This window comes from Candidatus Poriferisodalis sp., assembly GCF_965203655.1.
Classification (GTDB): domain Bacteria; phylum Actinomycetota; class Acidimicrobiia; order Acidimicrobiales; family Poriferisodalaceae; genus Poriferisodalis.
This window is the reverse complement of sequence record NZ_CBDBDD010000002.1, coordinates 1-56,333: the sequence shown is the minus strand read 5'-3', so window position 1 is coordinate 56,333 and position 56,333 is coordinate 1. Positions and strand designations below refer to the sequence as shown.

General features: G+C 67.4%; 55 protein-coding genes (1 of these 55 running past the window's edge). 33 read left to right on the top strand and 22 right to left on the bottom strand.

Translation table 11 applies throughout. The features are described from left to right. The 4 genes from ACOGW9_RS00710 to ACOGW9_RS00695 form a co-directional block, all read left to right on the top strand. On the top strand, positions 1–695 hold the 3' portion of the coding sequence (locus tag ACOGW9_RS00710; protein ID WP_419907423.1) for a type I restriction endonuclease. Its footprint begins 424 nt before the window's first position; the window shows 695 of its 1,119 coding nt (coding positions 425–1,119); the start codon falls outside the window, past its left edge; its stop codon occupies positions 693–695. 154 nt (positions 696–849) lie between these two features. Then, positions 850–2,016, top strand: a complete 1,167-nt coding sequence (locus tag ACOGW9_RS00705) for a hypothetical protein (protein WP_419907421.1) — start codon at positions 850–852, stop codon at positions 2,014–2,016. A 456-nt stretch (positions 2,017–2,472) separates the two neighbouring features. Then, entirely contained in the window at positions 2,473–3,081 is a 609-nt protein-coding gene (locus ACOGW9_RS00700) for a hypothetical protein (RefSeq protein WP_419907419.1), read from the top strand. A gap of 103 nt (positions 3,082–3,184) precedes the next feature. Beyond that, the gene (locus ACOGW9_RS00695; protein ID WP_419907417.1) at positions 3,185–4,390 is read left to right on the top strand and encodes a hypothetical protein; all 1,206 of its coding nucleotides are present in this window, start codon (positions 3,185–3,187) and stop codon (positions 4,388–4,390) included. 71 nt (positions 4,391–4,461) lie between these two features. On the opposite strand, the gene ACOGW9_RS00690 is transcribed toward ACOGW9_RS00695, so the two are convergent. Then, positions 4,462–6,807 (bottom strand): molybdopterin-dependent oxidoreductase, encoded by a 2,346-nt coding sequence (locus tag ACOGW9_RS00690; RefSeq protein WP_419907415.1) that lies wholly within the window; start codon positions 6,805–6,807, stop codon positions 4,462–4,464. A gap of 178 nt (positions 6,808–6,985) precedes the next feature. On the opposite strand from ACOGW9_RS00690, the gene ACOGW9_RS00685 reads away from it, so the two are divergent. Then, complete coding sequence (locus ACOGW9_RS00685; protein WP_419907413.1) at positions 6,986–7,186, top strand: ferredoxin; 201 nt, start codon at positions 6,986–6,988, stop codon at positions 7,184–7,186. Positions 7,187–7,222: 36 nt separating this feature from the next. Here the strand turns inward: ACOGW9_RS00685 and ACOGW9_RS00680 are convergent, their stop codons facing one another. The 3 genes from ACOGW9_RS00680 to ACOGW9_RS00670 are packed head-to-tail and all read right to left on the bottom strand — an operon-like array spanning position 7,223 to position 10,408. Then, a complete protein-coding gene (locus ACOGW9_RS00680) occupies positions 7,223–8,263 on the bottom strand; it encodes a 3-hydroxyacyl-CoA dehydrogenase NAD-binding domain-containing protein (RefSeq protein WP_419907411.1) in 1,041 nt (346 codons plus the stop codon). Further along, positions 8,260–9,147, bottom strand: coding sequence for a 3-keto-5-aminohexanoate cleavage protein (locus tag ACOGW9_RS00675; protein WP_419907409.1), 888 nt, complete (start codon positions 9,145–9,147; stop codon positions 8,260–8,262). The genes ACOGW9_RS00680 and ACOGW9_RS00675 overlap by 4 nt, the downstream gene beginning before the upstream one ends. Next, positions 9,140–10,408, bottom strand: a complete 1,269-nt coding sequence (locus ACOGW9_RS00670) for a TauD/TfdA family dioxygenase (protein ID WP_419907407.1) — start codon at positions 10,406–10,408, stop codon at positions 9,140–9,142. Before ACOGW9_RS00670 ends, ACOGW9_RS00675 begins: the two co-directional genes overlap by 8 nt. 126 nt (positions 10,409–10,534) lie before the next feature. Between ACOGW9_RS00670 and ACOGW9_RS00665 the strand changes: the two genes are divergently transcribed. Continuing rightward, positions 10,535–11,344 carry a class I SAM-dependent methyltransferase gene (locus ACOGW9_RS00665; protein ID WP_419907405.1) on the top strand — a complete coding sequence of 270 codons (810 nt, stop codon included), beginning with the start codon at positions 10,535–10,537 and terminating at the stop codon, positions 11,342–11,344. 1 nt (position 11,345) lies between these two features. Here ACOGW9_RS00665 and ACOGW9_RS00660 read toward each other — a convergent pair whose 3' ends face one another. Then, a complete protein-coding gene (locus tag ACOGW9_RS00660; protein ID WP_419907403.1) occupies positions 11,346–12,257 on the bottom strand; it encodes a carbohydrate kinase family protein in 912 nt (303 codons plus the stop codon). A gap of 114 nt (positions 12,258–12,371) precedes the next feature. Between ACOGW9_RS00660 and ACOGW9_RS00655 the strand changes: the two genes are divergently transcribed. Then, positions 12,372–13,970: an AMP-binding protein gene (locus ACOGW9_RS00655; RefSeq protein WP_419907401.1), complete on the top strand. Its 1,599-nt coding sequence runs from the start codon at positions 12,372–12,374 to the stop codon at positions 13,968–13,970. A gap of 47 nt (positions 13,971–14,017) precedes the next feature. Here the strand turns inward: ACOGW9_RS00655 and ACOGW9_RS00650 are convergent, their stop codons facing one another. From ACOGW9_RS00650 to ACOGW9_RS00640, 3 genes are all read right to left on the bottom strand, one after another. Next, positions 14,018–14,617 carry an HhH-GPD-type base excision DNA repair protein gene (locus ACOGW9_RS00650; RefSeq protein WP_419907399.1) on the bottom strand — a complete coding sequence of 200 codons (600 nt, stop codon included), beginning with the start codon at positions 14,615–14,617 and terminating at the stop codon, positions 14,018–14,020. 77 nt (positions 14,618–14,694) lie between these two features. Continuing rightward, entirely contained in the window at positions 14,695–15,009 is a 315-nt protein-coding gene (locus ACOGW9_RS00645) for a hypothetical protein (protein WP_419907397.1), read from the bottom strand. Then, positions 15,006–15,251, bottom strand: coding sequence for a hypothetical protein (locus ACOGW9_RS00640; RefSeq protein WP_419907395.1), 246 nt, complete (start codon positions 15,249–15,251; stop codon positions 15,006–15,008). Before ACOGW9_RS00640 ends, ACOGW9_RS00645 begins: the two co-directional genes overlap by 4 nt. Before the next feature lie 181 nt (positions 15,252–15,432). Here ACOGW9_RS00640 and ACOGW9_RS00635 point away from each other — a divergent pair, with 181 nt between their 5' ends. The 3 genes from ACOGW9_RS00635 to ACOGW9_RS00625 all read left to right on the top strand — a co-directional run bounded on the left by ACOGW9_RS00635 (position 15,433) and on the right by ACOGW9_RS00625 (position 19,820). Continuing rightward, positions 15,433–16,422: a hypothetical protein gene (locus ACOGW9_RS00635; protein WP_419907393.1), complete on the top strand. Its 990-nt coding sequence runs from the start codon at positions 15,433–15,435 to the stop codon at positions 16,420–16,422. A 156-nt stretch (positions 16,423–16,578) separates the two neighbouring features. Beyond that, positions 16,579–18,006 (top strand): NAD-dependent succinate-semialdehyde dehydrogenase, encoded by a 1,428-nt coding sequence (locus ACOGW9_RS00630; RefSeq protein WP_419907391.1) that lies wholly within the window; start codon positions 16,579–16,581, stop codon positions 18,004–18,006. Between the two features lie 65 nt (positions 18,007–18,071). Further along, positions 18,072–19,820 carry a cation:proton antiporter gene (locus tag ACOGW9_RS00625; protein WP_419907389.1) on the top strand — a complete coding sequence of 583 codons (1,749 nt, stop codon included), beginning with the start codon at positions 18,072–18,074 and terminating at the stop codon, positions 19,818–19,820. Positions 19,821–19,853: 33 nt separating this feature from the next. Here ACOGW9_RS00625 and ACOGW9_RS00620 read toward each other — a convergent pair whose 3' ends face one another. Then, positions 19,854–20,648, bottom strand: a complete 795-nt coding sequence (locus ACOGW9_RS00620; RefSeq protein ID WP_419907388.1) for a class II aldolase/adducin family protein — start codon at positions 20,646–20,648, stop codon at positions 19,854–19,856. A gap of 134 nt (positions 20,649–20,782) precedes the next feature. On the opposite strand from ACOGW9_RS00620, the gene ACOGW9_RS00615 reads away from it, so the two are divergent. The 6 genes from ACOGW9_RS00615 (at position 20,783) to ACOGW9_RS00590 (ending at position 28,919) form a co-directional block, all read left to right on the top strand. Next, a complete protein-coding gene (locus ACOGW9_RS00615; RefSeq protein ID WP_419907386.1) occupies positions 20,783–23,026 on the top strand; it encodes a CoA transferase in 2,244 nt (747 codons plus the stop codon). Positions 23,027–23,190: 164 nt separating this feature from the next. After that, positions 23,191–25,539: a xanthine dehydrogenase family protein molybdopterin-binding subunit gene (locus ACOGW9_RS00610; RefSeq protein ID WP_419907384.1), complete on the top strand. Its 2,349-nt coding sequence runs from the start codon at positions 23,191–23,193 to the stop codon at positions 25,537–25,539. 43 nt (positions 25,540–25,582) lie between these two features. After that, a complete protein-coding gene (locus ACOGW9_RS00605; protein WP_419907382.1) occupies positions 25,583–26,878 on the top strand; it encodes an O-acetylhomoserine aminocarboxypropyltransferase in 1,296 nt (431 codons plus the stop codon). Between the two features lie 4 nt (positions 26,879–26,882). Beyond that, positions 26,883–27,713, top strand: coding sequence for an alpha/beta fold hydrolase (locus tag ACOGW9_RS00600; RefSeq protein WP_419907380.1), 831 nt, complete (start codon positions 26,883–26,885; stop codon positions 27,711–27,713). A gap of 153 nt (positions 27,714–27,866) precedes the next feature. Next, positions 27,867–28,406 (top strand): FAS1-like dehydratase domain-containing protein, encoded by a 540-nt coding sequence (locus ACOGW9_RS00595; protein ID WP_419907378.1) that lies wholly within the window; start codon positions 27,867–27,869, stop codon positions 28,404–28,406. A 90-nt stretch (positions 28,407–28,496) separates the two neighbouring features. Then, positions 28,497–28,919: a MaoC/PaaZ C-terminal domain-containing protein gene (locus tag ACOGW9_RS00590; protein ID WP_419907376.1), complete on the top strand. Its 423-nt coding sequence runs from the start codon at positions 28,497–28,499 to the stop codon at positions 28,917–28,919. A gap of 60 nt (positions 28,920–28,979) precedes the next feature. Here ACOGW9_RS00590 and ACOGW9_RS00585 read toward each other — a convergent pair whose 3' ends face one another. Beyond that, positions 28,980–30,236 carry an acyl-CoA dehydrogenase family protein gene (locus tag ACOGW9_RS00585; RefSeq protein WP_419907374.1) on the bottom strand — a complete coding sequence of 419 codons (1,257 nt, stop codon included), beginning with the start codon at positions 30,234–30,236 and terminating at the stop codon, positions 28,980–28,982. 105 nt (positions 30,237–30,341) lie between these two features. Here ACOGW9_RS00585 and ACOGW9_RS00580 point away from each other — a divergent pair, with 105 nt between their 5' ends. The 3 genes from ACOGW9_RS00580 (at position 30,342) to ACOGW9_RS00570 (ending at position 31,622) form a co-directional block, all read left to right on the top strand. Continuing rightward, positions 30,342–30,686: a type II toxin-antitoxin system RelE/ParE family toxin gene (locus tag ACOGW9_RS00580; protein ID WP_419907372.1), complete on the top strand. Its 345-nt coding sequence runs from the start codon at positions 30,342–30,344 to the stop codon at positions 30,684–30,686. Further along, entirely contained in the window at positions 30,683–30,985 is a 303-nt protein-coding gene (locus ACOGW9_RS00575; protein WP_419856214.1) for a helix-turn-helix domain-containing protein, read from the top strand. Before ACOGW9_RS00580 ends, ACOGW9_RS00575 begins: the two co-directional genes overlap by 4 nt. An 88-nt stretch (positions 30,986–31,073) precedes the next feature. After that, positions 31,074–31,622 (top strand): DsbA family oxidoreductase, encoded by a 549-nt coding sequence (locus tag ACOGW9_RS00570; RefSeq protein ID WP_419907370.1) that lies wholly within the window; start codon positions 31,074–31,076, stop codon positions 31,620–31,622. Here ACOGW9_RS00570 and ACOGW9_RS00565 read toward each other — a convergent pair. The 3 genes from ACOGW9_RS00565 to ACOGW9_RS00555 all read right to left on the bottom strand — a co-directional run bounded on the left by ACOGW9_RS00565 (position 31,619) and on the right by ACOGW9_RS00555 (position 32,724). Then, positions 31,619–32,053, bottom strand: a complete 435-nt coding sequence (locus ACOGW9_RS00565; RefSeq protein ID WP_419907368.1) for a rhodanese-like domain-containing protein — start codon at positions 32,051–32,053, stop codon at positions 31,619–31,621. The two genes, ACOGW9_RS00570 and ACOGW9_RS00565, sit on opposite strands and share 4 nt — an antisense overlap. Before the next feature lie 172 nt (positions 32,054–32,225). Beyond that, positions 32,226–32,534, bottom strand: coding sequence for a hypothetical protein (locus ACOGW9_RS00560; RefSeq protein ID WP_419907366.1), 309 nt, complete (start codon positions 32,532–32,534; stop codon positions 32,226–32,228). Next, on the bottom strand, positions 32,527–32,724 hold the full coding sequence (locus tag ACOGW9_RS00555) for a hypothetical protein (protein ID WP_419907364.1): 198 nt from the start codon (positions 32,722–32,724) through the stop codon (positions 32,527–32,529). The genes ACOGW9_RS00560 and ACOGW9_RS00555 overlap by 8 nt, the downstream gene beginning before the upstream one ends. Before the next feature lie 47 nt (positions 32,725–32,771). Between ACOGW9_RS00555 and ACOGW9_RS00550 the strand changes: the two genes are divergently transcribed. Next, positions 32,772–33,242: a hypothetical protein gene (locus ACOGW9_RS00550; RefSeq protein ID WP_419907362.1), complete on the top strand. Its 471-nt coding sequence runs from the start codon at positions 32,772–32,774 to the stop codon at positions 33,240–33,242. Positions 33,243–33,312: 70 nt separating this feature from the next. Here ACOGW9_RS00550 and ACOGW9_RS00545 read toward each other — a convergent pair whose 3' ends face one another. Next, positions 33,313–34,398 carry an IS110 family transposase gene (locus tag ACOGW9_RS00545; RefSeq protein ID WP_419907360.1) on the bottom strand — a complete coding sequence of 362 codons (1,086 nt, stop codon included), beginning with the start codon at positions 34,396–34,398 and terminating at the stop codon, positions 33,313–33,315. A 311-nt stretch (positions 34,399–34,709) separates the two neighbouring features. Between ACOGW9_RS00545 and ACOGW9_RS00540 the strand changes: the two genes are divergently transcribed. Then, entirely contained in the window at positions 34,710–34,958 is a 249-nt protein-coding gene (locus ACOGW9_RS00540; RefSeq protein ID WP_419907358.1) for a hypothetical protein, read from the top strand. 273 nt (positions 34,959–35,231) lie between these two features. Then, complete coding sequence (locus tag ACOGW9_RS00535; protein WP_419907356.1) at positions 35,232–35,450, top strand: hypothetical protein; 219 nt, start codon at positions 35,232–35,234, stop codon at positions 35,448–35,450. A 113-nt stretch (positions 35,451–35,563) separates the two neighbouring features. On the opposite strand, the gene ACOGW9_RS00530 is transcribed toward ACOGW9_RS00535, so the two are convergent. Further along, positions 35,564–35,971 (bottom strand): VOC family protein, encoded by a 408-nt coding sequence (locus ACOGW9_RS00530; protein ID WP_419907354.1) that lies wholly within the window; start codon positions 35,969–35,971, stop codon positions 35,564–35,566. Positions 35,972–36,037: 66 nt separating this feature from the next. Next, positions 36,038–36,805, bottom strand: coding sequence for a DUF169 domain-containing protein (locus ACOGW9_RS00525; protein WP_419907707.1), 768 nt, complete (start codon positions 36,803–36,805; stop codon positions 36,038–36,040). A gap of 280 nt (positions 36,806–37,085) precedes the next feature. Between ACOGW9_RS00525 and ACOGW9_RS00520 the strand changes: the two genes are divergently transcribed. After that, entirely contained in the window at positions 37,086–37,868 is a 783-nt protein-coding gene (locus tag ACOGW9_RS00520) for an enoyl-CoA hydratase/isomerase family protein (RefSeq protein ID WP_419856220.1), read from the top strand. 70 nt (positions 37,869–37,938) lie between these two features. Here the strand turns inward: ACOGW9_RS00520 and ACOGW9_RS00515 are convergent, their stop codons facing one another. Then, entirely contained in the window at positions 37,939–40,137 is a 2,199-nt protein-coding gene (locus ACOGW9_RS00515) for a beta-propeller domain-containing protein (RefSeq protein ID WP_419856221.1), read from the bottom strand. A gap of 115 nt (positions 40,138–40,252) precedes the next feature. On the opposite strand from ACOGW9_RS00515, the gene ACOGW9_RS00510 reads away from it, so the two are divergent. The 5 genes from ACOGW9_RS00510 to ACOGW9_RS00490 all read left to right on the top strand — a co-directional run bounded on the left by ACOGW9_RS00510 (position 40,253) and on the right by ACOGW9_RS00490 (position 45,251). Beyond that, on the top strand, positions 40,253–41,176 hold the full coding sequence (locus ACOGW9_RS00510; RefSeq protein WP_419856222.1) for a TIGR01777 family oxidoreductase: 924 nt from the start codon (positions 40,253–40,255) through the stop codon (positions 41,174–41,176). 123 nt (positions 41,177–41,299) lie between these two features. Continuing rightward, a complete protein-coding gene (locus tag ACOGW9_RS00505) occupies positions 41,300–43,585 on the top strand; it encodes a penicillin acylase family protein (protein WP_419856223.1) in 2,286 nt (761 codons plus the stop codon). 48 nt (positions 43,586–43,633) lie between these two features. Further along, entirely contained in the window at positions 43,634–44,539 is a 906-nt protein-coding gene (locus ACOGW9_RS00500) for an alpha/beta hydrolase (RefSeq protein ID WP_419856224.1), read from the top strand. A gap of 44 nt (positions 44,540–44,583) precedes the next feature. Beyond that, positions 44,584–44,826 (top strand): type II toxin-antitoxin system prevent-host-death family antitoxin, encoded by a 243-nt coding sequence (locus tag ACOGW9_RS00495; RefSeq protein WP_419856225.1) that lies wholly within the window; start codon positions 44,584–44,586, stop codon positions 44,824–44,826. Continuing rightward, positions 44,826–45,251, top strand: a complete 426-nt coding sequence (locus ACOGW9_RS00490; protein WP_419856226.1) for a type II toxin-antitoxin system VapC family toxin — start codon at positions 44,826–44,828, stop codon at positions 45,249–45,251. The genes ACOGW9_RS00495 and ACOGW9_RS00490 overlap by 1 nt, the downstream gene beginning before the upstream one ends. A gap of 24 nt (positions 45,252–45,275) precedes the next feature. Here the strand turns inward: ACOGW9_RS00490 and ACOGW9_RS00485 are convergent, their stop codons facing one another. The 4 genes from ACOGW9_RS00485 to ACOGW9_RS00470 form a co-directional block, all read right to left on the bottom strand. Further along, complete coding sequence (locus ACOGW9_RS00485) at positions 45,276–46,160, bottom strand: alpha/beta fold hydrolase (protein WP_419856227.1); 885 nt, start codon at positions 46,158–46,160, stop codon at positions 45,276–45,278. Continuing rightward, entirely contained in the window at positions 46,157–47,440 is a 1,284-nt protein-coding gene (locus ACOGW9_RS00480) for an LLM class flavin-dependent oxidoreductase (protein ID WP_419856228.1), read from the bottom strand. The genes ACOGW9_RS00485 and ACOGW9_RS00480 overlap by 4 nt, the downstream gene beginning before the upstream one ends. A 47-nt stretch (positions 47,441–47,487) precedes the next feature. Continuing rightward, positions 47,488–48,810: a cytochrome P450 gene (locus tag ACOGW9_RS00475; RefSeq protein ID WP_419856229.1), complete on the bottom strand. Its 1,323-nt coding sequence runs from the start codon at positions 48,808–48,810 to the stop codon at positions 47,488–47,490. 74 nt (positions 48,811–48,884) lie between these two features. Then, positions 48,885–50,033, bottom strand: coding sequence for an acyl-CoA dehydrogenase family protein (locus ACOGW9_RS00470; RefSeq protein ID WP_419856230.1), 1,149 nt, complete (start codon positions 50,031–50,033; stop codon positions 48,885–48,887). Between the two features lie 87 nt (positions 50,034–50,120). Here ACOGW9_RS00470 and ACOGW9_RS00465 point away from each other — a divergent pair, with 87 nt between their 5' ends. Beyond that, on the top strand, positions 50,121–51,485 hold the full coding sequence (locus tag ACOGW9_RS00465; protein ID WP_419856231.1) for a M20/M25/M40 family metallo-hydrolase: 1,365 nt from the start codon (positions 50,121–50,123) through the stop codon (positions 51,483–51,485). A 61-nt stretch (positions 51,486–51,546) separates the two neighbouring features. Here the strand turns inward: ACOGW9_RS00465 and ACOGW9_RS00460 are convergent, their stop codons facing one another. After that, positions 51,547–52,248, bottom strand: a complete 702-nt coding sequence (locus ACOGW9_RS00460; RefSeq protein WP_419856232.1) for a hypothetical protein — start codon at positions 52,246–52,248, stop codon at positions 51,547–51,549. Positions 52,249–52,399: 151 nt separating this feature from the next. Here ACOGW9_RS00460 and ACOGW9_RS00455 point away from each other — a divergent pair, with 151 nt between their 5' ends. From ACOGW9_RS00455 to ACOGW9_RS00440, 4 genes are all read left to right on the top strand, one after another. Further along, positions 52,400–54,118 carry an N-acyl-D-amino-acid deacylase family protein gene (locus ACOGW9_RS00455; protein ID WP_419856233.1) on the top strand — a complete coding sequence of 573 codons (1,719 nt, stop codon included), beginning with the start codon at positions 52,400–52,402 and terminating at the stop codon, positions 54,116–54,118. Between the two features lie 65 nt (positions 54,119–54,183). Beyond that, on the top strand, positions 54,184–54,660 hold the full coding sequence (locus ACOGW9_RS00450) for a peptidylprolyl isomerase (protein ID WP_419856234.1): 477 nt from the start codon (positions 54,184–54,186) through the stop codon (positions 54,658–54,660). A 43-nt stretch (positions 54,661–54,703) separates the two neighbouring features. Beyond that, positions 54,704–55,510: an enoyl-CoA hydratase gene (locus tag ACOGW9_RS00445; RefSeq protein WP_419856235.1), complete on the top strand. Its 807-nt coding sequence runs from the start codon at positions 54,704–54,706 to the stop codon at positions 55,508–55,510. A 78-nt stretch (positions 55,511–55,588) separates the two neighbouring features. Beyond that, on the top strand, positions 55,589–56,333 hold a 745-nt coding region (locus ACOGW9_RS00440), incomplete at its 3' end, for a cation:proton antiporter (protein WP_419907349.1).

Here is a 56,333-nt window from a genome sequence, read left to right as displayed (position 1 = left end):
CGGCTTCGGATCTCCGTACGTATCTCAGCCGGGACGCCATGCTCCGAGGTGACTCCTTACGTGCCGCCCGTGCGCGGTTGAAGCGAGAGACGGCACGCGGCAAGAGGCGACGCGACATGGCGACCGCGTGGCTGGCGTTGCTGGAAGCGGGCGACAAGTCTCTGCGGTCGCCGTTAGCCGACAGGGTCGAGCGAGACATCGGTAAACGGCCCCCGGCTGCTGAGCTCACCGACTTTCTTCGCGAACAGGGCGTACTTGTGGTGCTGGACGGCGACCCGACGCCAACCTCACTGCGGCCGTACACATACGATGAGTTGTTCCCAGACGACCTGCCCCGAACGGACTACACCGAGGACGAACTCGAACACCTATCGCCGGAGGAGATGTCCGATGTCGTCGAATGGTGGACTGAGGAGTGGGAGCTGGACGAGCCCGCAGAGTCCGACCCGGCGTCGGGTGATTCGAGCCAGATCGTTGAATTCGTGCTGGCTGCACAGCGCACCTACGACGGTTGGGCGACTGCTGCCAACGAGATCCGTGAAGCCGCCGAGGAACACGACGATGAGCAGACGTATCTCGAAGCCATGTCAATGGCGGAACTTCGACAATTCGCGAAGCGTCTGCAGGTCCAGCCAGGCAGGCGAAGCAAGCAGGACCTCGTAGATGCGCTGGTTGAGTGCCTCGACTGGTTCTGATGGGACTAGATGGTGAACCAAGCGCCGAAAATGTCCGCAAGCCGCCCGTGATGCTCGCGAGATGGTGTAGTTCGACATGATCGAGATAGATCACGCCTGATCTACCATCTCCCGCGATGCCGAGCGATTGTCGGTGTGCTGGGAGGATCGGGCAGTGAGCTCAAGCGGGCTTCAAGACGCACTCGCGAGATCACGCGAGGTGCTGAGTTCTCGAGTGCTTCAGAACGAGGCACAGGTTCGTGCTGCGGTGATTTCGCCGCTGCTGCAGGCCTTGGGCTGGGATCCCGCCGACCCGACACAGTGGCTCGTCGAATACCCGGTCGACAATGGCAGGGTGGACGATGCACTCTTCGGATCAGGCGGTTCGGCACACGTCTTCGTAGAAGCCAAGAGACAGGGCAACCTCAGCGTCAAGGCAGAAGACCAGTTGTTCCGCTATGCGGCCAACAAGGGCGTACCGATTCTCGTGCTCACAGACGGAGACACATGGGACTTGTACCTGAGCATGGCGGCGGGCGAACCGACTGAACGGCGATTTGCTCACCACACCTTGACCGAGTCGAGCGACCTCGGCAGAGTTGCCGACGACTTGAGAGCGTTCGTCGGTCGGACCGCGGTGACAGCTGGAGCCGCCCACGATGCGGCCAGTGCGCGCTTGAAACAGATCAAGGACCGAAAGATCGGTAAAGGTGGGCTTGTACCGGCATGGGCAGCGTTGCTGGCAGAACCGGACGAAATGCTCCGAGACATGCTGATCGAGAAGGTGGAAGTAGACGTCGGTGCTCGGCCCGAGCCAAGGGATGCAGAGGACTTTCTGCGTCGTCAGGCTGGTGCCACTGTCGCAGCTGCAAGTGGCATCCACCCGCCTGCCGCCCATTCGATGAACACAGCAGCGGCAGCCGATCAAGCGCAGCCGGGACTCACTGCTGGGCAGGACGCTGCAGTCGGGACGGGTCGGATCGTCGGGTTGGTGGTCGGCGACGTTCGATACGACACCGGAAACGGGCAAGCGGCAATGGCCTTGCTGGCGGGCGCATTGCAGCGGCGGAACACAGACTTCATGGAGCGATACCGCGACGAAGCTGCCCCTGCCGCGTACAAGGGAACGGCTGCGGTGCGAGACGACATGCTGGACGACTCGCTGCGGCGCCAAGTCAGTGAGAGGCGGTACCGGCCAGTCGACGGGTTTCCCGAGTGGTGGATCTACGTGAACCTCAAGACGGATGAGCAGGCTCGGAGGATGAGGGTCATGGCCCAGATATCGGGCCTGCCTTGGGACGTCGACGAAGGCGTACGGCTCATACGCCGCGGGTCCGCTTGAGCCCCGATCAGCCGGTAACAGCGGTGCCGTTTGATTGACGACAGAGTGGCAAGCACCGGCTCAGCCGGTGGCGGGTTCTAGGGCTACCCGGACGTGCTTGTGGCGCGGGGTGAGTAAGAGCCATTCGCGGTCGTCGATGTCGGAGAGCTCGTTGACGGCCACTCCGTGGATCTTGTGCTCGCCGTCCCCTCGGGGTTGATCCGCAGCGAGCCTTGTCCTTCTTGCGCCACTCGTGATCACGGATCACGCTATTGGCGTTTCACGGCCGGCATTGGCTCGCCGAGAGCGATAGGGCGAGAACTGCCTGCGAAAAGGCGTAACCCCGGCCGTTTGCCGTAGCAGGGACGGTTCCGGGGTCTTCGCAGACGACCATACGCTCCCCGGCTTACATGTCAACGCCAGACGCCGACCTCCTCGCCGATCGCCTCACACGTGGTCGGCTCGGCTCGTACCTGAGTGCAGTCGCTGGCGACGCCCCAAGCAGCCATTGCGCTATACGACTGGAACCTCGGAGCGGCAGCGGCGCTCTACGAGGACCTCGGGCGGCTTGAAGTCGTGTTTCGCAACACCGTCGACCAGGCGCTCGTCCGTCATGGCGCAGTCGAGGCCTGGCACGCACCTTGGTATCGGCAGTCGCACTTGTTCCCCAGTCGGCGCACCTCGCGCGCACGAACCGATATCCAAGCTGCTCGGCAACGCGCCACGCGTGACGGGCGCCGCGGCGAGGCACATGGCCGTGTGATCGCCGAACTGAACTCTGGATTCTGGCGCTTCCTGTGCGAGGCCCCGTATCACACGTCGATGTGGGTGCCTTGCCTTGTAGCGGTGTTTCCCGGGCATCCTTCCGGCAACGATGCTCGCCAGGTCCGCATCGATGTAGCGCGCCGAATGCGGTGCCTTCACGCTCTGCGTAACCGGATTGCGCACCACGAACCCATCCACCGCTGGGACCTCGCCCGTGAGCATCAGCACCTGCTGGAAGTCATGGGCTGGATCTGCACCGAGACCCGAGACTGGGCCGAGACGGCGAGCCGAACGCCGGGAGTTCTCTCAATCCGCCCGTAACGTTCGCGAGATGATGCAGTTCAACATGGTCGAGACAGATCAAGCCTGATCTACGATCTTTCCCGATGCCGAGCGATTGTCGGCGTGCTGGGAGGATCGAGCAGTGAGCTCAAGCGGGCTGGAAGATGCACTCGCGAAGGCGCGAGACGCGCTTGCCTCCGGTCTCGTGGTGAGCGAGGCGGCTGTGCAGGCATCCGTAGTCCGGCCAATTCTGCGTGAACTGGGTTGGGATGACGCCGATCCTCGACAGTGGCAAATGGAGTATCCGGTCGACAACGGTCGGGTTGACGAAGCACTCATCGGTCCTCTCGGCAAGCCGCTGGTCTTTGTCGAAGTGAAGCGACCAGGTGTGCTCAGTCCCAAGGCGGAGGATCAGCTGTTTCGCTACGCGAACAACAAGGGTGTGCCGCTGTTGGTCCTCACTGATGGCGACACATGGGACTTGTACCTGAGCATGGCGGAGGGCGAACCAGTTGAACGTCGGTTCACGCGCTGCAAGTTGACCGAGTCAAGTGAGTTTTGTGGTGTGGCGAGAGATCTCCGAACATTCCTTGAGCGAAGTGAGGTGCTGTCCGGGGCTGCCCGCAAGGCCGCAGAGGCGCGCTTGGAGCAGGTCAAACATCGCGAGATCGGTAAGGGTGGTCTGGATTCCGCCTGGGAGGAATTGCTCCGCGGACCGGATGAGATTCTGCGGGATCTGCTAATCGAAAGGGTGGAGGAGAATGTCGGCTCTCGTCCTGGTACGCGAGATGCCGAGGAATTCCTGCGCATGCTGGCAGCCATAGTCCCGGTGACGGCACAACAGGGCGATGTGGCCAAGTGGTTGCAAGCTGCCCCTGCAAACTTGACGTCGGGGATGAAAGCCACAGTGACGAGATGGCTCAAGCAGTCGGCCGGCCACACGCCCGGCAAGCCGTCTCCAGATGGCGCACCTCCCAAGCCGACACCGGGGTCCGGCAAATTGAGTGGCATTCGGATTCGGGGTAGAGAGCACGAGGTACTCGAGTTCGTACGGGTTCACCTGCTACTTGCGTCGGAGCTGGAGAGCTGGAATGGCGGCCTGCTGAATGAACTGGCAGCACGCGCCAAGCCGGGCATGAAGAATCCTCGAGCGGTCAGAGCCTCTGATCCCGTCTTGCAAACGGATCGCAGCAAGTACTACCGACAGATTCCGCAGTATCCCGAGTGGTACCTGCATGTTCATTGGTCAGCGAAGGACCATCAGCGGCTCATGCGCGAAATGACCGAACTGGCAGGTCTGTCTTGGGGTAGCGATGTCGTAGTTCTCTTCGCCGCCGACATCGCCTAGCTCGAAGGCCCGACTCGTCGGACGAGTTCGTCGAGCGGCTGTGATGGCCCTCGCAATGAAGCGGCGGTGGTTCAGCCGGCGACGGGTTCTAGGGCTACCCGGACGTGCTTGTGGTGGGGGGTGAGTGAGAGCCAGTCACGGTCTTCGATGTCGGTGAGCTCGTTGACGGCCACGCCGTGGATCTTGTGCTCGCCGTCCTCGTCGGGATACTCGGTGCCGAACCCGTGGGGGAGTGTCACGTGGCCGGCCATGACCGTGTCGGTGACCTCCGCGGGTGCTTCGGCTTCGCCCCGCTTGGAAACGATCCTCACCCGGTCCCCGTCCACGACGCCGAGCGTGGTGGCGTCGTCGGGATTGATCCGCAGCGAGCCCGCCTTGTCCTTCTTGCGCCACGCGGGATCACGGATCACATCGTTGGCGTTGGACGACCGGCGCTCGCCCGCTGAGAGCACGAACGGGAAGCGGTCCTGGCCGATGGCCGGCTCCTCGTCGGCCAGCGACCGGAACTCGTCTTCGAGCTCCTCGATGTACAGGTGGATCTTGCCGTCGGGGTGTGCGATGCGGTCCCAGGTCTGGGAGTACTCGCTGACGCTGTAGATCATTCCCGACGGCGAGTCGACGAGCTTGTCGAACAGGTTGCTGGCCAGTTCCAGCCCTTCGCCCTCGACGCCAGCGGCCCGCACCTCGTCGGGATAGCGCATCGAAGCCTGCATGGCAGAGCCGAACATGATCGCCGCGGGCGCCATGTTGCCCAGCGTCGGACCCAGCGAGTCGTACAGCACCACCGGCAGCTTGGCCCCCACGTCGGGATCAGTGGTCGACGCCTGTCCCAGCGCCTCGATGAAGGCATCACGACCCTGCTGGGCCGCATCGGCCAGCCCATCGGTGCCCGCGGGGCGACCGCCCATCGCAGCCACCAGCCGGCTGTGGATCTCGGCCTCGGGCAGCGACTCGCCCAGCGGCTCGAGGATCGGGTGTCGCACCTGGAAGTAGTTCGCAGGCATCTCGCCGGCGAAGAACGTCGCCTCGGGCTTCTCGTACTGCGAGCAGGCCGGCAGCACGTAGTCGGCCGCCCGAGCCGTTTCGGTCATCGCAACGTCGATCACCACCAGGCACTCCAGCTTGGCGAAGGCCTCACGGAACCGCTTCGAATCCGGCAGCGTGTGCAGCGGGTTCGCCGACTCCACGATCATTCCCCGGAAGCGGTTCGGGTGATCGGTGTCGATGCAGTCGGGGATCGCCGCGCAGGCGACGAGGCCCGAGAGCATGGCGTTGCCGGTGACGGGGTCGGTCTCGCCCTCGCCAGAGTGGCCGCAGATGGGAGCGAGCCGCAGCGGCAGGTTCATGCCGCCCGGCTTGGCGAAGTTGCCGGTCACCAGGTACAGCAGCCGCTGCAGCCAGCTGTTCAGTGTGGAGTGGGGCGCCATCTCGATGCCGAGGTCTTCCTCGGTGGACAGCGACTTGGCGGTGCCCATCGTGCGTGCCGCCGCACGCAGCTCGGCCTCGTCGATGCCGCACTTGCGAGCACAGTCGGCGATGTCGGCGCCCGAAATCAGGTCGCGCAGCTCGTCCCAGCCGGTGCACTGCTCCGCGAGGAACTGCTCGTCGGTCAGCCCCTCCTCGACCATGATCGCCAGCAGCGCGGCCAACGCCCACGCATCGGTGCCGGGGCGGACGCGCAGGTGGTGATCGGCCATCGCTGCGGTCTCGGACACCCGCGGGTCCATCACCACGAGCTTGCGCTCGTCGTCGTTGCGGATCTTGTTGAGCTCGTTGCGCGACTCGGGGAAACCATGGCTCTGCCAGGGGTTCTTGCCGATGAACACCGCGCAGTCGGTGTGCTCGAAGTCGCCCATGGCGCCGAGGTTCTGGCGGCCGAACATCTTGCCCTGCGCCCAGAACATGCCGGTCTTCTCCTGGGCGAGCGCATTCGAGCGGTACTTGACGCCCAGCGTCTGCAGCACGCCGCGGGCGTACGCACCGGGGAAGTGGTTGCCCTGCCCGCCGCCGCCGTAGTACAGGATCTTGTCGCCGCCGACCGAGTCACGGATGCCGGTCAGACGCTCGGCGACCTCGGCGATGGCAACGTCCCACGACACCTCTTCGAAGGTGCCGTCGTCCCTGCGACGCAGCGGGCTGCTGATGCGGTCGCGCCCGTTCTGGTAGTAGTCGATCCGCAGGGCCTTCTCGCAGGTGTAGCCCTTCGAGGCGGGGTGCTCCTTGTCGCCGCGTACCCGCGTGATCTTGCGACCGTCGAGCCGCACCTCGATGCCGCAGTTGTTGGAGCACAGCACGCAGGCCGTCTTGTGCCAGACCTTGGTGGGGTCTTCCTCGGCGCCGTTGGTCGCCGCCGCGGCGGCTGGAGCGCCTGTGCGCTTGGCTCGAAGTGCGGCAAGTCGGGCGTTGGCGTCGGACATGGCATCCCCTTGGCGTATGCGGGCGCAGACATCGCAAGGCTACGGCGCAGATTGGCTCGCTGCCGGAATTGCATGACGCTTCACACGCCGGGCACGGCGCACAGCCGCGCTAGCTTCTGGCCCACAGGGGCACCGCCGCGCCCCGCCAATACTTGGCCCCAGCGGCCTGCAGGAAGGAATGCTCGTGCGGATCAGTGTGGATACCGACAAGTGCCAGGGCCACAACCGCTGCTACTCGCTGGCGCCGGAACTCTTCGATGTGGACGACTACGGCTACGCCACTGCGGCCGGCGACGGCGAGGTGCCCGCAGGCATGGAGGACAAGGCTCGCCTTGCTGCTGCCAACTGCCCCGAGTACGCGGTGCTGATCGAGGAATAACCGCGCGAACGCGCCCGGGCCGCCGCGGCGCGTCCCTCAGCTCTGGTCGGATTGCCGGCCGGCGAACCGCTCACGCAAGACAGCCAAGCTGCGGCCGGCGCCCCAGTCGTTGGCTTCTAGCGCCAGCAGCAGGTCGACGAGGTTGCGGTCTCGTGCCGCGCAGAGTTCTTCGATCGATTGATCGCGTGACTGCTCGTCGGACTGGGCGATCAGCGTGGCGATGAACTCCGGGGTCAGTTCCGGCACGTCGGTGAGCTTGGTCCACGGCTGGTTGAGCGTCGGGCCGAAGTGCTCGATGAAGTGCCGGAAACCGCCCTCGCCGCCGGCCGTGGCGTAGGTCCCAAAGACGCCCATCTGCGCCCAGCGCAGCCCGAAGCCGAGGCGCATGGCGTCATCGATCTCGGCGACGGTGGCGACGCCGTCGTGCACCAGCCACAGCGCCTCCCGCCACAGAGCCTCCATCAGGCGGTCGGCCACGAAGCCGTCGATCTCGGAGCGCACCCGCAGCGGCGACATGCCCGCGGCGGTCAACCAGCCCATCGCCCTCTGGACTGCATGCTCGGAGGTATCGCTGCCAGCTACGACCTCGACGAGCGGCAGCAGGTACACGGGATTGAACGGATGCGCCACGACGAGGCGTTCGGGGTGGCGCATGTCAGCCTGCAGCTCGCTGGGTCGGATGCCCGACGTGGACGACGCGATCACGGCATCGGGCGCAGCAGCGGTTTCGACCTCTGCGTAGACGGACTGCTTGACCTCCAAGCGCTCGGGCACGCACTCGTGCACCAGAATGGCGTCACCCAAGGCGTCGCGGACGCCGCCGGCGCACGTGACCTCGCCGAGAGCCGCCATCTCGCGCAGGCCCAAGCGTTCCCAGGCGACCTTGGCCGCGTGCAGCGTTGCCTCCACACGCTGGGCGGTTGTCGGCGAGAGGTCGTGGACTGCCACGTCGACGCCGCACAGCGCCCAGCGTGCAGCCCACGCCGCGCCGATCACCCCAGCACCGACCACGCACACGCGGGCGGGCAGTCCGCTATCGGCCCCGCCCGCATGGCCGATGGAGGATGGGTCGGTCAAGGCCGCTTCAGTTCGAGCTTGTCGCGGACTTCTTCGGGGCCGATGACCCGGTAGTTCATAGCTTCGAGGATCTGCCGGGCACGAGCCGTCAGGTCGGCGTTGCTGGCCAGGCGGCCCCGCTCGAGATACAGGTTGTCTTCGAGCCCGACCCGGGCGTTGCCGCCCGCAACCGCTGCCAGGGCCACGTACGGCAACTGGTCGCGCCCCAGCGCGAACGCCGAGAACGTCCAGTCGTCGGGCACGTTGTTGACCATCGCCATGAACGTGTTCAGGTCCGGCGGGGCGCCCCAGCGGATGCCCATGCAGAGCTGCACCATCACCGGCGCTTCGATGACCCCGGCCTCCACCAGCGATCTGGCCTCCCAGAGCTGGCCGGTATCGAAGGCCTCGATTTCGGGCCGCACGCCCAGCGCCTGGATCTGGCGGGCCATCTCCATGAGCGTGTCGTGGGTGTTGGTGGCCACGTAGTTGCCCTCGCCGAAGTTCATCGTGCCGCAGTCGAGCGTGCAGATCTCCGGCAGCAGCTCGCGGACGTGGGCGAGGCGCTCGGTGGCGCCGGCCATGTCGGATCGCACCGGATCGGGCGGCAGCGGCTGCTCCACCGAGCCGATCACGAAGTCGCCGCCCATACCGGCCGTGAGGTTCAGCACGACATCGGTGCTCGATGCCCGCACCCGCTCGACCACCTCGCGGTAGCAGTCGACGTCGCGGCCTGCGTCGCCGGTGATCGGGTCGCGCACATGCACATGGCAGATCGCAGCGCCTGCATCGGCGGCGTCGATCACGTTCTGGGCGATGTCGGCGGGCGTGTAGGGCACCTTGTCGGACTTGCCCACCGTGTCACCCGCCCCGGTGACAGCGCAGGTGATGAAGACGTCAGGCATCAGCGGGGTCCTTCTTTCCGGCACCGGCTTGACCGGTGTGCAGTAGCCCAGCACGGCGGCGCATCAGCACACGCAGCCGCGAGTAGAACTCGTCGGTGTCCATGTAGGCGCCGATGAGCCGCCGGCGGGTGCCGGCATGCGGCTCGAAGCCGTCCCGCCCGTGGAGCACCCGCCGGTTGTCGAACACCACGATGTCGCCGGGACGGAACGGGTAGCGCATACCGAACCGATCCGACCCGGCGGTGGTGCTGAGCAGGCGCATCGCCGCATAGGCCCGGTCCATGTCGTCGACGGCCATCGCCCCGAACGCCCTCACCGGGTGGAACGCCCGGTAGGTGTAGGGAATCCTGCCATCGCCGGTGTCGATGACGGGACCCTGCCAGCGGTGATCGTGCTCGGGCGATCGGTTGAAGAACACCCACTCCAGCGTGGTAAGCGCTTCGAACGCTTCGGGCTCGTGCGCTCGCAGGTGCTCGGCGATGGCCAGCCCGTCTGCCATGGTCGACCATCCGCCCTCGACGCTGTTCTCCACGCAGTGCAGCAGCTGCAGCCCCGGGGGGACCTCCCGGGTCGGCAGATCGGTGTGGGGTCCGAGCCGCTGCCCGGTATTGGCCAGCGTGGTCGGCGTGATGTCGACGTCGACGTGCCACGTCAGGCCGAAGTTGGAGTCGCGTATCGCACCGATGCGGCACGCCAGCTTCGCAACGGTGCCGGGGTCGGTGCCGCAGCCCGCCAGACGCACGAGGCCGTAACGGGCGAGATCGCAGAGTACGCCGGCCAGCGCACTGTCGTCGTCCAGCGCGGCGGGACCGTCGTGCGTCGCCGGCTCGGAGCGGTCCGCGGCCGTCCACGCCACCGGCTCGGGAATGTCCGCGAATGGTCTATGGCGCTGTTCGGCGACGTGGCGCAGCCATCCGGGGTGATAGGAGGCGTCGCGCTGCTCGGGTTCGAACGTCACCTCGAGCGCACCGTCGGCCACGTCCAGTCGACTGATGGACAGGTTGCCGGCCAGGTGGGCTGGGTCCAGATCGCATTCACGGGTGACCGGGTCGATGCCTCCGGGACCGGGCGCGTTCTCACGCAGCCACATCGGGTGGCATTCGAGCACTGTCCCGTCGGGCCAAGTCAGTTCAGCGGTGCCGTGCGCGGTGAGCGACGCCGTGGCGAGCGCCGACCACGGGTAGCTGTAGTAGTCGGGTGTCGGCAACTCGCGAGCGAGCGGACGGGTTCGGCCCTGCGCGGTCACTGACCCCTCGGTCACCGGCCAAATTGTCTCACAGCCTGCGCTGAAGCTGGTCCATCGCGGACGCACCACACATGCATGTACGGCAAGTTCCCGCTAAGCAGCCCGCGGGACCCGGAGCGTGTGCTCGTTACGCTGCCGCCCGTGACCGGCGGCGACGTCTACACCCACGGCCACCACGCAACGGTGGTCAACCAGCATGCGCAGCGCACCGCCGAGGACTGCGCCGCGTTCGCGCGCCATGTCATTGAGCCGGACGCTCGCATCCTCGATGTCGGCTGCGGCCCGGCCTCGATCACCGTCGGGCTGGCACGCTGGGCGTCACGCGGCCACGTCACCGGCATCGAGGTGGGCGACGACATCCTGGCCACCGCCGAGGCCACCGTCGCCGAGGCAGGTGTCGGCAACGTGACCCTCGCCAAGCAGTCGGTGTACGAGCTGCCCTACGACGACGGCAGCTTCGATGTGGCCTACGCCCACCAGGTGCTGCAGCACCTGTCGGATCCCGTCGGGGCGATCCGCGAGATGGCTCGTGTCGTGCGCGCCGGCGGCTGGGTGGCGGTGCGCGACTCCGACTACTCGACCATGCGTGGCTTTCCCGCCAGCGAGGGCATCACGCGCTGGCGCGAGGTGTATCGACAGGTCTGCCGGCACAACGGCGCCGAGCCCGATGCCGGTCGGCACCTCTTCTCGTGGTTCTGCCGCGCTGGGCTGGCCCAGGTGCAGATGTCGGCCTCGGTGTGGCAGTTCTTCACGCCAGAGACACGGCGCAACTGGGGCTACTCATGGGCCGAGCGCAGTCTCAAGAGCAGCTTCGCAGCCCAAGCCGTGGAGTACGGCTACGCCACCACCGCCGAACTCGAGGACATCGCGGCCGCATGGCGTGCGTGGGCCGACACTGATGACGGCTACTTCCACTTCATTCACAGCGAGGCGATGGCGCAGGTCGCCTGAGCTACTTCGCGAGCGCGGTATCCAACTCGGCGGCAGTGGGTGGATCGGCGCCGGTGCGTGTGCAGGTGATCGCTGAGGCAGCGGCTGCACGCTTGGCGATTGCATGCCAGTCGGCGAGGCTGATCGCAGCGAGGGTGTCCCGGTTGCCGTCCAGAAGATCCCACACAGACGCCAGCACGGATCCGACGAAGGCGTCTCCCGCGCCGACCGAGTCGACGACGTCAACGGCGGGCGCAGCCACATCGGTGGCGCCAGCGGCGGTGTACACCGTCGCGCCCTCGGCGCCACGGGTGATGATCACTGCGACGGCTCGCCCGTCGAGCAGTTGGGCGGCGCAATTCTCGGCGGAGCGCCCGGGCCAGATCCACTCGATGTCCTCGTTGGAAGCGCGGTAGAGGTCGGCGGCCTGCAGCCACCGCTGATGGAGGTGGTCCCAGCGCTGCCAGTCCGAGATGACTGCCGGTCGGACGTTGGGATCCAGCGAGACGATGCCGTCGTGACGTTCCGCGAGCCGGGCCAATACCTCGGCCGTGCGCCCGCGGAACATGCCGAGCGTCCCGCCGTGCACGATGTGGGGGCCGGGGCCGAACGGCGACAGGTCGGCCGATCCGAGCGCGGTGTCGGCGGTGTCGGTTCCCTCGAATCGGAAGGTCGGGCTCGGTGTGAGGCTGATGATGGCGCGTGCCGTGGGTTCGGGACCTCGTTCGGCTGCCCGCAGGTCGACCCGGTTGTGCTCGAGGTGCTGCCAGATGAGCTCGCCGTCGGCATCGGTCGACACCCGGCCGACGAACGCGCTCGGCGCACCTAACCGGGCCGCGGCGATCGCCGTGTTCATCGGCCCGCCGCCAGGCACCGAGACGGGCTCGTCGCCGCCCAAGACATCCACCAGCGCCTCGCCGCAGCAGACGATCACCGTGGTGCCTCGATGGGGGGCGCGGTTGCGCCGCGGAAGTGTGCAGGCGACATCACCCCGCAGTCTGGCTCGCCCACCGTGAGCGTGCGATGGCGAGCAGCAAGACTGTGCGCCGTGACCAGCGCGGTGCCCGACAACTACCCCGCACTCGTGGAGCGGGCGGCAGCGGAGTTCGGCGACGCCGAGGCAATCCGCGACGGCGACATGTCAATGACATTCGCAGAGCTGGCGACGCGCACCGAAGCGTGCGCAGCAGCGCTGGTGGCGAGCGGTCTCCGAGCAGGCGATGCCGTCGGGTTGTGGGCGCCCAACGCCTGGGAGTGGGTGGTCGCGGCCATGGGCACGCTGCGAGCCGGCGGCGTCATCGTGCCGGTCAACACTCGCTTCCGGGGCCGCGAGGCCGCGTATGTGCTGTCGCGGGCGAGGGTCAAGCTGCTCTTCACCGTGGTCGGGTTCCTCGGGTACGACTATGTGGCTGACCTCGAGACCGCCGCCTCAGACGGTCACACCATCGATTCGCTCGAACGCACGGTGATCCTGCGCGGCGACACACCGCCGGGCACGACCTCGTTCGACGAGTTCGTGGCCACAGCCACGCCCGACGGCGTCGCAGAAGCTGCGAGGCGCGCAGCCGCAGCAACGGGCGACGACCTCGGCCTGGTGATGTTCACCTCGGGCACGACCGGGCTGCCCAAGGGCGTCATGATCCGGCCGGCATCGATCATCCGCGGCTTCCGCCAGTACGCCGACGAGTTGGGGATGCGCTCGGGTGATCGGATGCTGGTGATCAACCCGTTCTTTCACGCGTTCGGATTCTGCGGCTCGATCACGCCGTGCATCCTGAAGGGGGCCACGATCCTGCCTCACCCCGTGTTCGAGGTTGAGGCTGTGCTCGAGCGGATCGAGTCCGAGCGGGTGACCGTGCTGCCGGGTCCGCCTGCGATCTTCCAGTCGATGGTCAACTTCGCAGGACTCGACCGGTACGACACGTCCAGCCTGCGCTCGGCGATCACCGGTGCGGCGGCGATCCCCGTGGAGACGGTCGTGGCGATGCGCGAACGGCTCGGCTTCGAGACGGTCATCACCGCATTCGGCATGACCGAGACCCACGGCCTGGCCACGATCTGCTCGGCGGGCGACCCGCCCGATCTGGTGGCCTCCACGAGCGGGAAGGCGCTGGCGGGCATCGAGCTGCGCGTAGTGGACGACGACGGCCGGGACGTGCCGGCCGGCGAGCCCGGGGAGCTGCTGGTACGCGGCTACTGCGTCACCACCGGCTACCTCGACGATCCCGAGCAGACCGCCAAGACCATCGATGCCGACGGCTGGCTGCATACCGGCGACATCTGCGTGATGAACGAGCTGGGCTACATCGACATCACCGATCGCAAGAAGGACATGTACATCAACGGCGGCTTCAACGTGTATCCCGCCGAGGTGGAGAACGTCATGTCCGAGCATCCGCTGATCGGCCAGGTGGCGGTGATCGGCGTGCCAGATGAGCGGCTCGGCGAGGCGGGCGCTGCGTTCGTGGTGCCGTCGCCGGCTGGTGCGCCGGAGGCCGACGAGCTGCGGACGTGGTGCAGGGAGCAGATGGCCAACTACAAGGTGCCCCGCTACTTCTGGAACGTCGAGGCGCTGCCGCTGAACCCGTCAAACAAGGTGCTCAAGACCGAGCTACGCGAGCTGGCCGCCGAGCGGCTCGACGGTTAATCCGTTCGCTCAGCGTCGCGCTCAGTGCCGCCGCTCGGTCCTGCCGCTCAGTCCTGTTTCGACTTGCCGGCGGCTTTCTGGTTCTTCTTCCAGAGGCGGACTTCGGCGAGCGCATCAGGCCCGTCGATGTCGGCCACCGATCGCGGCTGGCGGTCGGCGAAGGGGCCGGCCACGGCCTTCCAGCCGCGTGGCGCCACGCCGAAGCGCTTTGCCAGGATCGCCACGAAGATCTTGGCTTTCTCGTCGCCGTAGCCGGGCAGGGCCCGCAGCCGGTCGTACAGTGCCTTGCCGCTGCGCACGTCGGCCCAGACCGCGCCGGCATCGCCGTCGTAGTGCTCGACGATGTGGCGGGCCAGCTCGCCGCAGCGCTTCGCCATCGACCCGGGGAAGCGATGCAGCGCCGGCTTGGTCTTGAAGGCCGTCTCGAGCTCGTCGGGAGCCATCTCGGCGATGGCGGCTGGCGAGAAGCGGTCACCCAGCCGTTCGGCCAGCCGGATCGGCCCCTTGAAGGCCCATTCCATCGGGATCTGCTGGTCGAGCATCATCCCCAGCAGCAGCGCAAACGGGTCGTCCCGCACAAGCTGATCGGCCTCCGGATCGCCCGTGACCGCCAGCGTCCCCCCGTCGTCACCCATACTGCTACCCATGCAAGCGCACGCTACAGCCGCGACTCCGACCTAGAGCGTGTGAGCTTGCGCAGCGGTCATGCCCGGCCGGTTGGGTCTCAGATTCCGATGTCGTGGTCTGCGGGTTTGGGCTTGGCGGAACGCTGCTGCTTGACGGCCTCGTCGCACAGGGACGCCGCATCGGCGAGCGAAATGCCGATGATGTCGGCGATTCGATCAATCGAAACGTCATCGTCACGTGCTTCAGTCACGGCGTCGAGCACTTGTCGTTGGTCGGCGGAGTGGGTGCGCACTACGCGCCAGAGGCGGTACTCGGCGATCGGTATCTTCTGGGCTCGGTCTGGGTCGAACGATTCGGCGTAGTCCGCCAACTCCTCTGACTTCTCGACGATCTGCTCGATTGTGAGCCTCATAGCAATCTCCTGAGGTACTCGTCGCGCGCCGGCATGGCGTGGAAGATGACCTCGGCTCCGTCGTATTCAGAGTACCCGACGCCTAATTCGAGGAATCTGCCGCTGTAGTCGGGGCCGATGACCATCTCGGACGAATCGTCGAGGCGAAATGCGGCGATGCCGTTCCGGTAGGCGTGGCGAATGTCGGCATCTGAAACCCCGTGTCGGTGGGCGCTCTCAAGAACGGGAACCTCTTCTGGCATCGCCGTTGGACACTAATAGTAAATATCAATATATATTATCTAATTTCTAGCAGCAGAATCTGCTGTGGCTACTGGCGCAGACATCGTTCGGCGTTCCAGCTGAGGGCCCTTGAGGGGTAGAGGGCCGATCATGGATGGCCGGGCGCGCTCGTGAAGAAGCTCGCTTCTAGAGTCGTTGCTGATGGGTGAAGCAGTTCCGTTTCCGGCTACGCAGCCGCGGGGGTACGAGTGGCTGGAAGGGGAGCCGGCGTTCGATGCCGAGCGGCACCTGCAGCTCGAGGAACCGGCCGAGGTGCTGATGCTGGCCGATCTCGGCTACAACGACGCCGAGATTGCCAGCAAGGCCACGCCGGTAGCGCTGTCGTCGCCGTTCCGGATGCTGAGCGACGAGGGCTCGGCGATCATGCTGGAGACCGCCAGGCGGCTGCGCTGTTTCACCCGCCCGGCGGGGGAGCGCATCGAGCGCACCGTGCGCGGCGGCTGCTACCGCTCACGCTGGCTGCGGGACCTGTGCCTCAGCCCAGAGGTGACAGCACATCTCGAAGCGATCTACGGCATCGAGATCGCCCCGCACCCGATGCCGGTGCACCTCGGCCACATCAACTACGAGCCGTCCCAGATCGATGTCGGCATCGACAAGTGGCACCACGACACGCTGCCGCTCGACTACGTGCTGGCGGTGACCGACCCTGCCCATGTTGCCGGCGGGCGCTTCGAGTGGTTCGGGGGCACCAAGCATGAAGCCGCCGAGATGGCTGAGGCCGGCGAGCAGGTCCCGGCTGAGCGCACGGTCGCTCCCGAGTTTCCCGGACCCGGCTATGCCATCGCGCTGCACGGCGACATGGTGGTGCACCGCGCCGGCCCGCTCGACGAGATGTGCGAGCGCATCTCGATGGTGAACGGGTACGTGGCGACCGCGGCCGCGGTCGACGAGCAGAGCCGCACGTCCGACCTGATCGGCATCGACGACCCGGCGACGCTGTGGACCGAGTGGGCGAAGTTTGCGGCATGGCGGAGCAAGGATCGCCTGACCCAACTGATCGACGAGCTGGAGTTCACCTCCGACCGCGACGCTGTCATCGCCCAGTTGGAGGACGCGATCGACGATGCGCAGCGTGCGATCGCCGAGATGCGTGCCGGCGAGAAACGCATGCTGCACTACGGCGACTGAGCGGCCGGCCTCACAGCAGCGAGGGCTGGCGCGGCGCTGCGAGCGACCCATCGGCTGAGCGGCAACTCTGAGGCACGGCCGAAGCGTGAATGGTGGCAGCGTCGAGGCCCGGCTGCGATGGCGCGCAATGGCCGGTCGATTTGCGATGCTGGCGCGATGCAAACGCAGATGCTCATTGGAGGCGATTGGCGAGGCGCCGCAGGCGGTGAGCTGATCGACGTACTCGACCCCGCCACCGGCGACGTTGCCGCCGGCGTCGCGGCAGGCACGCCAGCCGATGCTGCGGCAGCGTGCGACGCGGCTGCCGCCGCGCAGCCTGACTGGGCAGCCACGGCACCCCGTGTCCGCTCGGAGATCTTGCGCGACTCCCACCGCATCCTGATCGAGCACACCGACGAGCTGGCCGACCTCATCACGCTGGAGAATGGCAAGCCCCGCGCCGATGCCGTCGGCGAGGTGGCCTACGCCGCAGAGTTCTTCCGCTGGAACGCCGAGGAAGCGGTGCGCATACACGGCTCGATCAGCGTTGCCCCCTCGGGCGCCAACCGCATCATCACCCGGCACCCTCCCGTCGGCGTCGTGGCCATGATCACGCCGTGGAACTTCCCGGCCGCCATGATCACCCGCAAGCTCGCCCCGGCACTGGCCGCCGGCAACACGGTGGTCATCAAGCCGCCCCGGGAAGCCCCGCTCACTTCGCTGCGGGTGGCTGAGCTGCTGGGCGAAGCCGGCGTGCCGCCCGGTGTCGTCAACCTCGTGCCCACGGCCAACTCGGGCGCCTGGCTCGACGCCGTCGTCGACCACCGGGCCGTGCGGATGCTGTCGTTTACCGGCTCCACCGAAGTCGGACGGGTGCTGCTGAAGCGCTGCGCCGACCGGGTGCTCAAGGTGGTGATGGAGCTCGGCGGCAACGCACCGTTCGTCGTGTTCGCCGACGCCGACCTCGAAGCCGCCACAGCAGGCGCCATGGTCGCCAAGATGCGCCACTCGGCCGAGACCTGTACGGCAGCCAACCGCTTCTTCGTGGAGGCGCCGGCTCACGACGAGTTCGTCGAACGGCTGGCAACCGAGATGGGCGCCATGAAGGTCGGCAACGGCAGCGATCCCGACGTCACCTGCGGCCCGATGATCAACGCCGCCTCGGTGCAGAACATCGACCGCCTGGTGCGTTCGGCGGTCGACGGGGGAGCCACGGCCGTCACCGGCGGCGCAGCCATCGACGGCCCGGGCTTCTTCTACGAGCCGACCGTGCTCGGCGGCGTGGAACCTGGGGTGCCCATCACCCGCGAGGAGATCTTCGGGCCGGTTGCACCGATCTCCAGCTTCACCGACACCGACGCCATGATCGCCGCCGCCAACGACACCGAGATGGGCCTCATCGGCTACGTCTACACCCAGGATCTCACCAAGGGCCTGGCGGTCAGCGAGCGCATCGAGGCCGGCATGATCGGCCTCAACCGCGGTGCCGTGTCGGATCCCGCAGCGCCCTTCGGCGGCATGAAGCAGTCCGGCCTCGGCCGCGAAGGCGCCAGCGAAGGCATCTACGAGTTCTGCGAGACGCAGTACATCGCAGCGGAGTGGTAGCCCGCCGCATCCCCACAGATCCGCTCAACTCCGCAGGCGGCCAGCACCCTTAGTCTTGGCGGCACGTGCTGCTAGCTGCTTCGGCACCGCCGCTGTTGACCGAACTGGCGATCCTGCTGGTTGCGGGAACGCTGATCGCATTCGTGTCGTCGCGTTTCGGGGTGGTGCCGATCGTCGGCTTCCTCGTTGCAGGCGCCGTCATCGGCCCCAGCGGGATCGGCCTCATCAGCGACATCGACCTGGTCAACCAGTCGGCCGACATCGGGGTGATGCTGCTGCTGTTCACCCTCGGCATCGAGTTCAGCCTCGAACGTGTGCGCCAGCTCGCCTCGCTGGTGGTGATCGGGGGTGCCAGCCAGGTCGGGCTCACCACGGGCATCGTCACCGGGATCGTCATGGCGTTCGGCGTCGAGTGGCAGACGGCGGTGTTCACCGGGTTGCTCGTGTCGCTCAGCAGCACCGCCATCGTGCTCAAGGTGCTCGCCGGCCGGCGGGCGATGACATCGCAGACCGGCAACGTCTCGGTCGGGTTGCTCATCTTCCAGGACCTGGCGATTGTCGCCATGGTGCTGGCGGTGCCATTGCTCGGCGGCGAGACCGGCGGTCCCGTCGACATCCTGCTCGCGCTCGGCAAGGCGGCAGGCATCGTCGTGGCGGTGGTCGTCGCGGCACGGACGCTGATGCCTGCGCTGCTCAGGCACGTCTCGCGATTCCAGTCCGCAGAGGTGTTCCTGCTGGCCATCCTGGCCATCTGCTTCGGCACCGCGTACGTGACGAGCCTGCTCGACGTGTCGATCTCGCTGGGCGCCTTCCTCGCTGGGTTGATGGTGAGCGAGAGCCGCGTCGCCGCTCGGGCGCTCGGCGAGGTGATGCCGCTGCAGATCCTGTTCTCGGCGACCTTCTTCGTGTCGATCGGCATGCTGCTCGATGTCGGCTACCTCGCCCGCAACCTGCCGCTGGTGGTCGGCCTCGCCGCCAGCGTCGTCGTTATCAAGCTGTTCACGACCGCATCGGCTGCGCTGCTGCTGCGTCAGCCTCGGGCGGTGGCCATCTCCGGGGCGGTGGTGCTCGCACAGGTCGGCGAGTTTTCATTCGTGCTTGAACGTGCGGGCCAAGAGGTCGGACTCGTTCCTGCGGGTCTCGCCAACGGCACTGACGCCTTCATCGCTGTCACGGTTCTGCTGATGGCATTCAGTCCGTTCGGCGTGCGTTGGGGCGACTCTCTCGCTGCGCGGCTCGAGGCCGGCGCCGACGACCGGCCATCCCGGCGACCTCGCATCGATGACGACGACATGCCCGATCCCGCCGACTACGAGCCGCTGACCGATCACGCCGTCGTGAACGGCTTCGGTCCGAGGGCGCGCCGCATCGTCAGCGCCCTCGAGCTGGCACACATCCCATACACCATCGTGTCGCTCGATCCCGAAGCGCAGCGCTGGGCGGCATCGACGGGCAGGCGGGTGCTCATCGGCGATGTCTCGCGGAACCTGATCGCGGACCGTGCGGGCTTGCGCGACGCGCGGATCGTGCTCTCGGTGGACAGCCCGCCTTCAGCCGTGGAGCAGTTCGCCCGCATCGCTCGCGAGCACAACCCCGACGTGGCTGTGCTCGCGTGGGCGGCAGACCCCGCCGACGCTGCCGATCTCGAGCGCGAGGGACTGGTAGATCACGTCGTCGCCGAACGCCAAGCCGCGCACGATGCGCTCATCGCTCACGCGCTCGGTCATTTCGAAGTTCCCGAGCCCGCAACCGAAGCGGTCACCCACGCGGTGCTGCACGCCGAGCTCACACCGCCAGACGAGGACGACTCCTAGCCGGCTCGCAAGCCAGACTGCGCCTGCGGCGGATCAGTCGAGGAAGCTGGGGTCTCGCTCGAGCAACTTGTCGTAGATCGGCTGGTAGCTGAACCAGCCGGCCAGCGGGCTGCCTGTCTGCGATGCCGTGAGCTTGGCGGACTCGTGGCGGATCGGGATCGGCGTGCCGGCCGCTTCAGCCAGCAGCTGGCTCTGGCAGGTGCGCTCCATGGTGATGAACCACCATGCAGCCTCGTCCACGGTGTTGCCGACGGTGAGCAGCCCGTGGTTCTGCAGGATCACCGCCTTGCAGTTGCCGAGCGCCTGGCCGATGCGCTTGCCTTCAGACGTGTCGAGCACTACGCCGGTGAAGTCGTCGAACAGGGCGTGGTCTTTGTAGAAGGCGCAGGCGTCCTGGGTGAGCGGGTCGAGCAGGCGGCCCAGGCTCGACCACGTCTTGCCGTACAGCGAGTGGGTGTGCGCCGCGGCGATCACGTCGGGCCGCGCCTTGTGCACCTCGCTGTGAATGGCGAACGCCGCCTGGTTCAGCGGGTAGCGCCCCTCCACGATGTTGCCGTCGTGGTCCACCAACAGCAGGTCGGACACCTTGATCTGGCCGAAGCCCACGCCGAACGGGTTGACCCAGAAGTGGTCGGTCCACTCGGGGTCCCGTGCGGTGACGTGGCCGGCCACGCCCTCCTCGAAGCCGAACAGCGAGAACGCCCGGTACACCGAGGCCAGGCGCTCCTTGCGGTGCTGCCGCTCGGCCTCGATCGTGTCGAACGTCGGCGCCTGCGGCATCGGGATCTCGGTGAAGGGGTCGGCGGCGGAATCGGTTGTGGTCGTCACGGAGGCCATCGTACGACGCTCGGGCTGCGGTGACCGGGGAGCGGCCCTGCTCGTCGCTGCGCCCGCATCGGCTCGACTGCGCCGAGCGCGGCGCATCGGGCGGATTCCCGAGCCGTCCACCTACAGTCGCGCTGGTGAGCACAGACGCAGCGGCTCGAGACGGCAACGCCCCGGTCCGCTGCCTTGAGGGTGTGCGGGTCGTGGAGCTGACGACCGGCATCGCCGGGCCGTACGCGGCGCGCTTCCTCGCCGATCAGGGTGCCGATGTGGTCAAGGTGGAGCCGCCCGGCGGCGACCCGTACCGAGCTGACCCGGGCTTCCACGCCGTGAGCCGAAACAAGCGCTCGGTGGTGCCCGACGGCGTCGAATGGGAGCGTGCGCCGCTGCCTGCCGATGTCGACGGGTCGCCGGCGTCGCTGCCCGGCATCCTGCGACCGACAGAGGCGTCGCTGACGATGCCGTTGCTGGGCGAGCTGCTCGCCGGCGCCGATGTCGTGTTCGTGCCTGACGGTCCGACCGCCTCGGCCGTCCGCAGGCGCGCCCCAAGCGCAGTGATCATCTCGTGCCCGACGTGGGGCGACCGCGGACCGTACGCAACCCGTGCGGGCACCCCGTCGCAGGTGGCCGCCGTGACCGGCATTGGCTGGAACCAGATCAGCTACTCCGAGGGCCCCGTCGAGCTGGTGGTGCCGCTCGCTTCCTACGGCGCCGGGATGCTCGGGGCGATGGCAGCGGCGGCGGGCCTATACGCACGGCGAGCCCAAGGGTCGGCGCCGACGTACATCGTGTCGGAGGTGTCCGGCTCGGGTGCCATGCAGATCGGCGACTTCGAAGTGCCCGAGATGGCCGACCTGGACCGCGACGGCTCCTGCCCGCTCGGCTCGGCCGGCCGGCTGCCCGTCTACCGGCTGTTCCGGGCTGCCGATGACCGGTGGATGTTCGTGGCCTGCGGAACGCTGCCGTTCTATGTGGCCATGCTGCGGGCGATCGGCCGCGAGGATCTGCTGGGCGACGAGCGATTCCCGGACCCGCCGTGGGGCCTGCTCGATCTCGAGCCGCTGGCGGAGATCACGCCGATCCTCGAAGACGCCTTCGCCGCCCGCCCGCTCCACGAATGGTTGGAGATCTTCAGCGCGCATGACGTGCCCTGCCAGCCGACCCAGACTCGCGACGAGTTCATGGCATCGGAGCTGGCGAAGGTCAACGGGCTCGACACTGCGGTCGAGCACCCCGAACGGGGCACCGTGCGCACCCCGCCCCAGCCGATGTGGATCGATGGCTGCGACGAGGTCGCGTTGCGGCCGGCGCCGTTGCTCGGCGAGCACACCGCCGAGGTCGAAGCCGAGCTCAGGGCCGGCGCATGGCCGGCGCGAGCGGAATCCGAGCCCTGGGTGCCGGGCAACCCGCCGCTGCGGGGCGTCAACGCCGTCGACCTCAGCTCGTTTATCGCCGGGCCGGTCATCACCCGCCACTTGGCGATGCTCGGCGCCGAGGTCATCAAGATCGAGCAGCCCGGCGGCGACCCGTTCCGCGTGCTCGGCCCGTACTTCAACGGCTGGAACCAATCAAAGCGCTCGATCTGCCTCGATCTCAAAGAGGCTGCCGACCATGCGGTCATGGCGCAGCTCGTGGCCGGGGCCGACGTCATCGTGGAGAACTTCCGGCCGGGCGTCGCGGCACGCCTCGGCGTCGCCGATGAGGACCTGCGCCGCATCCGTCCCGATGCGGTGCTGGTGAAGAGTCCTGGTTACGGCCGTGACGACTCCATGGCCGAGGTGCCGGCGTTCGATCCGCTGCTGCAGGCGCTGGGCGGGATCATGGCGGCGCAGGGCGGCGATGACGAGCCGGTGTTCCTGACGGTGCCGGTGCACGACGCCGCCACGCCGATGATCGCCGCCTTCGGTGTGCTGTGCTCGCTGTACCGGCGGCGGAGCGACGGCGAGGGCCGGACGGTGCGAACGTCGCTGACCCAGACCGTCACCGCCGCACAGGCAGCCGAGTTCGTGCAGTACGAGGGGCGGCCGCCCGCCGAGAAGGGCGGAATGGACTACCGGGGCGCGGGCCCCGAGCGCACCTACGTCGAAGTTCCCGATGCCGACGGGCCCGAGTGGGTCTGGCACCAAACGACGCCGGAAGGCACCAGCGACCTGCCGGCCGAGCGGCGCGGCTTCGTGAGATCCACGGTCGCCGTCGACAACCGTCATGTCGTCGACCTGCCCGAGACCGAGTGGGGCCCGATGATCCAGCTCGGTTCCCTCGTCGGCGGCATCGACGTGCCGATGCGCCGAGCTCCTTACCTCGACGAGCACCGAGCAGAGATCACCGTCGAGCTCGCCACGTCCGGGGACTCCGGCACGCAGCCTGCGGCGGCCGACTGAAGGTTCCGACTCGGCTCGAACAGCGATTGCACCAAGCGAGCGGCGCGGACAGCCGTTCTGTCGCGACACTTCTCTCGCCCCGCTCTAGTTCGCTTCGCTCACGGGCCGCTCGGGCCACGGCTTCGCCTTGCGGCTCAGCCTCTGTGCATCACTACGGTGAGCCCATGGCGACGGCGCGACTTGCCTCTGAGGATCTGCCGATGCTGCGCGGATCGGCGGCCTTCACCGCCGATCTGCCGCTGCCCGACGGCTGCTTGCACGCCGCGTTCGTGCGCTCGACGGTGGCCCACGGCGACCTGCGCAGCGTCGATCTGCGCGAGGCCGAGCAGGCGCCGGGCGTCGTCGCGGTCTTCGAAGCGGCGGGGCTGGGATTGGCGCCGCTGGAGTACTACCGGGCCACCACGCTCGGCGGCCAGATGGCCCGGCCGCTGCTGGCCACCGAACGGGTCCGTTTCGTCGGCGAGCCGATCGCCGTCGTGCTGGCCGATTCGCCCGTCCACGCCCTCGACGCCGCTGAGCTGGTCGCCGTCGAGATCGACGAGCTGCCGGCGGTCATCGACGCCGAGCAGGCTGCAGCCGACGATGTGCTGCTGTTCCCCGCTGCGGGAACCAACGTGGTGCGGCCGCTGGATCCCCCCGACGGCGGCGGCTTCCTGTCACCGCCCACCGAACTTGACGATGCAGCTGCCCCTCCTGCCGAACCCGGTGAGGATCCCTGTGACGGCGCGCAGTGTGTTGTGGAGCTGGTCTGCGAGAACGACCGGCTCACCTCGCTGCCGATCGAGCCGTGCGCCATCGTCGCGACGCCCTTCGAGCTGCTCCGGGGCACGCCGCTGGCGCAGGGCGCTTCGCCTGACTGCGAGCTGGACATCTGGAGCACCGGCCAGGGCGTGCACAGAGCGCCGTACCTGTACCGGCGTTTGCTGGGCATCCCGGTTACGGCGGTGCGAGTCCGCGAACCGCAGGTCGGCGGCGGGTTCGGCGGCCGGGGCGACCCCATGCCGGAGTTCTTCGTGGTGGCCCGGGCCGCCCAGCTGCTCGAACGCCCGGTTCGCTGGGTGCAGAGCCGCCAGGAGCAGTTCGTCTCCATGCCCTACGGGCGGGGCCAGCGGCACCGCATCCGGATGGGTTTCGACCCCGACGGCCGCATCGTCGGGATCGACGTGGTCATGTGGTGCGACGCCGGTGCGTACCCGCACATGGCACCGATGCTGACCGCGGCCAGCTACCGCCAGAGCACCGGCCTGTACCGCGTGCCGCGGCTGCGCTACCGCATCAGCTCCGCGGTCACGAACGCCCCGCCGACCGGTGCCTACCGCGGCGCCGGCCAGCCCGAGGTGAACGCAGCGCTCGAACGGGCCATCGACGCCGGCGCCCGCAGGCTCGGCCTAGATCCTGCCGACGTTCGCCGCCGGAACCTCTTGCGTGCTGACGAGCTGCCGTTCGACACGGGCACCGGCATCGTGCTCGACAGCGGCGACCCGCATCGCGCGCTCGATGCTGCCCAGGAGCTCATCGACGCCGAACGCTGGCAGGCGCTGGCAGTCGAGCGCCGAGCAGCCGGCGGTCGCTCGGCACTGATCGGGATCGGGTACGGCTGCTACAGCCAGAGCGCAGGCAGCGGCGACGATCCTGACTACGCCTCGCTGGAGCTGGGCACCGACGGGAGCGTGCTGGTCACTTGCGGCAGTCACGGCCACGGCCAGGGTCACCACAGCCTGTGGGCCCAGATCACCAGCGCCCGGGTCGGCATCGCCGAAGGCGCCGTGCGGGTGAACGACGCCGACTCGGCGACATCGTCCTACGGCGGGGTCACCGGCGGTTCCCGCACCGCGTCGGTGCTGGGCAGCCAGATCGCCGAAGCAGCGACCGAGCTGCGCGCCCGCATCTGCGAGGTGGCAGGAGAACTGCTCGAAGCCAGCCCCGACGACATCAGCCTCACGCCCGACGGCGCGCACGTTGCTGGCGTGCCGTCCCGGCTGACCAGCTGGGCCGACATTGCCGCGGCAGCACCGCAGGGAATCAGCGCGACCGTCACCGAACGCAGCGCCGGCGTGACCCATCCCTACGGCACCCATGCAGCAGTCGTGGAGGTCGACGCGGAGACGGGGCGTGTCGAGTTGTTGGCATTTGCGGCCGTGGACGACTGCGGGCGGATGCTGTCGGAGGCATCGGTCGAAGGACAGCAGCACGGCGGCGCGGTGGCCGGCATCTCCCAGGCGCTGATGGAGGCAGGGCAGTGGGACGCCGACGGCACTCCTCGCACCACCACGCTTGTGGACTACCTGATCCCGGCCGCAGCCGATGTGCCCTCCATCGAGACTGCCCGGCTCGGCACACCCACCGATCGCAACGAGCTCGGCACCCGCGGCATCGGCGAGAACGGGGCCATCGCCGCTCCGCCTGCAGTGCAGAACGCCGTCATCGACGCGGTCGCCCACCTCGGCGTCACCCACATCGACATCCCGCTCACACCCCAGCGCGTCTGGGAAGCGATTCGAGCCGCTCAATAGCAAAGCAGTGCTTGAATGCAGGCAAGCGACCCCGGAGGCACCCATGGTCGAGCCGGATTTCCTGCACTTCGACACGCTGGCGCTGCACGCCGGTCAGCGGCCCGACCCGACCACCGGGGCGCGGGCCGTGCCGATCTACCAGACCACGTCGTTCAGCTTCACCGACACCGAGCAGGCGGCCAGCCTGTTCAACCTCGAGATCCCCGGCCACATCTACAGCCGCATCTCCAATCCCACCGTTGCCGTACTTGAGGAGCGGATCGCCGCGCTCGAGGGCGGCGTCGGCGCGGTCTGCACGGCCAGCGGCATGGCGGCGTTCCACCTGGCGTGCGCCACGATCGCCTCAGCGGGCGACCACATCGTGGCCAGCCGCAACATCTATGGCGGCACCCACAACATCCTGAGCCTCACGCTGCCCCGCTTCGGCATCACCACCACGTTCGTCGACCCCCGCGACCTCGATGCGTGGCGCAGCGCCATCCAGCCCAACACCAAGGTGCTGTTCGCCGAGACGCTGGGCAATCCCAACATCGAGGTGCTCGACGTGCCGGCCGTTGCCGCCGTCGCACACGAAGCCGACCTGCCGCTGATGCTCGACGCCACGTTCACCACGCCGCACCTGATGCGGCCTATCGAGCTGGGCGCCGACATCGTGATGCACAGCGCCACCAAGTTCCTCGGTGGTCACGGCGTTGCGATCGGCGGGGTCGTGGTGGATGGCGGGCGTTTCGACTGGGCCGCCTCGGGCAAGTTCCCGACGCTCAGCGAGCCCTATGCGGGCTACCACGGCATCGCCTTCACCGACGAGTACGGGCCCCAGGCGCTGTCGATGCGGGCCCGAGCGGAGGGCCTGCGCGACTTCGGCGCCGCCATGAGCCCGGCGGTGGCGTTCCACCTGTTGCAGGGCGTTGAGACTCTCCCTCTGCGCATGGACCGCCATGTCGCCAATACCGAGGCGGTGATCGAGTTCCTCACCTCCCACGACGCCGTGAGCTGGGTGAGCCACCCGTCGGTACCGTCGCATCCCGATCACGAGCTGGCCAAGCGGCTGCTGCCGCGGGGCGCTGGCGCAATCCTCAGCTTCGGCGTCGAAGGCGGGCGCGAGGCCGGACGGCGGTTCATCGAAGCAGTGCGGCTGGCCTCGCATCTGGCCAACGTGGGCGACGCCAAGACGCTCGTGATCCATCCCGCCAGCACCACCCACCAGCAGATGAGCGCCGAGGATCTGGTCGCTGCTGGCGTCGGCGAGGACCTGGTGCGGCTGTCGGTGGGCCTGGAGCACCCGGGCGACATCATCTCGGACCTGTCCCGCGCCCTGCGGGCATCGCAGAAGGGCTGAACCGATGACAGCTACCGAGATGTTTTCGCTTGACGTCCGTGACCATGCTGTCGGTGTGGCCGCCGGGGGAGTGGTGCCCGATGCAGTGTCGGCGGCCGAGGCGCCGGTGGTGCTGCTCGTGCACGGCGCAGGCATGAACCGCACGGTGTGGCAGCTGCAGACCCGCTGGCTGGCGCACCACGGCTACACGCCGCTCGCCATCGACCTGCCGGGTCACGGCAACAGCGAGGGCGAGCCGCTCGGATCGGTGGCCGAGATGGCCGACTGGCTCGGCGACGCCATCACTGCCGTGGGGGAGCGGCTCGATTGCGCCCAAGTTCGTCTTGTCGGCCATTCGATGGGGTCGCTGGTCTGCACCGAGGCCGCAGCCGCCGATCACGATCGCATTGCTCGCTTGGTGCTGATGGGCACCGCGGCGGGAATGCCTGTCCATCCAGCGCTGCTGGGTGCCGCCGAGAAGAACGAGCTGCTGGCGCCCGAGCTCATGACCGCCTGGGGACACGGCAACCGGGCGCATGTCGCCACCAACCCCACACCCGGGCTGTGGATGCTCGGCGGCAGCGTCGCCCTGCTGGAACGCGCCGACGAGGGCGTGATCCACGCCGACCTGTCCGCCTGCGCGGCCTACGAGGCCGGTGACGTCGCCGCCCGTGTTCAGTGCCCGGTGACCGTCATCGTGGGCAGCGAGGACAAGATGACCCCACCGCGGGCCGCAGCACCGCTGATCGCCGACTTCGCCGACTGCGACGTGATCCATCTCGCCGGAGCCGGCCACATGATGATGAACGAGGATCCGGCCGCCATCCGCACCGCACTTGCGCACGCTTTGGCCTGACGGCACCCGGAATCGACGACCTTCGCGAGCGCAGCGCCCATTGCCGTGCTGGCCACGGCAGCGTCTGCGCCGGCCGGCCGTGCGCGCTTGTCGCGCGGCTGCCATCATGTGCCGGCGGCAATTTGACGCAACCTGCCGCAGAAGGAGCCGGACATGGCAGTCGAGCGATTTCCCGTCGAGGCCTCGCACATCCTGATGTTCGCGAGGTCGATTGGCGACACGAACCCGATCTACAGCGACCCGGAGTACGCCGCTGGCACCGAGGTCGGCTCGATCATCGCGCCGCCGACGTTCGCACAGTCGAGTGCGCAGTTCGACCCCGACTACTTCCTGCGCCCCAAGGCCGACAAGAAGTGGTTCGGCAGCGGCCGCACCGCCTCGGGCACCCTGGTGCGCGACCTGTCCGAGGCCGACGGCGATGACGTCGCCGACGAGCGCGAGGACGACAAGCAGTCCGGCGCTGCGGCAGGTGGGCTGCACGCCGAGCAGCACTTCACCTATCACCGGCATCTGAAGCCGGGCGACGTGCTGCACACGGTCACCTACGACGGCGAGCGCTGGGAGAAACAGTCCAAGCGGGCGGGCATCCTCAAGTTCTCCGAGGCCGTCACCGAGTACCGCGACGAAGACGACGAGCTGGTCATCACGGCCAAGGGCGTCGGCGTCGTCACCGAGAAAGTCATCGACGGCTAGGCCGGAGATGACCCATCAAACGCGGATCGACAACTAGCGGTTCGCCACTGGCACGAACGCAGCACTCACCACCCAGGAAGGCACACAGACATGGCACTCAGCGCATCGCAGCTCAACGTCGGCGACAGCTACTCCGAGCAGATCGTCGATGACCTCACCCGCACCCAGATCGTCCAGTACGCCGGCGCGTCGGGCGACTACAACCCAGTCCACACCGACGAGAAGTTCGTCACCGAGGTGGCCGGCTACCCGACGGTGTTCGCCCACGGCATGCTCACCATGGGCATGACCGGCCGCATGGTCACCAACTACGTCGGCGACGGCCGCCTCACCTACTACGGCGTGCGGTTCACCAGCCAGGTGTGGCCCGGCGACACGCTCACCGCCAAGGCCGAGGTTGCCGATATCCGCGACGAGGGCGGCCAGAAGCTGGTCGATCTCACCATCACCACCACCAACCAAGACGACCGGCCAGTCCTCACCGGCCAAGCCACCGCCCGCCTCGACGACTGAACGGCGCTAGCCCTTGGCGCGCCCGGCGCGGTGCTAGCGCTGCACCCGTTGGGCGCTGTGCTAGCCCTTCGCCCTTCCGGCGAAGCCGAACAGCTTGCCGGCGACCTTGCGGATCTGGATCTCCTCTGAGCCCTCGGTGATCCGGTACCGGCGGTGGTGCCGGTAGATGTGCTCGAAGGGCATGTGGCGGCCGTAGCCGTTGCCGCCGCAGCTCTGCATGGCCCGGTCGGCAGCATCGCAGCAGAACCGGTTGCCCCGGTAGTTGCACATGGCCACCTTGTCGGTGATCTCCATGTGGTCGACGCCCTCGTCCATCTCCCAAGCGGTCTTCCAGATGAGCGCCCGAACCATCTCGGCTTCGGTGTACAGCTCGGCCAGCGGGAACTGGATGGCCTGGTTCTGCGCCAGGGGCTTGCCGAACGTGGTGCGGTTCTTCACATAGTCGACCGCCACATCGATGCAGTGCAGGCCGGCGCCGACCGATGACGCGGCCTGGCGGATCCGGTTCTCGTGCACGAAGAGCTGCGCTGTCTGCAGGCCCCGTCCCTCGGTGCCGAGGATGTCGTCGTTGCTCACCCGCACGTCAGTCAGCCGCACGTGGGCGTGGTCGGTGGGCATGTTGAAGGTCCACATGAACTTCTCCACCGCAAACCCGGGCGTGTCGACCGGCACGATGAAGCAGGTGATGCCGTGCCCCTCGCCGGGGTTCCCCGAGGTGCGGGCGAAGATGTAGTCGTGGGTGGCGTGGTGGAGCCCGGTGTTCCAGTACTTCTCGCCGTTGATCACCCACTCATCGCCGTCGCGCACGGCGGTGGTTTCCATCCAGGTGGCATCGGAGCCGTGCAGCGGCTCGGTGAGGCCGAAGCCGATGCGGGCCTGGCCCTCCAGCATCTTGGGGATCCAATACTCCTGCTGGGCGGGTGAGCCGTAGCGCTCCATCATCAGCACGGTCGGGAAGTTGCCGATGATCGAGTTCTCGTTCTGCAGGTCGTTGTGCAGCCCGAGGCCGCGGCGCGCCAAGTGCTCGCGGATGATGGCCATGCCCAGGTTGGTGCCGTTGCTGCCGCCGAAACGCTCGGGCAGGTGCCAGCGCAGGAAGCCCGCCTTGTCGGCCTCCTTGCGCATGCGGACCAGCAGGGCTTCCCATTCCGCATTGGGCAAGCCCTCGCGCTCCCAGTCGGTGCGCGAGTCTTCTCGCCGGTGGTCAAAAAAGCGGATGTTGTCGTCTTCGTTCTCGATGGGCTTGATGACGTCGTCGATGAACGTGTCCAGGTCGTCGAGCAGCTGGGCGATGTCGGCGGGGATGGTGAAGTCCATGCGCGGCAAGCTACCCGGCTGCCTGCGGCCCCCGCCGACCCGGCGCGCCGCCCGCGCAAAAAAACGATGTGCGCGTAACTACGCCAATGGCGTATACCATCGGCGATGGATGGACGCCTGTACACGGTCGTAGAAACACCTACGTATCTTGCGGACGCCACGGCATTTCTGTCTGAGACGGAGCGTGAAGAAATTGTCAACCGTGGCGCTGCCAACCCGACTGAGGGGGTTTCGCTCGGAGGGGGCATCCGCAAGATGCGCGTCAAACTGCCAGGACGCGGTAGGCGAGGTGGCGCCCGGATCGTGTTCCTGTTTGGAGGCGACCAGATGCCGATCATCCTGCTAGCTGCGTTTAGGAAGAATGAGAAGGCCGGCCTCACGCCCAAGGAACGTCAAGCACTCGTCGACATCGGCAGGCGCCTGTCTGCTGGCGATGGGGGGCTGAAATGAAGTCAGCATTTGACAAGATCAAGGCTGGCCTCCGTGACGCTGAGGCGTATCTGGACGGCGAGCGAAGCGGTTTCGTGACTCACGAGGTGGTGGTCGCCGAGCCAGATGTCAGAGCGATCCGTGCCAGAACTGGGCTCTCGCAGGATGCGTTCGCTCGCAGCATCGGTGTCGCGCCGAGCACATTGAGAAACTGGGAGCAGGGACGCCGTCGCCCCCAGGGGCCCGCTCGCGTGCTCTTGGCACTGCTTGACCAGCAGCCCGGGATTATTCAGGAACGGCTCGGCGCCGTGCGGCGCTAGCGGTCTGGGCGTGGACGCGCGGGAGGATGCAACAGCAATGAAGATGTCGGTGTTGGTGTGGTCGGATTACCTGTGACCGTGGTGCCACTTGGCACGGGCCCGGGCGGTCCGCCTGGCTGAACGGCACGATCTCGACATCACCTGGCTGGCGTACGAGATCCATCCCGAGGTGCCGCTCGAGGGCGTCGAGGTTCGCATGAGCTTCGAGCGAATTGCCGAGATGGCCGAAGCCGAAGGCATCACGTTCGTGGTGCCCAAGCGCCTGCGCAACAGCGCCAAGGCGCACCAAGCCGCGCTGGCCGTCGAGCACGCCGACCCCGACGCCGCCGAGCGCTATCACGACCGGCTCTATGCGGCCTACTGGGAAGACGAGCTCGATGTCGCCGATCCTGAAGTGCTGGTCAGCCTGGCGGCAGACGTGGCCATCGACCCAGACGTGCTGCGACGGGTCGTCGCCAACGACGAGCTGCTGTCGGCCTTGCGGGCGTCGATGACCCGGGCGAACGAGTGGGGGATCAGCGCCACGCCGAGCTGGTTGTTCGACGGTCGCCTCGTGATCCCGGGCGCGCAAGACGACGACTTCATGGCCGACGTGATCACGCGGCTGCGTGAGCGGCCTGCACCGCCCGTCGGCTAGGAGTTTGCGGCTTTCGGCGGTGGCACCACGGGCAAGCCGTGCTCTTTCCAACCTTCGATGCCGCCGTCGAGATCGGTGGCCCGTGCGAATCCCAGCTGCTGGAGCTGGGCCGCGGCAAGGCTCGAGCTGTAGCCCTGATTGCAGACGATGACCAGATGGTCGTCGAGACCCGCCGCGGTTCCCTCCGAAGCGCCCGAGTCCGGATCGAGGCGCCACTCCAGCACTAGCTGCCCGATGTGCTCGGAGCCCTCGATGACGCCGGTCCGCTCCCGGTCATCTCGCGGGCGAATGTCGATGACACGCAGTTGCGACTCGCCGTCGCCGCTTCCGGAGCCCATCAGCTCTGCCAGCTCAGCGGGCGCGACCCGCTCCAGTCCCGAACGCGCCTCGTCCAGCAGATGGTGGATGGTCTTGCGCCGAGGCTCAGGCATTGCTCAACGCTCCCAACGCTGCGATGCCCGCGATCCTAAGACGCACTGCCGCGCCCCAAGGCGCGCCGGTCCGCAGCTGCTGCCCAACGGTCGGCGATCAGGCAGGCTTCTCGATTCCGACGGATGTCGAGCAACGGCCCAAGGGAAACGACCACGCTCGTAGCGTGCGTCGCTAGACCGAGACTGGCGTCTTGTCGATGGTTCGCTTCAGCGCTTCAGCGATGATGTCGATCATCGCTTCGAGCAACGCTCTGACCGGCACGGGCAGTTCGTCAGGCTGTGTGTGCCGGTCGGGGTCGTCATGCCATATCTCGCGCGCCGCCTCAAGCAGCTCAGAACAGCGGCGCTGCTCGGAATAGGTGAGATCGAACCGTTCCCATTCGGGCGCGTCGAGATCGAGGACGTAAACCTCGTCGTGAAAGACATCCGAGCCTCGGCTGAGCACGATTCGGAACTCGACAGCAGCGTCGGTGTCACTCATCTGACTGTCTCCTGACCCTGAGTTCGGCGGTTGTCTTGATCGTCTGCTTTTCTAGATCATTGATATCGCGTCTGAGCTGCTTCAGTTCGTCAGCGATGCGGCCGGTGAACTTCTTGACGATCCAACCGATGGTGAAAAATGCTCCCCCAGCGACAGCAGCGACAGCGCCATGCTCGGTCAGACTCTCCACCGCCGCAGCGTAACCACACAAACCGTATGGGGCCACAACCGGTTTTGATGCCCCATGGGGTCACGAACAGCCGCAAGGGCAAGGCAGCGGGGGAAGCACTGCCGACGCGCATCACGCTGGTCGAGCTGTCTAGCCAATCGCATGATTCCCCAGCGCTGCCCAAGGCGCCTCGTCGACAGCTCGGCAGCGCCGCCGCCCCGCGGCACAGCGGCCACATTGCGCAAGATGCCGTGCTCGAACACCCACCGGAAAGCCGGCGTGGTCCGTCCGCCGTGGCCATGGGTGGCGATGCGGTGGTGAAGCTCCACCATCAAGCCGCCGTCATCGGCGCGAAACATCGGCCGTTGCCACCATGCCGGGGCCGCACATCCACGAAGGTCGAACCCCAGAACGCGAACCCGCGGTCGTCGCCGCTGCCGCTGACCGAGCCGATGCGCTTCGCGTCGGCATCGGTCGGCGCTGGCGCTCGGACGAAGTGGCTGGGCGAGCTGAAACGCACCGATCAGCGGTCCAGCTAGCCCCTGATGGCATAGGTGATGGCCTATCCAGGAATGGGGTTGTCGGACGCTCCCTTGTCAAGTGTGGTGGTTAGGCGACGTGAAGTCGGGCCTGTTGCCGGTGTTTTTCGTCTCGCCACATTCTGCGGATGACGCGGTTGGCGAGGTGGCGTTTGTGGGCTCGTCGTGCTTCGCGTCGGGTCTTGCCCTCGCCGGTTTTTCGGGTGAGGTAGGCGGCGGCATCGGGCTGGCTGCGGGCCTGGGTGACCGACGCGATGTGCAGCACGGAGTTGATGCGCCGGTTGCCTCTGAAGTCGAGCCGGTGCTTGACGGGCTGGCCGCCGCCTTCGCCTGAGGACAAGGCGACGGCGCCGGTACCGCACCAGCGGGCGAATTTGGACTCGCGGTCGAACCGGGTGGGGTCGCCGACCTCGCACAGCAGGGTGGCTGCGGCGATGGGGCCGATGCCGGGCTCGTCGCGCAGGGTGGTGCCGTGGCGGTCGAGCAGCTCGTCGATGAGACGCTCCAGGCGGCGGATCTCGCGGCGCGCTTCGCGGTCTTGTTCGATGAACGCTTGAAGCTGGGCCAAGCGGTAGCTGCCGGCGGGGGTCGGGCAGGCGGCGGGGTCGAGGTGTTCGAGGCGGCGCAGCCGGCTCTCGATCTTGCCGACTGTGGTGAGCTGGTCACGTATCTCGGTGGGGAGCTTGGAGATCTGGTCCGCGATGTGGTGCAGCATCAATGTGCGAGCAGCCACAAGGGTTCTGCGGTGCTCGAGCACGGCCTCGATCTGAGCGACGAGGGGGTCATAGACCTCCAGCGCTTGGACGGGGCCCAGCGTCGGCTCGGCCAGCAGCGCCCGCGCCGAGGCGACCGCGTCGACGGCGTCGGTCTTGCCCAGCCGCCGAGATCGGCGCTGCGCGGCCGAGCGGGACGCGGGCACCTCGCGGGCGTCGAACCCCGCCGCGGCGAGAGCGATCGCGACATGGGCTCCCCATTTCGCCGAGCCCTCCACGCCGACCTGCTCGACGCCGTGCACGTCGAGCAGATCGATCGCAGCGGCGTAGCCCGCAGCGGTGTTCGCGTAGGTCTCGTGGCCGATCTCGACGCCGTTGGCGTCGACGATCCCCAAAGTGAAGGTGTCCTGGTGGGGGTCGATCCCCCCGACCGCAGATGTCATGCTGTGCTCCTGCTGGAAGTGATGTTCCGGTGGGTCCGGGACGGCAGGGGCGCTTCGTCACAACCGAGTCGAGACAGTCAGGCTCCCTTCAAGACAGGAGCGCTCCTGCCGGCCCCACGCTCGACGCGACAGGTCAATCAACAGGCACCAGGCCAGAATTTTGTGGAGTCACCGCCGAGCACGAGGCCGGACCGTAACCCCCTGGCAGAAAGCCCCGGCAGACCCAACAGTGACACTCGGGACTTTTGTGTATCGGGCGTGATCTGAGGGGCCGCAGCGCTAGGGGCTGTGGGCTGGGAAGGATCATGTCTGTGACTGATCATGACGTGCTGGCTGTGCCGGCGGGCGATGCTGCCGGCGAGGCGGCGATGAAGGACTGGGCCGAGATGCTCGTGGACCGGGCGCGTGCCCAGGGCGTGGAGCTGACCGGCGTGGGAACATCGGATTCGAATCACTCCTCATGCGCCATATGTGGTTATGGAGCATGTGGCTCCCGAAAATGTGAAATTGTTGATCAGTTTCAATCGGCCCGCACGAGGAAGGTGTCAAGAGGTGCCTGAGCCCGAAGAGGAAACAACCAAATGAGGGGACCCGTGCGGGAGACGCTTGCGGTGCTGTTGTGCGCGGTCCCACTGGCGCTAGTCGTCGGTCCAGTCGGCGCTCACGAACCTGCTGCTGTGTTGCCGCCTGCAGATGTCATGGGCGAGTGCGGCGTTGGCCCGGGGGCTCGAGCGATCGTCGTGGCTAGCGATCGCGCGGCACAGAGCGATATGTACAACGCCGTCTCTCTGCTTCAAGTGATGCGGCCCTTGGGTCCTGGAGGTGCGTGCCTCGTGCTCGCGGGGTCGAGGGACGGAGCCTTCCCGTCGGATCAGCGTGAGCGGTTGCGAGGAATCGAGGGATTGGTGATCGTGCTTGGGGGCGAGGCGGCGGTTCCAAACAGCAAGCTTGAAGGCATCGAACACGCTCGGCTGAGCGGCGATGATCGTTGGCACACTGCCGAACTTGTCGGCCAGCTCGCGACCTATTTTGGCGTCGAGTTCTTGGACTAGAGGCTGTCTGCGATCGTCCATCAGGACTTCCTCTCACGAGAAACCCCGACTGTCAACAACCTCCGTCAGTTTCAGAGTTGGGGAGCCGTCGCGAGCAGTACCCGAGAGTGATGTCAGGGGTTGTCGATGAACTCCACCCAGTTGCCGTCGGGATCTTCCACCATCCCGACCACCACGCCGGGCCGCGCTTCGAGCCGTCGCCAGATGACGTTGGCCCCGGCGTCCTCGCAGGCGGCCATGACTTCCTCGAAATTGCCGACGTTGAAGGTGAAATAGCGCAGCCCGGTGGCGCCGGTGATGCCGCCTGTGGCCCCCGTCGGCACGTCAGCCACAGGCACCACCAGCTTGAGCAAGCTCTTGTCTGCCCACAGCCGGTGCATCTGGGCGATGCCCACCTGCTCCATGTTGAGCGTCGCCTCGAATTTCAGTCCGAGCACGTCGCGGTAGAACGCGAGCATCTCGTCGCCGTTGGTGGTGACGATGCCGAGGTCGAAGCCCTCCTTGGTCGGTTGCAGTGCCACGTTGTCCCCTGTCTGTGTTTGTTCTGCGCTTGATCTGCGCTTGATCAGGTTGGTCGGCCGGTGTGCTCAGTCGTAGCTGGCGCCGAGGCCGGCGCGGGCGTCGGTCTGGATGCCGTACGGCGGGATCGGGTAGCGCAGGCCGTTCCGCGCCAGCGCCTCCATGCCCTCGACTGCCACCACCAGGTCCTCGGGCGTGAGCGCTATCAGCAGCTCGTCTTCCATCACGCCGCCGTAGCGCCGCTCGGCGAAGCAGGGGAGCGACACGCTGGGCTCGCCGGTGCGCAGCGCCCGGCCCCACGAGTCGGCGCAGGCCGATTCGCCCACGCAGCCCCATTCCAGCTTCTTGTACTCCCGCCACTGCAGGCCGTTGATGAAGATGATCATCTGAGCCGGGGTGGCGTAGATCATGCAGACATCGGGCGGGTCCAGTCGCTTCGACGACAGCGGCGACACGACCATCGCCTCATAGGTGCCGTAGGGCACGAAGTCCATGGCGTGCTGGTGCGCGGAGGCGTCTTCGAGGGTCTCGTACCACACCCCGGCCATGCGGTCGCCCGACAGCCACTTGTCGTCCTGGGGGTGCAGGCCGATGACGGCCCCGCACTGGGCACCGACCAGGTCGTCCATAGTGATGCCGACGGTCCAATTCAGCCGGCACGCCATCCCCACGATCTGATCGGTGGTGTGGATGGCCTTCGGGCGGCGCACCCGCGGCACTTCGTTCATCGCCTCGACTGTCTCGAAGAGCTTCATGCCGATGGGTGTCGTGCGGATGCGCAGCACGGCCTGCAGCCGCGCCAGCAGCTCGTCCCAGTCGATGGATGCCGTGCGCACGTGCGCTGCGGTCTCGGTAGTTGCGTCGGCGGTGTCGGTCTGAGTCACGGCTGCCCCCTGTATTTCCCGCTCTTGTTCCCCATGTCTATGTGATTGGGCTCACGGGCCGCTCGGGCCACGGCTTCGCCATTCGGCTCAGCCTCGTGTGCACGGCGGCCGTGGAGTTCCCGGAGTTTCCGGCTGCCGTATTCGGGAGGTCACGCTAGTTCGGCGACCACTAGCGTGAGCCGCCGAGCGAGCAGAGACCGGGTCAGCAGATCGGGTGATCGGAGACGGGGCAATGGCAGACGGACTGAGGGTCGAGCGGGACGGGCGCGTCGGGCTGGTGATCATGGATCGCCCGCCGCACAACTTCCTGAGCTACCGCCAGGTGCACGACATTGCCGACGCCATGGTGGAACTCGAAGAGGACATGAGCATCGGCTGCGCCGTGCTGGCCGCCGAGGGCCGCTCGTTCTGTGCTGGCGCCGACTTGGGCGGCGAAGGCGTCGGCGGCGGTACCGAAGAGAAGGTCGGCGGCAGCGCCACGCTGCAGCTCTACCAAGGGTCGGGCCGGCTCTTCGATGTGACGCTGCCCATCGTCGGGGCGATTCATGGCCCCGCCATCGGCGGCGGCTTGGGCTTGGCGATGGTGCCCGACATCCGCATCACGTGCCCCGAGGCCCGGTTCTGCGCCAACTTCGCCTCGCTGGGCATCCACCAAGGCTTCGGCATGAGCGTGACGATGCCGCTGCTGCTCGGGCCTGAGCGTGCCGCGAAGGTGCTGCTGGGCGCCAAGCGGTACAAGGGCGACGAGGCGGTGGACCTGGGCTTGGCGGACGAGTGCGTGCCCGCCGATCAGGTGCGCGACCGTGCCATCGAAGTGGCACGTGAGATCGCGACCAATGCGCCGCTGGCGGTGCGGGCCATCAAGGCCACGCTTCGACTCGGTCTCGGTGACAAGGTGCGCGAGGTCACCCAGCGCGAGGCAGCCGAACAGCTGCGCCTGTCGGGCACCGAAGACGCCCGCGAGGGCATGAAGGCCGTCAGCGAACGCCGCCCCGGCAACTTCGTCGGCCGCTAGGCCGAGCAATAGGCCCTGGGCCGCTAGGCCGAGCAATAGGCCCTGGGCCGTTAGGCCGAAGGAGGGCTCGCTACAAGTCGACTCCGGCGAGGTGCGTGAGGGTGGCGAGGTCGTGGACTTCGAGCCGGCCGCGACGGCTCGCATCGAACCCCCAGCCCTTGAAGCTCAGCGTCCACAGCTCGTCGCCGATCACGATGCTGCGCACGATCCTCCGCGGCTCGTGGTTCGGCCAGCAGACCGAGATCGACTCGTCGCCCCGCAGCAGACCCAGTCTCGCGGCCTCGCCTTCGAAGGAGGGATCGTGGTAGCAGTCGAAGCCGGTCATGCCCGCCTCGCCGGGCTCGCAGGCCAGCACGCCGCTGCCGGTCTCGACGATCAGGTACTCGATGTCGGAGGAGAACTCGCTGCGTTCGGCTGACGGCAGGTCGTCGACGGTGAGCTTGCGGCAATCGGTGATGCCGGGGCGCTCGTCGGGATCAGCATGCGACACACGGCCGAACTCCTCGATGGACCGGTCCTCGACACGCAGCACCACCGCCCCGGAGAAGTCCTGCCACACCGTCACCGGCACCACAGCGAGCCGTTCTGGCGCCCACCACAGAAACGCTCGGTGGTCCCAGCCGACGTCGTGCCATCCGTCGGGTGCAGCCCACACCGACACCTCGCGGGGATCGGCGAGGTTGCTGACGTCGAACAGCGACACCTTCGCGCCGGTGATGCGCCCTTCGAGATCCGCATCGGCGCCCACGCCGAGCACGAGATCGTCGCTGATGGGATGCAGGTAGCTGGAGAACCCGGGAATCTTCAGCTCGCCGATCACGCGCGGGTCGGCCGGAACCGACAGGTCGACGGTGTAGAAGGGGTCGATCTGGCGGAACGTGACCACGTAGCCGATGTCGCCGGCGAAGCGCACCGACTGGACGTTCTCGCCCCGGCCGATGTCGCCCACGCTGCCGATCTCGACCAGCACGTCGCCCTGCTGTTCGAGCACCCGCACATGCGACTCCGACTCGTCGCCCCACGGGTTGCGCACGGTGGTGACCACCCGCAGGTAGCCCTCGTGCTCGGACAGCGAGAACTGGTTGTGGATCTCTCCTGTCACCTCGCCCGACGCCTCGTAGCTGGCGCTGCCGTCACCGGAGATGTCGAACCGGTGCAGGGCAGTGCGGCGCTCCTGCCAGGCACGCCTCCAGCCGTCCTCGTCGTCGGCGAACTGCTCGGGGTCGAACCAGCGGGTCGTCGCGACGTACAGCGAATCCACTGACGCGTACACCGTGTCGCCGGGGGCAGTGACAGCGGTCGACGACGATGGGTCGATGTCGCCGCTGACTGGCACGCTCATCACGGTGCTGATGCCGAAGCCGGAGAACACCGACGGGGCATGCACATCGGCGCAGTCGGTGAGCTGCTGCCCCCCGGCGACCTCGCCGTTGCCGGTGGCGTAGCGGGGCAGCCAGTCATCGAGCGTCGAGTTCAGCACTGCCCTGCGGTTCACCCGCTCGGCGGTGTCCTCGCCTTGGGAGCTCTGCGGGTACACGAACGAGAAGTTGTGATGCGGGTCGTAGCGCATGATGACGCGTGCGATGCCGCCGACGCTGCGAGCGCTGAGGTAGTCGCCCTCCACTCGCATGGTGTCGACGATCGACAGCCGGCCGTCGATGAGGTCGATGCGCTGCAGCACCGTCTGGGGCACGTGAAAGTCGTCGTCGAAGAAGCGCACGATCAGCAGCAGGCTGTCTCCGTCGATGAATAGCTCCGGCGACCAACCCTCGGCCACAGTGATCGTGTCGATGACCTGACGCCGAGCGACATCCACGACGACGAGCTCGCCGCCTGACAGTGTGAAGATACGGCGACCGTCGGTCTTGACGAAATCGGCCTCGTCGACACCTCGTTCCTGCACATTGGTGCCCGAGAAGTCGACGCCCTCCACCGGTGCAGTCGCAGAGAGGGCGCCGCTGTCGCCATCGGCCATTTCCTCGTCAGCCATGTCCTCGTCGAGGCCGAACCAGCCGCCGCCGCCAAAGCCCCACGGGCCGACCCGTGCTGCGTACTCAGTACGCAGGTGCTCCAGCAGTGCACCGCAGTCGTCGAAGTGCACCAGCGCAGCCGTGAGGACGATGTCGTCCTCACCGAGCACGACCACCGGCAGATCGGGATCGCCGGCGGGATCATCAGGACTGCTGCCGGGATCAGACGTCCCGGTGCACGCGGTGGCGAGCAGTACCGCGCAGGCGAGAGCGATGGGGGTCCGGTGCAAACGCCGCATGTCGTGTGTCCCCCGCCGCCGTGCCGGTCGAACCGGGATGCTGAATCATCATGATCTCATGCCAGCCCTGTGAATCGTGTTCAGGGCGGCCACTGGGCGCGACATCATGGGAGCTATGGACAGCATGCGAGTCGCGATCACCGGTATTCGAGGGCTAATCGGCGGCGCACTCGCCGCGAGTTTGCGCGCGGACGGTCACGAGGTGGTCGGCATCTCGCGACGGCCCGGCTCGGTTGATGCTTCGAGCGCCGCCGACGGGGCTGGCCAGTCGACGGTCGCGTGGGACGTGGCTGAGGGGACCATCGACGCATCTGCACTTGAGGGGCTCGACGCCATCGTCCACTTGGCGGGGGAGAGCATCGGCGGGCGGTGGACTGCTGCGCGCAAGGCAGCGATCATGTCGAGCCGCGTCGATTCCACCCGGCTGCTTGCCGGGGTCATCCGTGAGCTCGAAGTCAAGCCATCGGTGTTCGTATGCGGCTCGGCGATCGGCTTCTATGGCAACCGGGGCGACGAGGAGCTGACCGAACGGTCGCTGCCGGGCGACGGTTTCCTAGCCGACGTGTGCATGCGCTGGGAGCGCGCCGCGGTGCCGATCTCCGATGCCGGGGTGCGATTGGTGCGTATCCGCACCGGTCTCGTCGTGGGGCCCGGTGCCGAGGCCATTGAGCGGATGGCGAAGATCACGCGGCTCGGTGCCGGCGGCCCGCTGGGATCCGGTCGCCAATGGTGGAGCTGGATCAGCCTGGAAGACGAGGTGCGGGCTATCCGTCATCTCATCGACAGCGATGCCAGCGGGGCGTACAACCTGACAGCGCCCAATCCCGTCCGTCAGCGCGACTTCCAGCGTGCGCTGAGCGCGGCGCTAGGACGCCCATCGTTCCTGTCGGCACCGAAGTTCGCGATCCGAGCAGCGCTCGGCGAGATGGGCCAAGCGCTACTGCTCGACTCGACACGGGTCATGCCCGACGCCCTCACCGAGGACGGCTTCGAGTTCAGCCACCTCGACCTCGCAGGCGCTCTCGCCGCCGCTGTCTGACCGATCGCTGCGCTGGCCGATGGCCGTGAGCAGCACATCCGGTTCGTACGAGCGCTCGCGGTGTGCTCGATTGATCGTGCGCAGCCGGTCACGCGGGATGCTTGGGCTTCTAGCGTGACCGGCATGGCACAGAGCGATGGTCCTGGCAACGATGCTGGTGGCAACGGCGCCGCTGGCGCGCTGGGCGTGACCGTCCGGCGCGATCGGTGGGGGATCGCTCATGTCGAGGCGTCGTCGGCCGAGGCTGCGTTCGCCGCGCAGGGATGGGTGGCGGCCGACGACCGGATCTGGCAGATGGAGTGGGATAGGCGCCGGGCCATGGGCCGCTGGGCCGAGGTGGTTGGGATGGTCGGCGCCCGTGAGGACGCCTTCTTCCGTCGGCTCGGGCTGGCCGCGATCTCCCAAGCCGACTACGCGGCGCTCGACGGGCGCACCCAGGCGATGTGCGAGGACTATGCGCGCGGTGTGAACCGATGGCTCGCCACACACGAGGACGCGCTGCCGGCCGAATTCGAGCACCACCCGGCCCCGCCCGAGCCCTGGGAGCCGTGGCACTGCGTGGCCGTGTACAAGCTGCGCCACATCTTCATGGGAACCCTCACCCGCAAGCTGTGGCGGGGGCGGATCATGGCCCAGGCTGGCCCCGAAGCTGTGATGGCCACGGTCGGCGACACCGAGGCCGATGCGGCGATGGTGCCGGGAGAGGGACCTCGCCCCGATCTGCTGGCCGACGCAGCGAACGTGCTCGATGCGTGCGCGGCCGACATGGCGGGGCTGGCGGCAGCGATGGACTCCGACGGAGCGTCCAACTCATGGGCGCTCAGCGGGGAGCGCACCGCCAGCGGCAGGCCGCTGCTGGCCGGCGATCCGCACCGCGGCATCGAGTTCCCGAACGTGTACCACCAGTGCCACCTGCGCTGCGACGAGTTCGACGCGATCGGGATGGGCTTTCCCGGCGTGCCCGGCTTTCCCCACTTCGGCCACAACGCGGAGGTGGCGTGGGGCATCACGCACGGCATGTGCGACGACACCGACGTCTTCGTGGAGCGCTTCGAGCCTGGCTCGACGCTGGGCGAGCCGTGGTGGATCGAGCAGCTCCAGATCCGGGGCGAGGGCACCGTCGAGGTGCTGTGCGGCTCCACGCCGAGGGGTCCAGTGGTGCTCGGCGATCCTGCCGACGGCGTTGCACTGTCGATGCAGTGGACCGGCATGTTCGGCCCCGACACGACGCTGGATGCCCTGTGGCCGATGCTTGTCTCGGGATCGACGGCCGAGCTGATCGAGGCGGTCAGGCCGTGGGTGCTGCCGGTCAACAACCTGCTGGCGGCCGACCGGGCCGGGTCGATTGCTTTCAAGATCCGGGGACGTGTGGTCGAACGCCAGCCGGCGAGCCGCTGGACGCCGGTGCCGGGCACCGATGAGTTCGCATGGGATGGCCTCGAACCGGTGCCGTTCGAGGACCTGCCGGAATGGACCGACCCCGAACGCGGCTTCCTCGTCACAGCCAACAACCGCACCGCCGACGGCGGCCCGTACATCTCGCTGGACTTCGCCGGCCCGAGCCGCCACGACCGCATCTGCGAGCTGGTGACGCCGATGACGGGTGCCACGGTGGCCGACATGAGCGCCGTCCACGGCGATGTGACGTCGCTGGTGGCCTCCAACGTTCTCGGCCTGATCACCGAGTACGCGGTCGAATGCGGCCACGAGCTCTCGCACACGCTGCTCGACATGCTCGCCGACTGGGACCAGCGCATGACCGCCGATTCGGCGCCGGCGACGATCTACGCGGTCATCAAGCGGCGGCTCATCGAGGCAATCATCGAACGACTCGGCATCGTCGGCGCCCAGCTGGGCGCGGCGGGATGGCCGCCCGCCGCAGAAGCCAGCCGGATGGCGGCGGGCGCCGCCACGCGCATGCTCTGCGAGCGCAACCTCGACGTGGTCCCGGGGCTCGACAACCCCATCGGTCGGCGCATGGCCACCAGCGCCTGCGTTGACGAGACCGCGGCCGAGCTGACTCAGCGGCTCGGCCCCGATCCGCACGCGTGGACGTGGGGGAAGGTGCATCGCATGGCCTCGCCGCACCCGCTCGCGTCAGCGCTCATGACGGCGCGGGATCTGCACCCGCCAGTCGACGGCTGCGCCGGCGACGGCGACACGGTCCGCCAAGGCGGCACCGCGCCCGAGACGGGCGAACGGGCCATCCACGGCTCGGTTGCCCGCTACGCATTCGACCTCGGCGACTGGGACAGCTCCGGTTGGGTAGTCCCACATGGCGTGTCGGGCGTGCGCGGCAGCGGCCACGATCTCGACCAGCGTCAAGCTTGGCTGAACTGCGAGCTGCTGCCGATGTCGTACAGCCCGCAAGCAGTGGCCTCAGTCACCGTGCATGAGCACGAGCTCTAATCCGGCGTCCCAGCACTGCCGCTGCAGGCGCGCTGCGATCGGGTCGTTGTGAGCTCCAACCGGGACGCTGCGCCCTTCCTTCGTCGGCACCGATTGTCTCCCGAGGCCTCCGCCTACAAGGCCCGACGCAAGCCGTCGGTGCCGATCCAGATGCCCGATCTGACCGACCATGCGGCGGTGGAGCGCTGGCGTGCCGAAACCAATGCGCTGTGGGGAGACGACGACGACCCAGCGGTGCCTCACGGCCGAGAGGTCATCGGCGGCATCGCCTGTCGAGTGGCCGGCCCGCCCACCGGCGCGCCGATCCTGGTTTATGCACACGGCGGTGGCTATGTGCTGGGCAGCGCGGCTGTGGCGATCCCGATCACCGCACGCCTCGCAGCCACTGGCTTGCGCGTGGTCTCGGTGGACTACCGCCAACCGCCCGAGCACCCGTTTCCCGCGGCACTCGACGATGTCCTGGCCGTCTACCTCGCGCTCGCCACCGGAGACACCCCAGTGGCGCTCGCCGGTGACTCATCCGGGGGAGCGCTCGCTCTCGGCGCCGCGGTGACTGCGACAGGTCAGGATCTGCGGCCCTCCGCGATCGCTCTGTTCAGCCCTCTGCTGGACCACGTTTCCGTGCCCGGCAACCCGCTCGCCGACGACGAGGGACGCCGCCTCATCGACTGCTACGCCGGCGACGTCGACCCTGCTGATCCTCGTCTGTCACCGCTACGCGCTGATCTCAGCGGATTGCCCCCCGTGCTCGTTCATGCAGGGGCCGATGAGCCGCTTGCGGCCCAAGCCCGCGAGTTCCAGCGCAAGGCCGCGGCCGCGGGCGTCGACGTCACGCTCGACCTCTGGGAGCACATGTGGCACACGTGGCACTACCACGACCTGCCCGAGGCCGATCAAGCCCTCGCCGAAGCCGCTGCCTTCCTGGCAGCACAACTCACCCCGGCAGAAATGTAGTAATATTGCTACTTATGAGCAGTTCACACGCGGCGGGGCGGCAGATGACGAGCCGGGAATTCAACCAGGCGACCGGTGAGGCCAAATCGGCCGCGCACCGCGGGCCGGTGTTCGTCACCAACCGCGGCCGGCCGACCCATGTGCTGGTGACCTACGAGGACTACCGGTTGCTCGTCGGCGGCGGCCGGTCGCTGGTCGACCTGCTGGGCACGACGCTTGGCGCCGGCGACATCGACCTTCGGTTGCCCGACCGGACTGAGCTCGCTCAGCCGGCTGAACTCGACTGATGTACGTGCTTGACACCAACGTGGTGTCGGAGATCCGCCGCGCCGCGTCCGGACGAGCCGAGCAACGCGTCATCCAGTGGGCTTTACGCGTCGAACCAGCGCTCACGTACATCTCCGTGGTGACCTTCATGGAACTGGAGATCGGCGTGCAACTCGTCGAGCGGCGCGACGAGCCGTCAGGCGTGATCCTGCGGCGATGGCTGGAGGACGATGTGCGGGCTGCGTTCGAGGGCCGCACGCTCCCGGTGGACATCGAGGTGGCGAGGATCGCAGCACAACTGCACGTTCCCGACCCTGCGCCAGTGAGTGATGCCCTGATCGCGGCGACCGCTATGGCGCATTCGATGACCGTCGTCACACGCAACACCAGCGACTTCAGCCGCTTCGACGGCTTGGACGTGCTTAACCCCTGGATCGAGGATTAGTTCACGTCTGCCGGGACTCGGTGCTCAGCCGTGCAAATGGGACGTAACGGCCGCGACGACGGCTTCGGATTGCTCGTAAGGGAGCATGTGGCCGGCGCCGTCGACCAGCTCGACGGTCGCGTCGGGCAGGGCCGCCTGCCATGCGTCGGCATAGGCGGGCGGGATCAGCCGATCTTGGCGGCCCCACACCAGCAGCGTGGGCACCGTCACCCGGTAGGCCCGCTCGGAGAAGCGCCGGTTGGGAATCGGGAACAGGATCTTGCCGGCCATGCCCTGCTGGCGGGCCCGCGCCACCATGAAGCGCGTCAGCGTGGCGTTGTCGGAGAAGTCGGCACCGCCGGTCAGCACCTCTTCGCCGACGTTGGGATCAGCGAAGAGCACCTCGGCAAGCTGGTAGGGGAGCATCGCGAAGATGTCGGGAATCGGGTGGTCGCCCAGCCACATCCCCGCAGGGCACAGCAGGGCCATCCGAGCCACCGACTGGGGCGCCAGCGCCGCCATCTCCGCGGCAATCATGCCGCCCATCGAGTGGCCCATCAGGTGCAGGCCGCCGCCCGTGGCGCCGTTGCTGGGGCCGCCGGTATCCAGCAGGCCCATCTCGGTCGCAACGTCCCAGCCGTGCAGCGCGAAGTCCAGCATGTCGGACAGGCGGTCTTCGTCGGTGTGCTCGCTCCACGCGGGCCACACGGGTGCCACCACGCGCAGCCCGGCAGCGGCTAGGCCTGCGAGTACCGGTTCGTCGCCCAGCCAGCCGCCTGCGCCGTGAAGCGCCATGACCGTCGCGGCGTCAGCCCCAGCCGCATCAACCTCGGCTGGCTCGTAGACGCGCACTGGTGCCGTCACGTCCCGCCGCGTCGTGACGACGACCTCTTCGAAGGCCGGCGCAGGCGCCGTCTCGGTGGCGCTCATGCCGCCGGACCCCGGGGTGCCTCGGGGTAGCGGCGGGCGTCGGTCATGGTGTCCTCGGGACGCACCCGCTCATCCATCGGCTTGCACCACCAGTCCTCCGCGTCGGCAAACTCGTCGCCCCAGATGCCGCGCAAGCCCGGCATCACCTTCTCCGCGAAGAGCTGGCTCGAATAGCGGGTCTTCCAGTCGGGCATGTTCCCCATGTGCAGCAGGCAGAACACCGTGCCCACCCGCAGCCGCTTGATCATGTCCTCCATGCGCTCGCGCACGGTGTCGGGCGAGCCCGCAATGACGTAGCCGCCGTCGACCAAGTCCTTCCAGGTCAGCCGCTTGAACAGCGCCTGGTTCTCCTTGCGGAACTGGTCGAGCTTGCCCGCCTGGATGGTCTTGACCGTCCGGTAACCGGGCGGGTCGGCGAATCCGGGGAACACATGCAGGCAGCGGTTGAAGAAATACAGCATGTGCTCGCTGTAGAGCTCCTCGGCCTCGGCGTCGGTCGCCGCCGTGCAGATGATCTGCGCGAACCCCGCACGCCCCGGCGTCATGGACTTGTCGAGCTCGCCGACACGGTTCCAGTACCCGTCCATCAGCGTCTGGCCCGCCAGATAGCCGTTGAAGCTGAGGTAGGAGTAGTTGTAGTCGTTCTCCAAGCAGAAGTCCCACGTCTCGATCGAGCCGCCGCCAGGGATGTAGATCGGCGGGTGCGGCTGCTGGATCGGCTTGGGCCAGCAGTTCACGTAGCGCAGCTGGGTGTACTTGCCGTCGAACGCGAATACGTCGGGGTTGGTCCATGCCTCCATGATCAGGTCGTGGGCCTCGTAGTACTTCTCACGGGTCAGCGCGGGGATCTGCCCGTAGGTGAAGTTGGTGTCCATCGGCGTGCCCACCGGGAAGCCCGCCACCAGCCGGCCGCCGCTGAGGCAGTCGAGCATGGCGAACTCCTCAGCCACGCGGTGCGGCGGGTTGTACAGGGCGATCGAGTTGCCGATCACGCAGATCGCCGCCTGTGAGGTCCGCCGGGCCAGGCCCGCAGCGATGATGTTGGGGCTCGGCATGATGCCGTAGCCGTTCTGGTGATGCTCGTTGACACCGATGCCGTCGAAGCCGAGCTCGTCGGCGAACTCGAGCTGATCCATGTACTCGTGGTAGACGCCGTTGGCGCGCTCGGGGTCGAACAGCGAGCCGTCGATGTCGACCCAGACCGACCGATGCTCGGTCTTGAAGTCGTCGGGCAGATCGGGCCACGGCATCAGGTTGAACCAGCAGAACTTCACGGTCATGTGGGGACTCCTTCGGGGCTTGGGCTCGGGCGAAGCAACGGTTGCGGCTACCGCCGGGTGACTTGGACGGGGAGGTAGGTGTAGCCGTGAATGAACGACGAGAGCGAGCGCTGGGGCTCGGCTTGGACTTCGATGCGCCCGAAGCGCGGCAAGATCTCCTCCCACAGCACCCGCAGCTGCAGTTCGGCCAGCCGGCTGCCGAGGCAATAGTGGAAGCCGTAGCCGAACGAGAGATGGCTGGCGGCGTTGTGACGCTCGATGTCGAGGTCGTCGGCATTGTCGCCGAAGACGTCCTCGTCTCGATTGGCTGACACGTACCACATCAGGACCTGATCGTCCTTGCGGATCTGCTTGCCGCCGACCTCGCAGTCCTTCGTGGCAGTGCGCCGCATGTACGACAGCGGTGTCTGCCAGCGGATGATCTCCGGGACGAAGTTGGCGATGAGATCGGGATTCGCGATGAGCTTGTCGTACTGATCGGGGTACTTGTTGAGCGCATACACGCTGCCCGACATGGTGTTGCGTGTGGTGTCGTTGCCGCCCACGATCAGCAGGATCAGATTGCCGAGGTGGGCTGCGGCGGGAAGGTGGCTGGTGGCATCGCCGTGGACCAGCATCGAGATCATGTCGTTGCCGGGGTTGGTCCGCCGCTCTTCCCAGAGCCGCTCGAAGTACGGGAGGCAGTCGGCGAACTCCTCGCGCCGCTGGGCGCTGGTCTCGACGATCCCGTCCGGGCCGGGGATGGTGGTGACCAGGTCGGACCATCGGGTGAGTTTCCGGCGGTCTTCCAGCGGGAAGTCGAACAGGGTCGCCAGCATCAGCGTGGTCAGCTCGACCGACACCGTGTCGACCCAGTCGAACGTCTCGCCCTCCGGCAGGGAGTCGAGCACCTTCGTCGCGCGTTCCCGGATGAGCGACTCAAGGTCTCGCAGGTTGGTCGGGGCCATCATCGGCTGGACAGTGCGGCGCTGGCGGCGGTGCTCGGGCGCGTCCATGGTGATGAACGAGTTCAGCGGTGGCGTCGCAGGCAGATCAGTGTCTGTGGGCGGTCCGATGGTGATGCCGTGAGCCGAGCAGAACGTCTCGTCGTCGCTCTCCACGTCGCGGACGTCGGCCCATTTCGTGACTGACCAATAACGTCCTGCCGAACCCAGCTCGTTGAGGTGGACGGGATCTTCCCGACGCAGGCGTGCGAAGTGGTCGTGCCAGCGGTCCTCGCGAAACAGATGAGGGTTCAGCGGGTTGATCTCATCGATGGCGAGATCTGCGGCGGGTGGGACGCCCGCGCCGAAGTGCGCTTGCTCTCGGTCGGGATTCACCGCGCTGCCGGCCCGCCATTCCTCCCGTTCAGCCTCGGTTGCAATCGCCATGCCGGCTCCCTCGCCACTCTGTGCTCTGCGCAGGGCTGTGTTCCGGCCGCGTGACGCCAACCGGCCCGCCAACTTTACGGCGAGGGTTCGCGTGGCAGGCCCAGCACCCGCTCGCCGATGATGTTGCGCTGGATCTCGCTGGTGCCCCCGGCGATGCGCATGCCCGGCGCGTACAGGAATGCCTCGGTCTCGTCTGAAGCCAACATGGCGTCTGCGCCGCGCAGGCTGGCGCCGATGGCGACCTCGTCGTAACCGAGTTCGCTGTTCGCCAGCTTGGCCACTGGCGCCATGCGCGGATCGGCGCCGTGCAGCTCCATCAGCGCCGCCAGGGCATTTCCCCGAGCGTGCAGCTCAGCGAGCGACTGCCGACCCAGCGGTCCCGCATCGCCTGCCGCTTCGATCATCTTGGTGAGGCGTTTGCGAAGGCTGATGACCCCGGAGGAACCGGCGCCGCCCCGCTCGTCTTCCAGCACTGCCATCGCGACGCCCCAGCCGCCGCCGCGCTCGCCCAACAGCGCATCCGCGGGCATAGCGACGTCGTCGAAGAAGACTTCGCAGAATTCGCTGTCGCCGGTCATTTGCTTGATCGGCCGCACTTCGATGCCGGGCAGCGTCATGTCGAGCAGGAAGAAGCTGATGCCGCGGTGCTTGGGGGCATCGGGCTCGGTGCGGGCCATCAAGATGCCGTACTCGGCGAACTGGGCGTTCGACGACCACACCTTCTGGCCGTTCAGCACAAAATGGCTGCCGTCGGGCACTGCAGCGCTGGTGAGCCCGCCCAAGTCTGAGCCGTTGCCGGGCTCGCTGAACAGCTGGCACCACAGCACCTCGCCCGTCAGGATCGGACGCAGGAATTGCTCACGCTGGCGCTCGGTGCCGGTGCGCATGATGGCTTCGCCCGCCAGCACGATCCCCTGCAGGTTCAGGTAGGGGGCAACGCTCGCGCGTTCGCACTCCTCCATCCACACGCCGGTATGCGCCCGGGTCAGCCCACGACCGCCGTGCTCGGTCGGCCAATGCAGCCCGGCCCAGCCGTGGTCGTAGCAGTAGCGCTGCCAGACACGGGCCTGATCATGCAGCGCAGGCACCAGGATGGCGCCGTACGCGGGACACGCCACGCCCGCTTCGACGGCGTCGCGCAGGAACGCAGCCGCCGTCTCTCTGAACGTCTCCAGATCGGACGCCGTCGATGGGCCAGCGAAGGTGTCAGTTGCCGCGTTCATGACGTTCACCGTAGCCGTGGCTGTGCACCTGTGACCAAGATCGACGGCTCGCCATCTGGTGTGCAGGCGCAGTCGTAACATCGCCATATGGGCGACCTCGACCACACCGATCCAGCGCTGACCAACCAGACCATCGATCTGCTGCAGCAGATGATCCGCAATGCCTGTGTCAACGACGGGAGGGTCGAATCGGGCGAGGAGGTCCGCAACAGCGACCTGCTGGAGACGTACCTGGAAGGTCCTGGCGTCGACATGCAGAGCTTCGAGTCCGAGCCGGGGCGCCGATCACTGGTGGCCCGCATCTCAGGCACCGATCCGTCGGCGCCCAAGCTGTGCCTGATGGGCCACACCGACGTGGTGCCGGTGAACGCCGACGGCTGGAGCCGTGAACCTTTCGGCGGCGAGCTGGTGGATGGCGAGGTGTGGGGACGCGGCGCGGTCGACATGCTCAACCTGACCTCGTCGATGGCAGTGGCGTTCCGTCACATCGTGCGCAGCGGTTACCGGCCGAAGGGCGATGTCATCTATTTCGGCGTCGCCGATGAGGAAGCGGGCGGCACCTACGGCGCCAAGTGGATGGCCGAGCACCACTGGGACGCCATCGAGTGCGACTACGTGCTCACCGAGTTCGGCGGCATGCCGAATCACACGCCGCAGGGCACCAAGATCACGTTGGCGGCGGGGGAGAAGGGGATCGGCTGGCGCCGGCTCACCGTGCGCGGCACGCCCGGCCATGGCTCCATGCCGTTCGGCACCGACAACGCCCTCATCAAGGCAGCCGAGATCGTGCGCCGCATCGCCGAGTACCGGCCGGCGCCTCAGCTCACCGAGATGTGGCAGCACCACGTCTCGACGCTGAGGGTCGACGACGAGACCCGCGAAGCGCTGCTCGACCCGGGCCGCGTCTACGACGCTGTCGCAGGCATCGACTCACCGGGCCTGGCGCGCCACCTGCACGCGTGCAGCCACACCACGTTCAGCCCGAATGTCGTAGGCGGCGGCAACAAGACCAACATCATCCCCGACAAGGTCGAGATCGAGGTGGACATCCGCACTGCCCCGGGCGATCCCGTCGCCGTGAACGAGCACCTGCAGGCGGCGCTCGGCGAGCTATTCGACGAGGTGGAGATCGAGCACCTCCACGACGACCCGGCCAGCTTCTCGCCGACCAATACGCCGATGTGGCAGCTGCTGAGCGAGCTGATGGCGAAGGCTCACCCAGGTGCGCCGGTGATCCCCCAGCTGATCGTCGGCGCGACCGACGCCCGTTTCTTTCGCCTGAAGGGCACCGTGGCCTATGGCGCGGGGTTGTTCAGCAACCGGGTGAACTCCAACGATTTCATGCTGCGGTTCCACGGCAACGACGAGCGCGTCGATGTCGATTCGCTGGCGCTCACCACGCAGCTATGGATCGACGTCGTCAAGAACCTGGGCGACGCCGTCAGCAGTTGAGCCGCGAGCCAGCCAGCTCGAGCCGGAACAGCTCCGGTCAGCTTGTTGTGACCTGTTGCGATCAGCCGGTGCAGGCCACCCTTGGCTCAATGTGGGGGAGCCGTCCGGCTCGCAGCGAGATCACCGCGCCAGCCTCATCCACTTCCCACACCACCCGCTTGTCGATGTCGGGGGCGTCGACCGGTACGTACTGGATCGCCGAGAGGCCGGGCCCGTCTTCGATCCTGTCACCGAAGGCCTCGACGATCTCGCTCCGGGTGGAGCCGATGCCGTAGCCCGAGATCGTCGTGATCGGACCGGCTTCGATGTCGACCCGGACAATCTCGGCGTTGACGGCCAAGAACCGGACGCCCTCGGGGCCGTTCTGAACTGTGTAGTAACGGCACGCGTCGCTGCCCCCGGGCACGGCGATCAGCAGTGCTCCAGCAGCGGTGCGGGCGTCATCGAGGGAATGGCCGATCTGCACCGGGCCCAATCCGGCCGTCGAGAGCTTCGACTCGACTGTCACATCGGGGCCGTCAGGCTCGTCTTCTGCCATCGCGTCATCGGCCGCAGTCGTCGTCGGAGCGGCAGTGACCATGGTGGGGGTGTCGGCCTCTGTCTCGGTCATGGCCCCGTCTTCACCGGCAGTGGTCGTCGTCGCGTCCGTTTCGTCGTCGCTCAACAGACCGCAGGCGCTGACCAGCAGCGCGATGGCCGCAGCTGCAGCCAGCACACGCCAGCGCGCGGCAAAGTTTCCGAGGCGGGAGTCGAGTTGGTGCACGGCATTCGCCCTTCCAGTTGCGCTCCGGTGGGGAGTCGGCATCCAATGCAGAGTACCGAAGCCCACGCACGAGGGGGGAGACAACAGCGTGATGGCCCGATGCGGCTCTAAGCTCGGCTGTCGCGAACTGGGACGAGCAGGGGAGCGCGCGATGTCGCACGACACGGTCATTCGAGGCGGCCTAGTGGTCGATGGGACCGGCAGCGACGCCAAGGTTGCCGATGTCGCCATCGACGGCGAGCGGATCACGACGGTCGGAGAGGTGCCCGACGCCGGACGCACCGAGATCGACGCCGCGGGCAAGGTGGTGACGCCTGGCTTCGTCGATATCCACACTCACCTCGACGCGCAGCTGGCCTGGGACCCCATCGGCTCGAGTTCGTGCTGGCACGGTGTGACCTCAGTGGTGATGGGCAACTGCGGTGTCACGTTCGCTCCCGTGAAGACCGAGGACATCGAGTACATCGCCGAGGTCATGGAGTCCGTCGAGGACATCCCGAAGAAGTCGATGATGCAGGGCCTTCCGTGGGACTGGCGTTCCTACGGCGAGTATTTGGCCTTCTTGGACGGCATGCCCAAGGGGCTCAACGTCGGCGGCATGGTCGGCCACGTCGCCGTCCGCTGGCACACGATGGGCCCTGACAGCCTCGACGAGCGTCCCGCATCGGAATCCCAGATCGCAGCGATGTGCGAGCTGGTGGACGAGGCGATGGGGTCCGGCGCGCTGGGCTTCTCGACCTCGCGCACGCTGCTCCATCGCACGCCTGACGGACGCCCGATCCCGGGCACGTTTGCCGATGACAACGAGCTGTACGCCTTCGGCGATGTCCTGGGCCGCCATGGCCGCGGCGTGTTCGAGTCGGCACCTCGCTTCGAGGCTGCCGGGCCGGACTTCGCCGGAGGCCGCCACGAGATCGAGGTGCTCGGCGAGATCACTCGGCGCAGCGGCCAGCCCAGCACATTCGGCTTGGTGTATTCGGCGCGCAAGCCCGAGATGAGCGACCTGGTGCTCGGCTACGTCACCGAGCAGAACGCCGTCGGCGCGAACCTGCGACCGCAGACCACCTGCCGTGCCATCGGCGTCGTGCTCGGCATCCAGCACCGCACTCCGTGGGATCGGGCGGGCGAGACGTGGCGATCGCTGCGCGACCTCGACGTGGCCGGTCGCCTCGAGGCGATCCGCGATCCAGCGACCCGTGCGGCGCTGGTGGCGGAGGCCAACTCGTCGGACAAGAACTCGACGGGCATGGCGAACTCCCTCGTCGACCTGAGCCGGCTGTACCTGCTTGATGCGGTCAATCCGAACTACCGGATCGGGCCCGACGGCACGCTCGAGGCTCAGGCCGCGGCCGCCGGTGTGACCCCGGTGGAGCTGTTCCTGGATGCGACCGATCGCTCCGACGGGACCGTGATGCTGAGCCTGCCGGTGCTGAACCAGGACTTCGACGCGATCGAGCGGATGCTCAGCCACGACTCCATCGTGATGGGCCTCGCCGACGCAGGGGCTCACGTCGGGCAGATCATGGACTCCAGCCAGCCCACGTTCTTCTTGAGTCACTGGGTGCGGGACAACGGGTTCTTCTCGCTGCCCGAGGGCATACGCCGGATCACCTCCGACACCGCCGACCTGTTCGGGCTGGTTGACCGGGGGCGGCTCGAAGCCGGGCGGTTCGCCGACATCAACGTCATCGACGTCGAGGGCCTGTCGCTGTCGGGTCCTGAGTACGTGTACGACTTTCCGGGCGGTGCGGGCCGCTACATCCAGCGGGGGGCCGGCTACGACGCCACGCTCGTGAACGGGCAGATGTTCATGCGCGACGGCACCCACACCGGTGCGCTCACCGGAAAGACACTGCGCTCCACTGATTAGTGCGAACGCCGAAGCTTCGCCGGCGTTCGCCCGAAAAGGGCCATCGCAGGTAGCGTCGCTGCTTCATGGCTTCTGCACCTGCAATGAACATCAACACCGATGCGATCTGGCGTGTCACGCTCGACACGTCCAAGGGCCGCATCGTCATGGACCTCGATCCCCAGCTTGCGCCGGTGACGGTGAACAACTTCGTCAACCTGGCCCAGGACGGCTACTACACGGGGCTGACCTTCCATCGAGTCGTGCCCGACTTCGTCATTCAGGGCGGCTGCCCGGAGGGCTCGGGACGCGGGGGCCCTGGGTATCGCTTCGCCGACGAGCCCGTGAAGGCGGAATACACGCTGGGCGCCGTCGCGATGGCCAATGCCGGGCCGGACACCAACGGCAGTCAGTTCTTCATCTGCATCGACGACTGCCGCGCCAAGCTGCAGCCCGCGTACAACCTGTTCGGCTACGTGACCGAGGGAATGGACGTGGCCCTCTCCATCGCCGTCGGCGACACGATGGACACGGTGACCGTCGAAGAGATGCCTCGCAACTAGCGCGAGTAGCGTGGCCGCGGCGGCACCAGCAAGGAGAAGCCGGATGAATGACACAGTGCTGTACGAGGCCGATGACGGCGTAGCGGTCATCACGTTGAACCGTCCCGAGCGCTTGAATGCTTGGACCGGCGAGCTGGGTACCGGCTACTTCGACGCCCTTGATCGGGCTGCCGCCGATCCTGACGTCCGCGCCATCGTGGTGACCGGAGCGGGCCGGGGATTCTGCGCCGGTGCCGACATGGACAACCTGCAGGGAATCAGCAGCGGCCAAGGCGAAGGCTCCGACGAGGCCCCGGCCCGCCTGCGCAACGAGCGCCACGACTACGCCCTGTCCATCCCCAAGCCGGTTGTGGCGGCGGTCAACGGGGCATGCGCCGGGCTGGGTTTTGTGCACGCCATGATGTGCGATGTCCGGTTTGCGGCTCAGGGCGCCAAGTTCACGAGTGCGTTCGTGCGCCGCGGCCTCATCGCCGAGCATGGCGTCTCGTGGATGCTGCCCCGCGTGGTCGGTCCGTCGAATGCTCTCGACATTCTCATGTCGGGCCGCGTCTTCCTGGCCGACGAGGCGAAGGACATGGGCGTGGTCAGCAGAGTCTTCCCGCCCGACGAGCTGCTCGACGAGGCCATCAGCTACGCGCGTGACCTGGGACGTTTCAGCGCTCCGTGGTCGATGGCCCAGATCAAGCGCCAAGTGTGGGGACAGCTCGACGAGGCACGCAGCGACGCCCTGGAGGAGTCCAACGCGCTCATGCGGGAATCGCTCACACGACCGGACTTCAAGGAAGGCGTCCAGAGCTTCGTGGAGCAGCGCGACCCCAACTTCGAGCCGGTCTCGGCTGCCTCTGATTGATCTGGGTCTGAGTCATCTGGGAGCTGATCGACTCCCTGCCCACATGGTTCTGGCACCTGCCGGGGCGGTGACACGACTGTGAACGACACGCTCGTCGCGTTCGCCGTGCTGGCCTGGCTGGCGTACTTGGCCAGCCGGCTGCTGGCGCGACATCACCTGCCCGAGTTGGTCGCTTTCCTCATCGTCGGTGCGCTGCTGGGCCCGTCGGGGCCGCCGTTCATGCAGCTGATCGACGAGCCGTCGCTGATCGCGCTGCGCCCCGTCACCGAGGTGGCGCTGGCGGTGCTCATGTTCGTGATCGGCGAGCGAGTCTCGGTGCGGGCACTGAGAGCCGCGAGATGGACGCTCACGACCGGCGTCATCCAGTTCGCACTGAGCGCCGTCGCGGTGTTCTGGGTGACGAGCAGGCTCGGTGCCGACCGTCCGGTCGCGCTGGTGCTCGGCGCGCTCGCCGGTGCTGGCGCGCCGATGACGATCGCGCACATCGTGACCTCCGTACGTGCCCGCGGCAGCTATCCCACTGGCATTGTCGGCACCCACGCAGTGTCGGACGCGCTCGCAACCACCACCTTCGCTGCGGTGCTCCCGATTGCGCTGCTGCTGTCAGACGAAGCTGCTGATATCGGCGGCGCCCTGGTGAACTTCGTCCAGCTGGGTATCGGCGGTGCGGTGCTGGGACTGATCCTGGGCTGGTTCATCTCGCGGCTCGGATTCCAGATCGAGACATCGGGCGAGCTGCTGCTGTTTGTGCTGGTGCACATCGTGATCGCGTGGACCGTTGCCGGATTCGCCGAGATCTCGCTGCCGCTGGCAGCGCTCGTCG

Excerpts from the sequence above, each read along its gene's own strand:
- ACOGW9_RS00690 (WP_419907415.1), bottom strand. The coding sequence starts at position 6,807 with ATGTCCGACGCCAACGCCCGACTTGCCGCACTTCGAGCCAAGCGCACA.
- ACOGW9_RS00685 (WP_419907413.1), top strand. The coding sequence starts at position 6,986 with ATGCTCGTGCGGATCAGTGTGGATACCGACAAGTGCCAGGGCCACAAC.
- ACOGW9_RS00675 (WP_419907409.1), bottom strand. The coding sequence starts at position 9,147 with ATGCCTGACGTCTTCATCACCTGCGCTGTCACCGGGGCGGGTGACACG.
- ACOGW9_RS00650 (WP_419907399.1), bottom strand. The coding sequence starts at position 14,617 with ATGGGTAGCAGTATGGGTGACGACGGGGGGACGCTGGCGGTCACGGGC.
- ACOGW9_RS00645 (WP_419907397.1), bottom strand. The coding sequence starts at position 15,009 with ATGAGGCTCACAATCGAGCAGATCGTCGAGAAGTCAGAGGAGTTGGCG.
- ACOGW9_RS00640 (WP_419907395.1), bottom strand. The coding sequence starts at position 15,251 with ATGCCAGAAGAGGTTCCCGTTCTTGAGAGCGCCCACCGACACGGGGTT.
- ACOGW9_RS00635 (WP_419907393.1), top strand. The coding sequence starts at position 15,433 with ATGGGTGAAGCAGTTCCGTTTCCGGCTACGCAGCCGCGGGGGTACGAG.
- ACOGW9_RS00630 (WP_419907391.1), top strand. The coding sequence starts at position 16,579 with ATGCAAACGCAGATGCTCATTGGAGGCGATTGGCGAGGCGCCGCAGGC.
- ACOGW9_RS00610 (WP_419907384.1), top strand. The coding sequence starts at position 23,191 with ATGGCGACGGCGCGACTTGCCTCTGAGGATCTGCCGATGCTGCGCGGA.
- ACOGW9_RS00605 (WP_419907382.1), top strand. The coding sequence starts at position 25,583 with ATGGTCGAGCCGGATTTCCTGCACTTCGACACGCTGGCGCTGCACGCC.
- ACOGW9_RS00600 (WP_419907380.1), top strand. The coding sequence starts at position 26,883 with ATGACAGCTACCGAGATGTTTTCGCTTGACGTCCGTGACCATGCTGTC.
- ACOGW9_RS00595 (WP_419907378.1), top strand. The coding sequence starts at position 27,867 with ATGGCAGTCGAGCGATTTCCCGTCGAGGCCTCGCACATCCTGATGTTC.
- ACOGW9_RS00590 (WP_419907376.1), top strand. The coding sequence starts at position 28,497 with ATGGCACTCAGCGCATCGCAGCTCAACGTCGGCGACAGCTACTCCGAG.
- ACOGW9_RS00585 (WP_419907374.1), bottom strand. The coding sequence starts at position 30,236 with ATGGACTTCACCATCCCCGCCGACATCGCCCAGCTGCTCGACGACCTG.
- ACOGW9_RS00580 (WP_419907372.1), top strand. The coding sequence starts at position 30,342 with ATGGATGGACGCCTGTACACGGTCGTAGAAACACCTACGTATCTTGCG.
- ACOGW9_RS00575 (WP_419856214.1), top strand. The coding sequence starts at position 30,683 with ATGAAGTCAGCATTTGACAAGATCAAGGCTGGCCTCCGTGACGCTGAG.
- ACOGW9_RS00565 (WP_419907368.1), bottom strand. The coding sequence starts at position 32,053 with ATGCCTGAGCCTCGGCGCAAGACCATCCACCATCTGCTGGACGAGGCG.
- ACOGW9_RS00560 (WP_419907366.1), bottom strand. The coding sequence starts at position 32,534 with ATGAGTGACACCGACGCTGCTGTCGAGTTCCGAATCGTGCTCAGCCGA.
- ACOGW9_RS00550 (WP_419907362.1), top strand. The coding sequence starts at position 32,772 with ATGCCCCATGGGGTCACGAACAGCCGCAAGGGCAAGGCAGCGGGGGAA.
- ACOGW9_RS00545 (WP_419907360.1), bottom strand. The coding sequence starts at position 34,398 with ATGACATCTGCGGTCGGGGGGATCGACCCCCACCAGGACACCTTCACT.
- ACOGW9_RS00520 (WP_419856220.1), top strand. The coding sequence starts at position 37,086 with ATGGCAGACGGACTGAGGGTCGAGCGGGACGGGCGCGTCGGGCTGGTG.
- ACOGW9_RS00515 (WP_419856221.1), bottom strand. The coding sequence starts at position 40,137 with ATGCGGCGTTTGCACCGGACCCCCATCGCTCTCGCCTGCGCGGTACTG.
- ACOGW9_RS00510 (WP_419856222.1), top strand. The coding sequence starts at position 40,253 with ATGGACAGCATGCGAGTCGCGATCACCGGTATTCGAGGGCTAATCGGC.
- ACOGW9_RS00505 (WP_419856223.1), top strand. The coding sequence starts at position 41,300 with ATGGCACAGAGCGATGGTCCTGGCAACGATGCTGGTGGCAACGGCGCC.
- ACOGW9_RS00495 (WP_419856225.1), top strand. The coding sequence starts at position 44,584 with ATGACGAGCCGGGAATTCAACCAGGCGACCGGTGAGGCCAAATCGGCC.
- ACOGW9_RS00490 (WP_419856226.1), top strand. The coding sequence starts at position 44,826 with ATGTACGTGCTTGACACCAACGTGGTGTCGGAGATCCGCCGCGCCGCG.
- ACOGW9_RS00485 (WP_419856227.1), bottom strand. The coding sequence starts at position 46,160 with ATGAGCGCCACCGAGACGGCGCCTGCGCCGGCCTTCGAAGAGGTCGTC.
- ACOGW9_RS00480 (WP_419856228.1), bottom strand. The coding sequence starts at position 47,440 with ATGACCGTGAAGTTCTGCTGGTTCAACCTGATGCCGTGGCCCGATCTG.
- ACOGW9_RS00475 (WP_419856229.1), bottom strand. The coding sequence starts at position 48,810 with ATGGCGATTGCAACCGAGGCTGAACGGGAGGAATGGCGGGCCGGCAGC.
- ACOGW9_RS00470 (WP_419856230.1), bottom strand. The coding sequence starts at position 50,033 with ATGAACGCGGCAACTGACACCTTCGCTGGCCCATCGACGGCGTCCGAT.
- ACOGW9_RS00465 (WP_419856231.1), top strand. The coding sequence starts at position 50,121 with ATGGGCGACCTCGACCACACCGATCCAGCGCTGACCAACCAGACCATC.
- ACOGW9_RS00455 (WP_419856233.1), top strand. The coding sequence starts at position 52,400 with ATGTCGCACGACACGGTCATTCGAGGCGGCCTAGTGGTCGATGGGACC.
- ACOGW9_RS00450 (WP_419856234.1), top strand. The coding sequence starts at position 54,184 with ATGGCTTCTGCACCTGCAATGAACATCAACACCGATGCGATCTGGCGT.
- ACOGW9_RS00445 (WP_419856235.1), top strand. The coding sequence starts at position 54,704 with ATGAATGACACAGTGCTGTACGAGGCCGATGACGGCGTAGCGGTCATC.